We start from the raw sequence: 57,671 nt of genomic DNA, 5'->3' as shown, positions 1-57,671 counted from the left end.
AGAGATTGCTAAAATTTCGAATAGTGCCAAAATTGTGCCAAATAAAAAGGGAATCAAACTATGTGTTTGATTCCCTTTAAGATATTTGGCGGAAGCGGTGAGATTCGAACTCACGGAGGACTCACACCCTCGTCGGTTTTCAAGACCGGTGCATTAAACCGCTCTGCCACGCTTCCATGTGCGTAAGAATACAAAGCTTGCCCTCTTTATTCAAGAGAAATTTAACTGCAATGTATTCAAATGCATAATGTTTCATCAATTATTAGAGTTTAGCGGCCAATTCAGCCCCTTCGCGGATTGCACGCTTGGCATCCAGCTCACCTGCTAACTTTGCACCACCAATCACATGATATTTTGCCAATGTGGTTTCATTCTCACGCGGTACTAAATCTTTTACTGATTCCTGACCTGCACACACCACAATGGTATCCACACGCAATAACTGGTCATGGCCATTATGCTCAACCCATAAGCCTTCGTCAGTTACAGCCTTATATTGCACACCGCGCAGCATACGCACAGCATGCTTTTTCAATTGTGCACGATGCACCCAGCCTGAGGTTTTACCCAAACCAATACCCAACGGCGTTGTTTTACGTTGCAATAAATAAATCTGACGTACAGGCATTTCAACTTCTGGACGTTGTACACCGCCTTCAGAAATATAATTAGGGTTTGGATCAACGCCCCATTCGCGTTGCCATTCTGCCAATGGTTGTGGCTGTGGTTGATGGGGTGGTTTTAGTAAAAACTCTGACACATCAAAACCAATACCACCTGCACCAATCACAGCAACCTTATGTCCAACCTTAGCGCCTTTTAGTACTTCTGCATAAGACAAGACTTGTGGTGCATCACTACCCTGAATTTTTAAGGCGCGTGGTACTACGCCTGTTGCAATCACCACTTCATCAAAGCCTTCACGTTCCAACTGTTCACGATTGACCTTAGTATTTAAGCGAACATCCACACCTGTCTGTTTGAGTTGAACTTTAAAATAACGAATGGTTTCATGAAATTCTTCTTTTCCAGGAACAACTTTCGCTAGATTAAACTGACCGCCCACATCATTATTGGCTTCAAACAAGGTTACGGCATGACCACGACTTGCCGCCACTGTTGCAGCCGACATGCCTGCAACACCACCACCCACAACCGCAACACGTTTTGGTTTCTTGGTTTTGATATAAACCAGTTCTGTTTCAAAACATGCCTGTGGGTTAACCAAGCAGGTAACACGCTCGTTTTTAAAAGCATGATCCAAACACGCCTGATTACAAGCGATACAGGTATTAATTTCATCCACACGGTTGGTTGCAGTTTTATTGACCCAGTATGGATCAGCGAGGAATGGTCGTGCCATTTGCACCATATCCGCCTGTCCTGAAGCAACAATCTCTTCAGCAACATCTGGCATATTGATACGGTTTGACGCAATCACTGGTACTGAAACATGCTGTTTAACTTCGGCGGTATAATCCACAAATGCAGCACGAGGTACAGAAGTCACAATCGTTGGGATACGTGCTTCATGCCAGCCAATCCCTGTATTTAATAAAGTCACGCCTGCTTTTTCAAGTGCCTTTGCTACTACGATCACTTCCTGCATTGTATTTCCGTCATGCACGAGATCCAGCATGGATAAACGGAAGCAGATAATGAACTTCTCACCCACTTTGGCACGAATCGCCTTGACGATGTCCACGGGAAAACGCATACGGTTTTCAATATCACCACCCCAACGGTCTGTGCGCTTATTGACATGGTTGCTCAGAAACTGATTGATCAAATAACCCTCAGAGCCCATGATTTCCACGCCATCATAGCCTGCCTTTTTTGCCAGGCTTGCACAACGGGCATAATCTTCTATGGTGGCCAAAATCTGGCTATCCGACATTTGACGTGGTTTAAAAGGATTAATTGGTGCCTGAATTGGCGAAGAAGAAACCGAAAATGGATGATAACCATAACGACCTGAATGCAGGATTTGCATCAGGATTTTTGCTCCATGCTTATGCACAGCATGTGTGACCAGACGGTGATGAGGAATATCTGCCAGAGTATTCATGGTACCGCCCGCAGGTAATAACCAGCCTTGACGGTTGGGTGAAATCCCACCCGTGATGATTAAGCCAACTCCACCTTTGGCACGTTCACCAAAATAAGCAGCAAGTTTAGGATAATTAAAAAAACGATCCTCCAAGCCTGAATGCATCGACCCCATGACCACACGGTTTTTAATGGTCGTAAATCCGAGATGTAATGGCTTTAAAATATTTGCATAGCTAGTCATGATATTCCTTCTATATTTTTGGCTTTGCAACTTGTTGCATAATACTCTAACTGAATTTTTATGCGTGTTTATGACTTTTTTTTGAGAAAGTGCTGACACTAAAGTCAAAACACTTGTAACAATCATGTTTTCAATCTTAAAAACTAAAAAACTGAACCCATTAGAGCATAAATTTTCTGGATAGTTTTTCTTTGAAGAAAACAAGCTTAATGAAAAGTGTTACAATGCTTCCGATTTTTGATTCTCCAAGACTACCTGTTCGGGGTCTTTACTCATAAAAGTTAGGACAAGCAATGACTGATAATGCAACTATCTTGCAGCACGTACCTGTAGGCAAAAAAGTTGGGATTGCCTTTTCTGGTGGTCTCGATACTTCAGCAGCTTTATTGTGGATGAAGCAGAAAGGTGCACAACCTTATGCCTATACAGCGAATCTGGGTCAACCTGATGAGGATGACTATGATGCAATTCCAAAGAAAGCTGAACAATACGGCGCAGTCAAAGCTCGATTAATCGATTGTCGTTTACAACTTGCCCTTGAAGGTATTGCTGCAATTCAGTGTGGCGCTTTCCACATTAGCACTGGTGGCGTTCCTTATTTCAACACCACACCACTAGGCCGTGCAGTAACAGGTACAATGCTTGTAACAGCGATGAAAGAAGATGACGTCAACATTTGGGGCGACGGTTCAACTTATAAAGGCAACGATATTGAACGTTTCTACCGTTACGGTTTATTGACCAATCCTGCGCTTAAAATCTATAAACCTTGGTTAGACCAAACCTTTATTGATGAGTTAGGCGGCCGTGCCGAAATGTCGCAGTTCCTGATCGACAATGGTTTTGACTACAAAATGTCAAAGGAAAAAGCCTACTCGACTGACTCAAATATGTTGGGCGCAACGCATGAGGCTAAAGATCTGGAATACCTCAATGCAGGTATTAAAATCGTTGAGCCAATCATGGGCGTTGCATTCTGGAAAGAAGATGTAAAAATTGATGCTGAAGAAGTATCAATCACTTTCGAAGAAGGCTTCCCTGTTGCATTAAATGGTCAACGTATCGAAGATCCAGTGGAATTCATTCTAGAAGCAAACCGTATCGGCGGTCGTCATGGTTTGGGTATGTCTGACCAAATCGAAAACCGTATCATCGAAGCCAAATCTCGTGGTATCTATGAAGCACCAGGTATGGCTTTATTACATATCGCTTATGAGCGTTTAGTAACTGGTATTCATAACGAAGATACCATTGAGCAATACCGTATTAACGGTTTACGTTTAGGTCGCCTACTTTACCAAGGTCGTTGGTTCGATTCTCAGGCGCTTATGCTGCGTGAAACAGCACAACGCTGGGTTGCTAAAGCGATTACAGGTACGGTGACTTTAGAATTACGTCGTGGTAATGACTACACCATCATGAACACTGAATCTCCTAACCTCACCTATGAAGCTGAGCGTTTGACCATGGAGAAAGGTGATTCGATGTTTACCCCAATGGATCGTATCGGTCAGTTAACCATGCGTAACCTCGACATTACTGATACCCGTGCAAAACTCGGTATCTATACTGAAACAGGTTTACTTGCTGTTGGCCAAGGTTCTGCAATTCCACAGCTAGAAAATAAATCAAAATAAAAGATGGGTAAATTAATTTGCCCACTTAAAAAGGCTGAATATTTGATTCAGCCTTTTTTATTATTTGAAATAAAAAGTTAAATACTCAATCATTTCATTTATAGAACAATATGTCGCAATTAAAGACTATTTATCTTCATTATGAATCAATAATATAATCATTAAGCAAAACATAATAATTGGGAGATGAAAGATGAATGCTTATCTACATCGTAGTGAAAATCGTGGTCATGTCAAAGCAGGTTGGTTAGACACCTACCATAGCTTTTCATTTGGTAGCTGGTACAACCCGAAATATATGGGTGTCAGTGCCCTTCGCGTGATCAATGATGATACAGTTGCTGCACATAATGGTTTCGGTACTCATCCCCATGACAACATGGAAATCCTAACCTGCGTACTTGATGGCACCATTTACCATAAAGACAGTATGGGCAATGAAGGTCAGATCAATGCGGGTGAATGGCAACTGATGAGTGCTGGAACTGGGGTCACCCACAGTGAAATGAACAAGCATGATAAAGCGGTGCATCTATTACAGATTTGGATTCAACCGAATGTGCAAGATGCCGAACCAACCTATCAGCAAATTCAGCTGAATCCAAAAGACCATCCAAACCAATGGCACTTGATTGCTGGTGATACATCTGCGCCAATGTCGATTCGTCAAAATGCGGAAGTGAAAACTGCTGTCATTGAGAAAGATCAACATTTAGAAATTACAGTACGAAAAAAAGTGAACTACGTGCATGTGATTTCAGGTGAAGTGATGATCGCCGATCATTTGGTTAAAGCAGGTGATGCTTTAGTATTCGATGAAACAGCAACCATTACTGCATTGCAAGACAGCCAAATGATTTGGTTTGATCTACCTTAATTAAACTCAGTTTATCTTGTACCCCTTGCCCCTCATGGGGTACAAGCTTTTTCTAGTCATTATTGCTGCTACTATCACAACTACTTGAGTCTGAGCTCGAATCATCATTTGAGCTACATTCATCAGAACGTCTGAAATCATTATTTTGAGAAGAATCACATGAGGAGGTTGTTGATGAATATGGCTGGCTATAATCAAAATTATCTTGTGTAGGATCAGTTTTCTTGAAAAAAAAGAACAATAAAATCAAACCAATAACAATCACTATAATCATAAATATCAGCATCACAATTCCCTATCCTAATCCTTATGACAAACTATAGCGTAAATCATCTTTAAAAATAATGGGCATTAAAAAAGCCCGATTAACGGGCTTTTCTACAACCTTGAACATTTTTAAAAACAATCCAAACCGTTTCGTTCGTTGTTAGCTGTGTATTCAGGTCATCATATCTTTGTTCATTTAGGCAAGATTTCTCTTAAATCCCAAATAGTATATGACTTCCTTATTGATTAAATTAGCACCAATATCAGGCTGAGTCAAGATTCTAATATCTGATAAAAATTACTCAAGCATAATGAGTATAAAAAACTCATTCTAAATTGCAATTCAACCCAGTTACCGAGTTATTCTTCTAAGCAAATATTTGTGGTATTAATAAAAAAGCCCTAAATTTTATAAACTTAGGGCTTTTTCTATTCAAATCTTGGTAGGTATATCCAGACTCGAACTGGAGACCTCTACGATGTCAACGTAATATTTTCATATTAAAATCAACAACTAAAGAATAATTGGTGCTAAATTGGTGCCAATTTTTTATGTAACAATATATTATCATTAATACTTATCGATAATAAAACCAATAAAAACTTTCCTTTATCTTTTAATTGTTATCGGCTTTGTTGCACAAACCTATCTGTAAAGGGTTTTTCAGCGATATAATTTTCAAATGAAGAAGCCTACACACAAAATCTACCGCACAACCAATTGGCCCGCATATAACCGAGCACTTATGAGTCGCGGAAATATTGCCATTTGGTTTGATCCTGCTACGCAATGGTATGCGCCATCAAAAGGCAAACAAGGGCGAAATCAAACCTACTCCGACGCAGCCATCCAATGCTGCTTAATGATTAAATCCTTATTCCGTCTGTCTTTACGTATGGTCACTGGCTTTGTGCAAAGTCTGATTAAACTTTGCGGATTAAATTGGATAGCTCCAGATTACACCACGCTTTGTAGAAGACAAAAGCATATTAATATTGCAATCAATTACCAAAAAAGTAGCGATGGGCTGCATCTACTCATAGACTCTACAGGCATGAAGTTTCTAGGTGAGGGCGAATGGAAACGCAAGAAATATGGACCTGAATATCGTCGCCAATGGCGTAAACTTCATATTGGCATAGATGCTAAAACTCTACAAATACGCGCTATTCAGCTTACAACCAATAATGTCAGTGATTCACAGGTGCTTGGTGATTTACTTAATCAGATTCCACAAGATGAGCAGATTGACTCTGTTTATACCGATGGAGCTTATGACACCAAGCAATGCCGTGAGGTCATTGCAGATCGGCAAGCGCATGCGGTGTTTCCACCTAGAAAAAATGCGAAACCTTGGAAAGATACAAAGAGCAGCTCGCTAGATCGAAATGAATTACTTCGAACAGTTAATCTTGGAAGCAGTGCTTCTCAGGCAGGACACTATGGAAAAAATCAGGCTATCATCGGTGAAGTTTGGTTGAAACTAAGATGCACTGCATTAAATTATTAGGAGATAAACTCAGAGCAAGGCGTTTTGATAGCCAAGTCAATGAGATTCATGCACGTGTAGCAGTCCTCAACAGATTTACGGAATTAGGTCGACCACTTACCCAAATTACGCCTTAAATTTAGCTCAATTAGGGGCGCTTTGCATTTCAAATCTTTGTGCAACAAAGCTGTTTGAATAAAAACTTATCTATGTACCTTCAATTTTAAGCATGGTTTGATCCTATCTTTTCAAATAAATGGCCATGCAATACTCAGTAAAAATAATAGCCCTAATATGGCGCAACTCATTTGCCAAAAACGTAAAGGATCTCGTTCAATGATTGCTGGTGGTTTAGAGTTTAATAATTCTTTGGAAGGATGCATTAGATTATGAATGAGTTCAGACAATGCCTCAAAACGATGTATCGGTTCAATACTCAGCGCTTGGCCTAAAATTTTATCTAACCATATAGGTAAATCTGGCCGATATTTCCTGATGGAATGATATTGAACTTTTTTCATCTGCTTTAAACTGTTACAGCGAGCTAAATCTGTCCCATAAGGTAATTGTTTGGTGAATAAATAATAGGCCATTACCGCCAAAGAAAATTGGTCTGAATGTACAGATGGCGAATGATCAATAAAATACTCCGGTGCCATAAATGCCAAGGTTCCGAGTGCTCGATTCGCATTTTTAGGATTAATTTCGACCAGGCCTCTTACTGCCGTTGAACCATAATCAATCAGTTTAATTTTCATGGCATTTTCTGCATTTATAACCATGATGTTTTTTGGTCGTATATCCTGATGTAGCATTTCCAGCCGGTGCATTGCATTTAAAGCCAAGGCTGTTTGTTGCAAAATTGGTAAAATCTCATCCAGATTTAAAGGCTTTTCTTGGCGATGCAGCCATTGAGCCAAGGTTTCACCCTGTAAATATTCATAACATTGGAATAAATATTTTTTCTCAGTGTTATGTGGATAACACTGCATCAGGTTGTCATGTTTCAGACGTTTCGATACCCAATCTTCGAGTTGAAACTGCTCTACGGCATTTTTATCTTGCTGTAAATCTACCCCCAAAGTTTTTATAACCAAGGGCTGCTGCTGAGTATCGTGTGCCAAATACAGGCAACTGCGATGATTTTGGTGCAAAATTTTATCAATCACATAGCCTTCAAACACTTCACCTTTACTAAGCTGTTGTGGAAATACATAATCCTGCTGAATATGAAACTGATTCATTTCAGGCAGCTGTTCTACATGGATCACCTGGAGACTTAAGTTATCATCACTGCCCTGTTCTAAAGCTTTTTCAACGAATGCTTTGGCAAGTTGATTTAAATCTGCATCTATTAAAGTTAAATCTAATAATTGTTGATCTGTGACAAATTCATAGACCCCATCGGTCATTAGTAAAAAAATATCTTTTTCTTTGAGTTCAATATTTCGATAATCAATTTCAATACGATAATCCGCACCTAAGGCTCGACTAAGATAATGCTCTTTGGAAGACAACCAGACACGATGATCATGGGTTAGTAATTCAATTTCATGATCGCGAATGCGGTAAATACGACTATCACCAACATGAAAAACATGGGCTTGTTGCTGTTTTAAAATCAGTGCAGATAAGGTACAGACATACCCTCGGTCTTTATCAAAACGTCCTTGACTTTGTTGAGTCTGTGCATAAAGCCATGAATTGGTCGCGCGGATCACTCGTTCTGCTGAAGTCTGTGTACTCCAGGCATCTGAAGTAGAATAATAGTCAGATAAAAAACTACCAACGGCTGTTTCTGCTGCAAGATGACTGACATTACTGCTACCGATTCCATCCGCTATAACACATGCAATACCTTTCTGTTTCAGCACATGTCCTTCGGGCAGATATACTCCATGGAAATCCTGGTTCTGTTGTTTAACTCCGGCAGTAGAATATTGCCCAATATTGACTTTTAATGTTTTTTTCATGCTGAAAGCTCAAAAAGGGATCTATATGATCCCTTTATAAAATGATGAATGTTAAAATTCTTTTTTAACACCAGTACGGACATGGGTGGTATAAAGTGCCAGACCTGTTAATGCCAAACCGCCCACCAGATTACCTAAAGCAACCGGCAGTTCATTCCATAGGAAGTAGTCAGCAATCGAGAAGTCACCGCCCATCATCATGGCAAATGGGAACAGGAACATGTTCACGACAGAGTGCTCAAAGCCCATGGCAAAGAACAGCATAATTGGCATCCACATGGCAATAAATTTGCCACTCACCGTAGTAGACATCATCGCGCCAATGACACCTAATGACACCATCCAGTTACACAGCATGCCACGGATAAAAATAGTCATCCAGCCGGCGAATCCGTATTCGGCATAACCTAATGTCCGCTCCTCGCCAATATGCGCAATTTTTACGCCGACAGGGTTTGGATCCGCTGCAAAACCCATGGTATAAACCGCTGCCATGAGCACCGCAACGACTAAACAGCCTGTAAAGTTCCCTACAAACACCAAGCCCCAGTTTTTTAGAATACGTCCCCATGTCACCCCTGGGCGTTTATCTAGCCATGCCAGCGGCGTAAGTACAAACACCCCAGTTAATAGGTCATAGCCCAATAAATACAACATACAAAAACCAACTGGAAACAGGAGCGCACCAATCAATGGTGATCCTGTTTGCACGGCTATGGTAATGGCAAATACCGCTGCCAAGGCCAGAATGGCCCCTGCCATAAAGGCACGAATCAATACATCACGGGTTGCCATATGCAATTTGGATTCACCCGCATCTACTACTTTTTTTGCAAACTCCGCAGGAGCAAGATATGCCATGTTGTCGTCCTCTTTTTCAATATACGGACCTGTTTTTCGAAAAAAAGACGCCTAAGATCATTGAAGACCTTAGGCGCCGTTGCCTTGAATATTAGAACAGGTAATGGTGAATGGCGTCGTTGCCATGTATATCGAAATATAAGCAAAAGCTATGCCACAAATAATTAACAATCACTTAAATATTCATTTTCTATTTAGCATGAACTCTAGAATGCTGTTGGCATGATATCTGCATTATGCGTTCTACATACATTCATTTGAGAATAATTTGGAGAGGATTATGATTACCCATCGTCAACAAGTAACTGACATGATCATTTCAGCGAAAGTTTTAAAGTCAATTAAGTGGTCAGATGTTGCCAAAGAGATTGGTCTTTCTAAAGAATGGGTAACCGCTGCATGTTTAGGTCAGATGGCGTTTAATAAAGAGCAAGCAGAAAAGATTGGTCAGATTTTTGGCTTAAGTGATGAAGCCGTTGCATGGCTACAGATCGTGCCATATAAAGGTTCCCTGCCAACTAGCGTGCCGACAGATCCGCTGATTTATCGCTGGTATGAGGTTGTCAGCGTCTATGGCATGACTATTAAAGAACTGATCCATGAAGAATTTGGTGATGGAATTATGAGCGCAATCGACTTCAGCATGGATATTCAGCGTGAGGAAAACCCGAACGGTGACCGGGTAAATGTCGTATTGTCTGGCAAGTTTTTACCTTATAAAACCTATTAATTAATCGTTTGATAAAGCCATCATATTGATGGCTTTTCATTTCTTCGTAAGGAGATCTTTTATATCACCGTCTTTATCCTTATTTAATTTTGACTATACACAGCTTCTGGGTATAAGAGGAACCGACATCAATATAGTGACAGTTATCAATCTGGGTATGTTTTTTCACAATGGTATGCCCTAAATAGGTTTTGAACTGAACCGTACCGGGTTTGTCGGAGACTTTTTTATTTAAGTTAGGCCACCTGACCTAACGGGTTAATCTTATCATAGTACATTGCTTCAAACTCAAAAGGCGATACATAACCCAGTGCACTGTGTACACGCTTTTTATTGAACCAATCTACCCAGTTTAGTGTCGCAAGTTGTACATCTGCTAAACCTTGCCAATCTGCTTTTAAATATTCAATCACCTCTGTTTTGTATAAGCCATTCACCGTTTCAGCCAAAGCATTATCGTATGAATCACCAGTCGTACCGACTGATGCTCGTAAATTTGCAGCTTCTAAACGATTGGTATAGCGAATAGAAAGATATTGAACACCTCTATCGGAATGATGAATCACATTCTTTGGCATGCCTCGGTCGTGCAATGCTTGCTCTAATGCATCGAGCACCATATCTGTATTCATCCGTGTAGATACTTTCCATCCAACAATTGCTCGTGAGAACACATCAATAACAAATGCGGTATATACCCAGCCTGAATGAGTTTGAATATACGTAAAGTCACTCACCTGAGAAGCACTGCTTCGCAAGGGTCAGGATGATCAGCATTAAAATTACGTTTCACTAAATCATCTGCTCGTTTTTGGTCATCTCGGCTACGGGTGGTTTGTTTGTTCTTACCTCGCCAAACACCTTGTATACCTAGCTTTTTCATTAATCGAGCAACAGTACAGCGTGCAATAATATAGCCTTCACGTTTCAGTTTTTGCCAGACTTTACGTACACCATACCGACCTGAACTTTCCTTCCAAATTCGTTTAATCTCCTCAGCATGATGCAAGTCATGTAAATCTCGCTTTGCTCGATGTTCTGGATTTTCGCAGAGATCTAGAGTCCGGTAATAGGTTGAGGGTGCGATCGGTAAAATTCTACAAATCGCCTCGACTCCGTACAGCTCTTTATTATTATGGATAAAATCCACCATTATTTGTGTGGGCGGTCGAGCTCCGCCTGGGCGAAAAAAGCGGCTGCTTTACGTAGAATCTCATTGGCACGCTTTAATTCTTTAATTTCACGTTCCATTTGCTTCATTTTTTCTTGATCAGATATCTGTTGTACTTTAATAGGATTTTGCTGATCTAAATGCTTTTGATGCCAGGCACGAAGTGTTTCAGGAGTACAACCGATCTTAGGCGCAATTGCTGTGATTGCAGCCCAAGTAGAAGGATAATCTTTTTCAGATTCAATCAATAATTGAACCGCTCTTTCTCTGATTTCAGGGGTATATTTTAATTTTGTCATCGGGATAGTCTCTCAGAATATTGACTCTCCGACAAACCCGGTACGGTTCAAAAATAGCAGGCCCTAGGGCCTGCTATTTTTAATATCGAGACAAAATTAAAAAACTAATTCAATACCTGCACCATATAGCCATCCCTTTTCAGAATCTGTTGCTTCTTGAAAAGGAGTTGATTTTTGTCCTTTCTCATATTGATAAGCTATATCAACAAATGGTCTGATACGTTTGCTAATCTCATAACGAGTTTTAATACCTGTCTTCAATTCTGACAATCCCGTCCTTGATGCAAAGTCGGAATTATCATTAAAGACAACATCTGCTTCAATATATGGCTGAGTAATCAACTTTTGAGTGAGTAATAAATCACGGTCGAAATCAAAACTAGCTCCCCAGAAGTTGTCTTTTCCACCATAAAGGTAAGCTTTGGTCTCAAAGAAATAAGGAGCAAGACCTAATATACCAACGACACCATCGACTCGATCGCTGTTCTTGTTATTTTTATCCTCGCTGTATCTTAGACCAGCTTGTACATCCCAAAATGGTGCTACATTACGGCTATAAAGTGCAGACACATCATAATTGGGATCATTACTCTCTGCTTTATTCAGATTGGCTTCAACAAATACTCGATTCTCATCTGTTCCAATCAATGTTTCGAAACTAGAACCTAAACTACCCTTACCATCGTTATCAATTACCCACTCATTGGAAAATTTAGTTGTTTGGTAAATCTGTCCACCATGCTCGTTCAGATGTTTATCATGATTTTGGCTAAGAGCTAATTTGCCTTTTGAAGTACTTTGAGCAGCATTACGTTCAACATAGCCTAATCCTCCAGCTTCTTTTAAAAGCACATTCATACTTGACGTACTCTTATTTAGATTTTCAGTCGAATTATCATTAGCAAATGCCATACCTGCTAAACCAATTAAAGCAACTGATAAAAGTGTTTTTGAAAAAAGTTTTTTAGTGGTTTGCATGTTGATTCACTCCCTTATCATTTGCATGGGGTTGGGCAACGATACTTTTTGAATCAACATCATTGCTATCTACATTTGCCACAATGAGTTTGTTCATCATTCCAGCTGCCATGTGATATAACAAATGGCAGTGGATAGCCCATTCACCTAATTCATCAGCAGTAAGTAAAGTTGTAACTGTTTTCCCTGGTGGCACAATGATCGTGTGTTTATTTGGCATATTACTTGGATCTTGACCATTTTCAAGCTGCATAAACATACCGTGCAAGTGCATTGGGTGAGCCATCATACTGTCATTCACAAATTTCAAGCGTATACGTTCCCCATATTTCACTTTGAATGGTTCTGTTTCATTAAACTTCTTACCATTAATTGTCCAAATGTAGCGCTCCATATTCCCACCAAGACGGATTTCCATTTCACGTTCAGGGGCACGAGTATCTGGTTGAGGGTTTAAAGATTGTAAATCACTATACTGGAGTGCTTTTTGACCAACGGGTGTTGAAGCATTTGCCCATCCAAATACGGTATTATCATTCTTGTCTGAAGCCGACTTAACAGTAGCGCTATTCATCGGCATATCATGATTCATACCTTTCATAGAAGACATATCGTGATTCATGCCTTTCATAGAAGACATATCGTGATTCATGCCTTTCATAGAAGACATATCATGATTCATATCTTTCATTGAAGACATATCATGATCCATACCTTTCATAGAAGACATATCGTGATTCATGCCTTTCATAGAAGACATATCATGATCCATACCTTTCATAGAAGACATATCATGATTCATACCTTGCATTGAAGACATGTCATGATCCATCCCCATATCTTCCATAGTCAATAAAGAGCGAGGACGAGGTTTAGGCATCTCAATTTGTTTTACAGGTAAGGTATTTTCATCATGTAAGGTTCCAACCGAAAAACCAGTACGATCAATAGATTCAGCTTCAATTTGGTAATGTGCTTGTTTTGGTTCCACAATGACATCATAAGTTTCAGCAGTACCAATACGGAACTCATCTACAGGAACGGGCTTTACAGGTTGACCATCAGCACTGACTACAGTCATTTTTAGGTTTGGAATGCGTACATCAAAGAATGACATAGCGGAAGCATTAATAAAACGAAGGCGAACTTTTTCACCAGCTTTGAAGTTACCCGTCCAATTTTGCTGAGGTGTCTTGCCATTCATTAAAAATGTATAACCAGTCACATCGGACATATCTGTTTTCAGCATTCGCATCTGATTCCACATAGAACGGTCTTGCCAAGTCGCTTTTAGCCCATCACGTTTAACTTGTTTTAATACATCGAATACTGTTTCGCGGCGGTTCTGATAGTAGTCTGCTTCTTTTTTAAGATTTTTCATAATTTGATCACTTGTCGAATTATGAAAATCAGAAAGCAAAACAACGTAATCTTTATCGGTTTTTTCAGCAGCTGTTAGTGGAGTTTTATCTTTAGGATAAATAACAAAAGCACCATATAAACCGTCTTGTTCTTGTCCTTTACTATGTGAATGATACCAATAAGTACCATTTTGGCGGACTTTAAACTTATATTCATAAGTTTTATTAGGGGCAATGCCATTAAATTTGTTAAATCCAGGTACACCATCCATAATTCCAGGTAATAATAAGCCATGCCAATGGATTGAAGAGTCCTGATTTTTTAACTTATTGTGAACACGGATAACGGCCTCATCACCTTCTTCAAATTCAAGAAGTGGTGCAACGAATTTACCATTTACAGTAATTCTCTCAACTGGTTTTCCTGTGATATTTACAGTTTGTTCAGCGATTGTTAAATCATATTCTTTAACTGCCGCCATTACCCAAGTTGATGAAAATAAACCAACTCCTATTAAAAGGACATGACTTAATTTTTTAGACATTTATTTCACCTATCTAATATAAAGATGGGGAGCTCAAGCAAACCAATTATTCGCTTTAATCTCCCCAATCTTTCATTTATCGTATTTGTTATTTATTTGATGTATTTGACATGTTCATCTTTGAGTGGTCCATGTTCATCATATTTGAATGATCCATATTACCCATTTTAGACTGATCCATATTCATCATCTTAGAGTGATCCATCTGAGACATATCAGCCATATTGCCATGCTCATGCTGACTATGATCCTGTTGGGTTTTCTCATCATTCTTCATATTACAAGGTTTTTGGCATTTCTCTGACATTTTTGAGTCCGCTTTAGTTTCAGTGACTACAGTGGTTCCCTGTTTAGCATCGGCTGCCCAAGACTGAGTTCCTGCAATTAAAGTTCCAATACACATAAGTGTAGTTAAGCTACGACGGAATAGAGTTTTCATGTTTTGCTCCAAAAATTAACTTTATACAAATACCTTAAAGGCTACCACCAAACATCTATATGACATGAAAATGACATTTTTGTAATCTACAAAGAATCACGTATTTATAACGTTATTATATTCTTAATGAGTGATATTGGATTTTTATCAATGAGAATCTTACTAGTTGAAGATGAACAAAAAACTGGTGACTACCTTAAACAAGGTCTATCTGAAGCTGGGTATATTACGGATTGGGTCACAGATGGATTATCAGGTAAACATCAAGCACTTTCCGAAGAATATGACCTCATCATTTTGGACGTTATGTTACCAAAATTAGATGGCTGGAATATCATTTATGATATTCGCAAAAGCGGAAAGACAATGCCTATTCTATTTCTTTCAGCGCGTGATCAAATTGAAGATCGAGTTAAGGGATTAGATTTGGGAGCTGATGACTACCTCGTAAAACCTTTTGCTTTTGCTGAGTTATTAGCACGCATTAAAAGCTTACTCCGACGGGGACAACAAAAAGAAGATAGTAACCTTATTACAATTGCTGATCTTGAACTTGATCTTCGTAAACGCCGCGTCACTCGCGCTGGGCAACGTATTGACTTAACAGCTAAAGAATTCGCGCTGATGGAATTATTTATGCGTAGACGTGGTGAAATTTTACCTCGCGCACTCATAGCTTCTCAAATTTGGGATATGAATTTTGATAGTGATACCAACGTCGTAGAAGTCGCTATTAAACGTTTGAGAAGTAAAATTGACAGTAACTTTAGCCCTAAGCTAATCCAGAACATACGGGGAATGGGTTATGTTCTAGAGGTTGAAGATGACTCGTAAATTGTTTAATGCAATCAGCTTTCGTATAGCTATTATTTTTTCTCTATCTACCGTAATCATTCTAATGATTATGGGACTAGTTATTCATCAACTCGTAATGCATCATTTCGAAGCTCAAGACCGAACTCAATTAGAAGGTAAAATTCAACTTATAGAGAATCTATTAGAACAGAATCCTTCTAATTCTCAAGAATTGAATTTATATTTAAAAGATGCCTTAGTTGGTCATCATGATCTAATTGTTCAAATTGAACGACCAACGGGTCAAATTATTTTTAGTTCAGCACCATCCACCATTCATACCAAAACACTCAATAAATCAAAACGAAAGCCTTGGGTTGAATGGAGCATTCAAAATAAAACCTACCGTGGTTTAATTTATACAAAGTCTTTTAATCATCAAGACTCAATTATGTCAGCTCAAATTGTCGTTGGCATCGATACTTCTGAGCATCTACATTTCTTAAATGACTTTAGACGTCAACTTCTATACATTGGATTTGTGGGTACAATTTGTTTAATGTTCTTAGGGTGGTTCGCAGCATGGCGAGGGTTACGCCCAGTTCAAAAAATGGCAAAAGTGGCAGAAGGTATATCTGCTCAACATCTTTCTGAACGCTTAGAAGTCGAAAACACGCCAACAGAGCTTAGATCCTTAGCCATAGCTTTTAACGATATGTTAGATAGACTGGAATCTGCTGTAGAGAAATTATCAGACTTCTCATCTGATCTTGCTCATGAAATTCGCACACCTATTAATAATTTGATGACTCAAACCCAAGTATGTTTATCCCGTAGTAGAGATATCAATACTTATCAGGAAGTTCTCTTTTCTAACTTAGAAGAGTTTGAACGTTTAGCTCGGATGGTTTCAGATATGTTATTCCTTGCCAAAGCCGAACACGGTTTGCATTTACCAAACTTACAAAGAATTGATTTGGTCAAAGAAATTTCAGCTTTATTTGACTTTTATGATGCTATTGCTTCTGAAAAGAAAATGACTTTAGAACAAACTGGTCTAGGTTATGTAAATGGCGATCCTTCAATGTTACGTCGAGCACTCAGTAATCTATTATCAAATGCGATCAAATATGGAAAAACAGATTCAGTGATCAAAATCAATTGCCAACAAAGCTTTGATAAAACTGTTTTTACAATTGAGAATGAAAGCTCACCTTTATCATCAGACCAGCTAAATCGATTATTTGACCGTTTTTATAGAACAGATGCTTCCAGACAGCGAGTTGAGGAAGGTACTGGCTTAGGGCTAGCAATTACCAAATCCATTCTTGATGTACATGGCGCAACAATTAGAGCAGACTATCATAATGGCCGCATAACTTTTAAAATTATTTTTAAAAATTAATCACTTATATAAAAATAAACAACTACTGACTACTCATCTTTAATAGTTAAAAATAATGAGTAGTCAGAAAAACTTAGTTTTGGCTACGTAGTCGTAAAGCATTACCAATTACCGATGCTGAGCTTAGGCTCATTGCTAATGCTGCGATCATAGGCGAGAGTAACCAGCCAGTAAATGGATACAGTACACCAGCAGCCAAAGGGATACCTAATCCATTATAGAGGAAAGCAAACATCAAGTTTTGTTTCATATTTTTAACAGTTGCCTCTGATAAAGAACGAGCAATTTCAATACCACGTAAGTCACCTTTTACCAAAGTAACTTGGGCACTATTCATTGCTACATCTGTTCCTGTACCCATTGCAATTCCGATATCAGCCTGAGCTAAAGCTGGGGCATCATTGATCCCATCACCAGCCATCGCAACCACTCTTCCTTCTTTTTGCAATTTCTTAACCAATTCTAATTTATCTGCGGGTTTAACCTCACCATAAACCTCATCAATACCTAATCTAGCGCCAACAGACTTAGCTGTTGTTAATCCATCACCAGTAGCCATTACGATTCTTAGACCGGAATCTTTTAATGAAAGAACAGCCTCAGGTGTACTTGCTTTGATTGGATCTGAAACAGCTATTAACCCTATCAGTTTTCCATCCACAGCTAAATGCATGACACTTGCACCTTCGGCTCTTAACTTTTCAGCTTCGGGAACAAATGCTTTAACTGATATTCCCAGCTGTTCCATTAATGCTGTATTACCAAGAGATAATTGTTGTCCATTTAACTCTCCTTTAACACCAATCCCAGAGCCAGATTCAAAAGATGTTGGTCTAGACAGTACAAGATCTCTTTCACGGGCAGCACGTACGATTGCATCAGCTAAAGGGTGTTCACTCCCCTGATCCAGACTAGCTGCTAACCGAAGTACCTCATTTTCTTCATAGCCCGAAAGAGCGATAACCTTATCGAATGAGGGTTGGCCTTCAGTTAAAGTACCTGTCTTATCAATAATTAAAGTATCAATCTTACGTAAATTTTCTATTGCAGCTGCATCACGAAAAAGTACACCATTCGATGCACCACGACCTGTTGCCACCATAATTGACATAGGTGTCGCTAAGCCTAAAGCACATGGGCAAGCAATAATTAACACTGCGACAGCATTAATTAACCCGTAAACCCAACTAGGCTCTGGGCCAAATACCCCCCAACCAAAAAATGTAAGCACAGAAATAGCAATAACTACCATAACAAACCAACCTGCAACATGATCTGCCATTCTTTGCATCGGCGCTTTAGAACGTTGAGCTTGCGATACCATTTGTACGATCTGAGACAGTACCGTTGAAGATCCAACCTTTTCTGAACGCATTACTAATGAACCATTCATATTTATTGTTGCACCTATTACTTGATCGCCTTCACGTTTTGTAACGGGAACAGGTTCTCCTGTTAACATTGATTCATCAATAGAACTTGACCCTTCAGTAACAACTCCATCAACAGGGACCTTTTCACCTGGTCGTACTCGGAGCAAATCTCCAACATGTACATGGGAAAGAGGAATATCTTCTTCTTTACCATCGTCATTTATTTTTCTTGCAGTCTTAGGTGCTAGCCCAAGTAAAGATTTAATTGCTGCCGAGGTCTGTGATCGAGCTTTCAACTCAAGAACTTGGCCTAATAAGGTCAGCGAAATAATGGCTGCTGTGGCCTCAAAATACACAGCAACACGCCCCATAGATACAAATGAGTCTGGAAATACTTGAGGTACTATTGTTCCAACAAGGCTGTATATAAAAGCAGCTCCTGTACCAATTCCAATCAAGGTCCACATATTTGGACTCCGATTAAGGATTGACTGCCAACATCTCACAAAAAATGGCATTCCTGCCCACAAAACAATTGGTAAAGTCAGTACCAGTTCAATCCAGCTTTGCACCTGCATTTCGAACCAGTTCAATTGATGACCAAACATTGCTAAGAAAACTACAATAATGGTTAGCGGTAAGGTCCACCAAAATCTATGCTTAAAATTCTTGAGTTCTGGGTTTTTATCAGCGTCATCTAAGTCAGGAAGTAAAGGCTCTAACGACATACCACAGATCGGACAATTTCCCGCATGGTTCTGTCTAATTTCAGGATGCATTGGACAAGTGTATATCGTGAAGGTATTAACATGAGCAGGCTGATTAACTTCATTTGAATCCTCACCATCCCTCTTTTGTGGTTCTTTTAACGTAACTACATTCTCAACTTTAGTAATATAAAAATGAGGATCACTTTTAAACTTTATGTGGCATTTCTCACTACAAAAGTAAAAAGTTCTATTTTTAACTTCTTCATAAAACTTGGATGCTTCTGTAACTGTCATACCACAGACAGGGTCAGTAAGTCTGTTATTGAGTACTTTGTTTTCATGATGATGGTCCATAAAAGCCTCCTTCATATTTAATTTTTTAAATTAATAATTTCATTAAGATGGAAATAGACTCCCTCTTATTAGTTTGTTTAGTGATCATTGTTTTCTTTAAAGCCAGTGTACCACTTGTGGTTTTTTAATTTTTAAAATGACAAAAATGTAATTTTGAAGTCATCGGGATGTTTCTCTCATCCTTTAATAATAAGCATGAGAAAGGTGATGACCAAGCAACCAATTGATGCATTTCATTCGGTCATTACTGAGCCCAAGATTAGTTTAAAGAGGATGAAGAAATGAAAATTTTCAAAAATAAAATGTCAGCTCTACGTAACACTCTCGTAGGTGCAACACTGATTGTTACTGCTTCAAGTGCATTTGCACACGTGAAACTTGAAAGTGCAATTCCTGCGATCAACGCTTCTGTAGCAAGTCAACCAAAAAACATAACACTCAATTTTGGTGAAGAAGTCATGCTAATGAACGTTAAGTTACTTGATGCCCAACGTAAGGATATCCCTTTGAACTACCAAATAACTCATGATATGAAAAAATCATTTGACGTAGCGGTTCCAAAACTAAAAAAAGGAAAATATACGGTGGTTTGGACCACAATGGGTACCGATGGCCATAACATGAATGGTGAATATAATTTCACTATTAAATCGGTAAAATAACAATAAATGCAAATAGCCAACATGCAAGCAGCTTGCTTACACGTTGGCTATAACTGTGGGAGAAAAATATGATTCCTGAATCTTGGATATATGCATCATGGCTTGTTAAAGTCATTTTATATTTAGGTATTGCATTTGTTGTTGGTGGTACTTTCTCCTACTTCTTACTTGGACGTTATGTAGAAATAAAGGAAACTATTCTGAAATACATAACTCTTGGCACAGCATTAGGACTAATTTCCAGTATTCTAGGATTCTTCCTTCTCATCGGAAGTTTTGCCAATACTGGACTATCTGGTATGTGGGATACTAACTATATAAATCTAGTAATTAACACTCCAATTGGCCATACCCATATCATACGATCAGTGGGTTTTCTGCTTTTATTTTTATTTATGCTCGTGAAATTAAGCAGAAGAACTAATCAGTTTTCTAAAGTTGAAGGGTTAATCTTTACCATCTTACTCTTACCTATTGTTTTTAGTTTTTCCCAATTAGGTCATGTCACGAATTTACCCTTATTCGCTCAAGCTTTATTATCAATACATGTACTTGTAATATCCTTATGGATGGGATCACTTTATCCTTTATGGAAAACAAGCAAAAAAATTAATGGCTTACCACTCAAAGAACGTATGCATCTATTTGGGCAAATAGCGACCTTTATTGTAGGAATACTCATCGCTTGTGGTCTTAGCATTACTTTATTACTTTTTAAAGATTTTAATACTCTAATCAATACACCTTATGGGCATGGATTTATTATTAAAATTGTATTTGTCCTAAGTATTTTATTGTTAGCCGCTTTTAACAAATGGTATTTCACACCTCGCTTACAAGACCCGAAATTTGCGAAACAATTGGGCTATGCCATTTTATTTGAAATGTCGTTAGGTCTATTAATTCTTTTAGCCACTGGTTATATCACCACCGTAGTCGGTATTGAGTAAAAAAAGGATCATGCTATGACTTCAAGGATGAAGTACAATTTATTATTTCCCATTTTTTAAAAACGTACTACCGTCCTCCAAATAAATAATTCTTAAATAATGTTTTTTCATTCAATAAGTGGTTCTAATTTTGGAATAAAAATATGTGGTAAGAATACTGTTGGAGGCTAAGAAGCCCCCAACAGTATTTAATTCAAAGCATGCACTGACAGCTGTAATGAACCGTACCGGGTTTGTCGGAGAGTCAATATTCTGAGAGACTATCCCGATGACAAAATTAAAATATACCCCTGAAATCAGAGAAAGAGCGGTTCAATTATTGATTGAATCTGAAAAAGATTATCCATCGAATTGGGCTGCGATCACCGCTATTGCTCCCAAGATAGGTTGTACTCCTGAAACACTACGTGTTTGGTATCAAAAATATTTAGATAAACTAAATCCAGTTAAAGTACAGCAGCTTTCAGACCAAGAACGTATCAAACAACTCGAACGCGAAAATAAAGAACTGCAACGCGCCAATGAGATTCTACGTAAAGCAGCCGCTTTTTTCGCCCAGGCGGAGCTCGACCGCCCACACAAATAATGGTGGATTTTATCCATAATAATAAAGAGCTGTACGGAGTCGAGGCGATTTGTAGAATTTTACCGATCGCACCCTCAACCTATTACCGGACTCTAGATCTCTGCGAAAATCCAGAACATCGAGCAAAGCGAGATTTACATGACTTGCATCATGCTGAGGAGATTAAACGAATTTGGAAGGAAAGTTCAGGTCGGTATGGTGTACGTAAAGTCTGGCAAAAACTGAAACGTGAAGGCTATATTATTGCACGCTGTACTGTTGCTCGATTAATGAAAAAGCTAGGTATACAAGGTGTTTGGCGAGGTAAGAACAAACAAACCACCCGTAGCCGAGATGACCAAAAACGAGCAGATGATTTAGTGAAACGTAATTTTACTGCTGATCATCCTGACCAACTGTGGGTCAGTGACTTTACGTATATTCAAACTCATTCAGGCTGGGTCTATACCGCCTTTATTATTGATGTGTTCTCACGAGCAATTGTTGGCTGGAAAGTATCTACACGAATGAATACAGATATGGTGCTCGATGCATTAGAGCAAGCATTGCATGATCGAGGCATGCCAAAGAATGTGATTCATCATTCCGACAGAGGTGTGCAATATCTTTCCATTCGTTATACCCATCGTTTAGAAGCAGCAAATTTACGAGCATCAGTCGGTACGACTGGTGATTCATACGATAATGCTTTGGCTGAAACGGTGAATGGCTTATACAAAACAGAGGTGATTGAATATCTAAAAGCAGATTGGCAAGGTTTAGCAGATGTACAACTTGCGACACTAAACTGGGTAGATTGGTTCAATAAAGAGCGTGTACATAGTGCACTGGGTTATGTATCGCCTTTTGAGTTTGAAGCAATGTACTATGATAAGATTAACCCGTTAGGTCAGGTGGCCTAACTTAAATAAAAAAGTCTCCGACAAACCCGGTACGGTTCAGTAACCCTTTCTGCATATCCTGTACAAATCCATCACCCTGATTGAATTTAGGCTTTGCCTTTAAAGCTTTTCAATTGTTGTCCGCTATAGTGACTAAATTGAATCTTTAATCCATCCTCAATCTTTTGTTTGGTGGTGTTGATGTCATCAGCACGATAGATTGCGGTTTTTGCCCCTGCAACACTGACGTGTACTAAGGTTTCAATCTTTTTGATGGGATTGCTTTTGTTGTTGGGTAAATAAACTTATGTTTCAGGACAATCTTCACAGAAATTTTCATCATCAGGCTCATTGATGACGCTGCTCTTTTGTTTGCGGTACTGCTGTTGAAATTGTTGCTGTAATGAGGTGATTCCAGATGGCCATTTCATTTCGGTGCCCATCAAGGCTAAGCGGTTACTCAAGGATTGTTCTTTCTTGGTCCAATCCAGACAAGTTAAGCCCTGCTCTAAGGTGAATGACTTAGATGTAAACACGGGTTGAGCCGTCACAGTCTGCATGATCAACAAGGTCATGCTGCTGATCAGTAGAGGTTTAAATCGAAATTTCATTTTAATGATCCTCGCATCTCCTACGGGCTTTGGCTACCCGCAAGAAGTGCTCGTGTAAAATACTTATTTATTTTTAATCTTTTAACATCAGTTATTGATAATGATCCGCTGATAGTAGCTGACGGATTTCACTGGCCATTTGTGGACTACGCCATGGAAATAGGACTTTTAGACTGTAATTCGGTTTGAATGGATCTCGTGTACCGATATTGACTTGAAACTCTCGTTTCATCGGTGTGCGATGAACCTGTTGATTGACATGCGTTCCCATCATTGGATTGCTGATCACAGTGGTCGTGGTTCTAAAGTTATCTTCAACTAAGTTGTAGTGTCCAACGGAGGTGATGTAATCAAAGGGATATTTCACGAGGCGTTGATCAGGCTGATCAAACAGGATAATGGTTTTATCTTGGCTGTTAATCCAGACACCACGGTTTTGGTAGTTAAAGCTTTCTCCTTGACGCTTCAGTTGTTCAGTCATCCCGTCAAAGTAGGTATTTCCATATTCATAAAGGTAGTAAAGGATCACAAACCAGAACAGGTCAAAGCCAAAGAAGATGTAACCGAAAGCACCAAAGGAAAATATTTTGGCAACGATAAGAAAGATCACGATGGGTAAGACCACACATTTTATAAAGAGCTTAGATTTTTGTGGACGGTGTTCAATGGGTATGATTTTGGGTTTGCTTAATTCAGTCATGGTTATTTCCCACATGTTCAATGCAATGCACAATCACCAGCAGATATAAAAAGGTTTATTTTTTATAGGCGTGACTTAGCCATCCACCGTTGGATTGTTCTTGTAAAAATGTTGTTTGAATACAGACGAAAATAATAAATTAGCCGTATCGCCCTCGTTGCAAAGCACAACAAGGTTGAACATGGGGTGAGGCACAAATTAAAAAAGATAGGTACAGCATAAGAAGCTCCTTGAATCTTAAGAAGTTCTGCCATATCACTGCTAAATAATGGTGGCAGAACAAAAGAGGGTTAGCAGACTGGGATCCAAGGAACCAGCACACCCGAAGGTGTCCCCCTTCTGTCCTACCATAAAGATAAAAGGGGCACGAGGGGATAAACACTAAAAGACAAGTCCTTTAATGCTCTTGTGTTGGACGGTCTGTCAAAACCGACTGGCAATGTAGGCCAGCGAGCCCATATTAATTTTATCCAGCGCTTTAGTCAATTTTACAAAGCGCTAAAATCTAGACAATTAGATTCGCCTCATATAATCGCATTAAGTCTTTGATTTTTCCCATAAGGTCAAATTCGTCCGATCGATCGGCTCATTTTGCTTTGATGGATGAGGTTAAAATGGACTGTTGTTCTCTATTAAAATAAAACAATAAAATAAAGAATTAAATCAGGCGCAGCTCAGCTGTTAAATTTGAAGCATTGAGATGAATGAATGCCTAATGAGCTGTTAATGAGAAGAATGAAATTTACAAATGCTGATTTAAAGAGAGCAAACTGAAGTTCCCTCTTCTTCAGTAATATCCTATTAAATGCGATAGAATAAATAATCAGCAAAGCTCAGCGGGTCGATTGAATGAACTCAGCAAGTACAACAATGGTTTTAGCAGAAGCCGTCTTGAAAACCGCGAATTTACTTGGTCTTAGCCAAACCCAACTCGCTGCTGTGATGGGTCTCGATCTCGCGTCGATGAACCAAATCGAATTCTCAGCTGTATTAGAACCCACATCTGCACATAGTGAAGCTGGATTATTGCTAATACGACTTTATCAAAGCTTATCGGCACTCACGGGCGGTGATTCTGAATGGATTGATTATTTTATGAATGCATTCAATACCGCAACCGATGGTGTCCCGATTCAGCAAATTCAAACTAGAAAAGGCTTAGAGAAAGTCTTAATGGTTGTTGAAGCCCTGAACAATCGATAATTTATTCATTTCATTCTTTTAGAGAATCACCTTAGATTTGATGATTTCTTATTTTTTACAGAATCATTGAGAGCTAAAAATTAAATATTAGTCTATACAGCCGTCCGCAAGCACTGTTCAAAACAATATTCCCAGCCGTCAGAAATTAAAAATATCTCCAGCAGAATCAATGAATTAATTAATGTTAAGATATGTAAAAAGATCCAATGCCCGCGTTGACAGCTTAAGCGATACCCAGTTAATCTAGAATCACACAGCAAAATCTGTGTACGGGCGTGAAAACCTGATACAATCTAGGTGCAAATTAATGTCGCACTCGCGGCTATTTTTTTGCCTACTGTTTAGCAGTCGTTATGGCAGCTTGCAGGGCAACCGTAAGGTTGGCTGATCCTAGATTCAGTATTGTCACCCCTGTTTAGCTGCCACCATCATTGTGACAAGTGATGGCGGTAGGTGTTAAAAACTTATCTAGGACAACTGCTATGAACGCAATTCTTCATGGTGCAAACACTTGCACACCTAAAAAACAAGCCTCGCAACTGATTGTTGAACTTGGCAAATCAATTTCAAATCCTCAGCGTCAAACACTCGCCAATCTTTATATTGCTGTTGACACTGCAAACTCCTTACTCAATGAGCTTGAGCAAGCGCATCAAATTATTCGTCAATGCATGCATGAAATGAATGATGAGCAAATTCTTGAAGTCGCAAAGCTTAATCAAAATAATAATTTATCGTCGCTCTGGGCATTCCGAACGCACCAACGTCACAAGATGATTGAACGTGCACAACGTGTGCTACGTGGGGCGAATCATGTCCAAAACCAATAAGAATAATAACCTCCTGATTTCTGGAGACTATCCTCTGATTGCTTCGCCAACGCTTGCAAAAGCGTTTGGCGTGGCTGCCGCCAATTTTTTACAGAAGCTGCATTACTTTTTAGAAAATAACGAAGGAAAAACCTTTAATGGAAAAAAATATTGGTTCCATAGTTATGAACAGTGGCAAACCACGCTCGGTGTGTATAGCATCTCAACGATTAAAAGAATTGTGGCCAAATTAAAACAGGCTGGAATTTTAGTGATTGAAAAATTGGCACAGAATAAATGGCTACAAACCAATTTCTATACGATTAACTATAAGAAACTCAAACAAATCATCAAAGTCGACAGTCAACAAGATCATCAGGCTAAAGTGAAATCATCCATTTCTGCTCCAGTCGCTGCACCCAGCTTGCAGAAGCCAGCACCAGCACATACTGTTCAACCGAGTGCACTAATCAATTCAATTCAACAGGCATTTCAAAATATCAAGGTTAGATCAAATACATTTGAACCAACATTAAAAGTGGCAAAGGAATCCCGTATACGCCCTGACTTTGTCACGCGTGAATCTTATTCAATAGTTGGATTAAGCCAACCACTCCACCCTGCGGCATCCAAGGAAATATTAAAAAATATGGATATGGACTACCGCTGCTTTTATCAAGCACTAAGGCAACAACGAGTAGATATTGATTATGACGATCAGCGTATTCAACAACTCTTAACGTATCAGAAGCGAATTCTTCAACATATTGTATATATCAAACAAAATTTTGTAGGACATGAGCGTTATCAATGGCATACGCTGGAACAATTACAGATGGAAAACTATTTTAAGAAATAGGTCAAATTGCGCTAATACCAATTCAGTTGATCCGTCCATAGAAAGTATATAGACAGATCAACTGATTTAATTAAAGACTAAAGAAGGAATAATACATTCCATTGAGCTTGCTTGTGAGCAGTCATCATCTTTGGTTTATTAATGAGGATATATTAGGGTCTGTTGAGAATTACCGAGAGTTAATTAAACTCGCGCACAATTGAATCATGGCTTCAAAACTCGTATCTGTTTTACAACTACGCATCGCTATACGTTTAAATTCTTTTAACTTACAGAAATAGTTTTCAATGAGATGACGCCATTTATACATAATCGTATCAAATGCTCTCATTACTTTTCGATTAGATTTAGGTGGGATCACCACTTTCACTTTACGTTCATTGAGTTCTTGGATGAGCCAATCTGCATCAAATGCTTTATCCGCTAGTAATGCTTGAAAATCAACATCTTCGATTAAAGGTTTGGTTTCTACTAAATCGTGATATTGACCAGGCATTAATCGAAACTTAATGAGGTTGCCTAGACTATCCACTAAGGCAAGAATTTTACAGGTCATTCCACCTCGAGATTTACCTATAGACTGTTTGAAAGTCCCCCTTTTGCACCTTGGCCATGTCGATGAACTTTAACAATCGTTCCATCAATCATGGCGTATTCCAAATCAACATCTTCATTTACAGATGCAAAAATAGCTTCAAATACACCAGCTTTCACCCAATCACGGTATCTTTTAAAGACGGTATTCCATTTACCAAAATGAGCAGGTAGATCACGCCATGGACTGCCTGTACGGGCAATCCATAGAACTGCTTCTAAAAATAATCGATTATCTTTTCCACTACGACCTCGATCGGTCACTTTACCTAGGCAAAAAGGTTCCATTTTTGCCCATTGGGCATCAGTAAGTATGTATCTATCCATAGTACTATTATAAATTAATCAGTTGCCTTTGTTAATTCTCAACAAGCCCTAGAAGTCAAAATCAAATTTTTTAGATTGATCAAGTTGTGGCCTATTCTGATTTTCCTGTTCACGTTTTTTCGCCAGCGCTAGCTCATACTCATTTTTATAAAGTTCATATAGGTTATTTTTACGAATTTCCCGAATGTTCTTTCTATATTCTGCTACCTTGTCTTGATCTTCAGGATCAGTGCTATAGAGTAATGACCTTGGAATTTGTGGGACTGTTTTTAAATTGGTTCCATTTTTTTTATTATAATCTTCATTAGATAAGCACGATACTGCACTGCTCACTTCGATTTCCACATCATGAATTTCTATAATTTTTGTGGGTGCATATTTTTCTAAAAATTCATTTATTATTTTTTCAGTTTGTGTTCGGTAGTGAAATAATATATTACGACCAAATCCAAGCACATCCGCAGTAATTTTTAACGCACCCCCTTTTTCAGGATTTTTTTGACGATATTGCTTAAAGAACTGCTGTGGGGAACGTTGAATATTATCCAACATACTTTTTTCTGAAAATAATAAATGTAAATGTGGCTGTTCTGACTGTCCATCGAGCGCAGCCACATGATTATGAATTGCGATTGTTGATGGCATTTTATGTTGACCACAAAATTCATACATTAATCTTTCAGACAACTCTATACGGCGATTTTTATCCAGCTCTTTGGGTAAAGCGACTGTAATATGGCATGATGTTCTCCCTCCTTTTCTTTCATATTGATCTGCTGCATACCAAAACTTTTCAGGATTATTTTCAGTCCAAATAGGCATATTATAAGACGCACAATATTCAAGCTCTTCAATGTCACTTTTATGCTTTGAAAAATATAAAGTACGCGTAATATAGTGATATGCACTTTTTGAGAGTCGATACTTTGAATCACCATCACTCAATTTTATTTGACTATCACCTTTAACGTTATGACTTAAATGAAAATAATACATTTTTACTTCCGATATTAATTTAACTGGAATATCGGATCCTACAAAATTTTAAAAATTCATGATTCGTTTCGTGAAGAAAAATGAAAAAAAATATTTTTCAATTAAAACGCATGAGCAATACCACTCCAATAATTTCAATTTACATAATAAAAACAATAACTTAGTTGTGTGTTTTATTTGTATGTAGAAACAGTAAATCTAAAACATGAGTAACGCATAAATTATATAATAATCAATTATTTAAAACTAAAAGTGCTGCGCAGCACGAGGAGAAGTGTCTTTTAAAGAGAGCGAAGCGAAATTTAAAAGACACGGAAACGAGATATAAAAAATCTTTTTTGCATTCGCAATATAAAAAATCTTTTTTGCATTCGCAAAAAAGATTTTTTATCTGTCCCACCATTAACAGCCAAAAAACTAACAGAAGAGTAGTTTTTTTTGAAAAACTCAACATATGACGATTTTTTTTAAGACTCTGTGATATACCAACATTTTCTTAAATACAGATGGTTTAAAAAATGGTTAGAGCTAGATTAACAGTAGATGAAATTATTTTAAGTGTTGAAAAGCACTTAAAACAGATAGCAAGACGCACTCATTCAGATAAGTTAATACTACAATTGATTCGATCAAAAACTGCAAATCAATTTACAGAAGAAGACATTAAAAATTTGAGGAATAAATATCATAAAGTTTTAGAATTAAACAGATTAGCAGAGTTAATGGACTCTATCTGCACAATCGCAAAGAGTGATCGCTCTGATATTGAAAAGGACATTGTTGATTTTAGTGGATATGAAGACCCTTTCTCTCAGACTGATGAAAGATTAAAAATAGCCTTAAGGATGCTAAAAAACTACAATCGAAGAGTTCCTGATTTAATAAAACAAAAAGCACATGATGAAATCAAAAATTCATTTCATAGTTCTTATAGACAAGTAAAACAAAAGATAAAAGATCGAAAGAAAGAGAATCATGAGAAATTTTTTTTAGGAAGTGTGCTTATATCATTTTTTAAATCACAAAATATTGAAATGAATTATCTTGAGAATACACTTAAAATGATCGAGTTTTATCAAACTAAAGATTATTTTAGAAAAGAATTGTTTTCAAAGTCCGAAATTGAACAATTTAAATTTTCAGAGCAAGGTAGAAACTTTAACGACAAGAAAAATTCTATTTTATCCGACCCCAAGAATCCTTTTTATAACAAATCCATAGATTAAAAGAAAAAGTAGTATACGTTAGCTCATTTAAAATAAATGAGCTAAGTAGCTAACGTTGTTATCATCTATAACTAACAAAAGATTATTTACTGATATAATAAAAAAATAAGTATTTTTTTTGATTTTTTAAACATATCTCATCTTTTTTTTAATTAATTTGTTAAATTATATTTTATAAGTAATTGTATTGCTGACCCTCTGCAATTATTTTTAAATCTATTTTTTTAATTGGAAATAATATGGGAATTATAAACAAATATGTCATGGTGATTGAATCTGATGAACCTCCACAAGTTTTCCTAAATGATACTATTCCAAAAGTCGGGAAAGTCATTGAACTTAAAACAGAGCAACTACCCAACCGTGTAGATGCAGCGTGGTTACAAGAAAGATTTAGTATCTCGCGCAAAGCACTTATTGAAAAATTGAGAATTTTTAACAGAGGTACTGATACTAAACATCTTTACGATCCGAAAGAAGTCATACCAATTTTAGAGAATTTTAATGTCACCAGTAGACGTGGCGCACATCGAAAGAAATAAGGGAGCAATTGCTCCCTATTTTATTTAAGATGCGTTCATCATTTTAGCAATGTCTGAAGCGGTCGGATTATAATATGTATTAATCAGAGTTTTAATATCCCTATGTCCTGTAACTTTAGCCAAGATTTCCACAGGTAATTTGCGTTTATTCACAAATCGAGTAATAGCTTCATGCCGTGTATCATGAAAATGAACTACATTATGCAATTCTGTTTTCCCAATTGCTCTTTGCCAAATTAATCTAAATGAATTTGAATTATGTGGAATTAATTTTACTCTATCCATGTAAGGGATAAGGTTTAGAAGATCACGGGCTTCTTTAGATAAGGGAACATCACGAGCATCACCATTTTTTGTGATTGGCAAATGTATGTAGTCAGGATAGATATTGTTACACGTAATCCCTAGAATCTCCCCTTTTCTCATAGCAGTTTCAATCGCAAAAAGAAAAGTCCATGCAACATACTGTCTTGGTGTTTGTGGCCTTGTTCCAATTTTATAATTAAGCGCCTTAAGTATGATTTCAATTTCACTATGACTTATTAGTCGATTACGGGCGGGAGGCTTAGTTGGCTTAGTGACCTGTGCGAATGGATTGTCTTCAATCAAGAAAAGTTCATTTTTGGCGTAATTAAAAACTGATGTGTATAAACACATTTGTCGATGTACTGTCCCAGGTGCGACTTTCTCTAAACGTTTATCTCGCCATTTTTTTACGTCAATAGGTTTAATTTCATAAATTGACTTTTCAGCAAGTTCACCAAAATAATTTTTAAATGTTTCTCTTTTTATTTGTTGCTTTATAAAGGATTTACCTCTTTTCTTATATCCAACTTCATCATAATATTTCTGACAAAGGACAAAGAATGAAAAATATGGTTTTTGCATCTGAGTTTTTTTAGGATCATACTCAGCTTTCATTTCAAGTAAACGAATAGCAGCCCATTGTTCACACTCTCGTGCAGAATCACGTGTGACACTGTCTCTAAGATTTTTATAGCGTACTTGAATACGCCAAGCATTGCCGCGCTTCACTGGTTTTTGCATAAATCCACCTTGGTGTCGTAGCAGCACCAAACACAAAACCCAAGTGTAAACTTGGGGGCGTTTTGGTGCTAAAACGGAAATAATAAGGTGTTTTTGACGCAGATTTTGACGATTTTAAACCATCAAGCTGACCAATTTAGCATTAAAAACTCTTAAATTACCTTAATTTTAGCGACTTAACTACTTGATAATTAAGTATAAAATTTTGGTAGGTATAAGCAGACTCGAACTGCTGACCTCTACGATGTCAACGTAGCGCTCTAACCAACTGAGCTATACACCTAGAATGAGAGCATAATATTCATTTTTAATCAGCTTCACAAGTTTTTTTGAGATTGTTTAATTGCGATCGCACAGACTTTAAGCAGTTTCTTAAATTCTTGAATATTTTGCTGAGTATTCTGTTCTAAAAACACAATTTTTTGATATAACACAACTACTTGATGAAATGATTTTTGATCACTATCTACACTTGATAAACGCTGCATCCAAACTTGAAATGTTTCCTCTGATCTTTTATGCAAATGTTTAGGCAATTGCTTTTGGAATGATAATACTGCTCTTTCATAATTCTCTTTTTGACTTAGATTCCTCCACCAATAGACACCAATGTAAATAAACAAAATCGCGGCAATAGCAATAATTAATAAAAATGCATAACTATAGCTCGAATTAAAGCCTAGCTTAGATAACCAATTTTTTTGTTTATCCGCATCATAGCCTACAACTTTAGCTTGCCATTGATAGCTTAAATAATCGCTCCAAATACGTATATTTGTTAAAAATTTAAATTGCTGTAGTTGCCATGAATGACTTCCCCCATTCCCCCAGATGTTTTGATATTGACTTAAATAATCTTGCATTCCTGAATCTATACGTTGTGGTGCAATGATTGCTGTAGGGTCAATTCTTTGCCATTCACCATCTAGATACACTTCACTCCAAGCATGTGCATCAAGTTGGCGTACTTCCCAACTTTCTCTATCTAATGCAAACTGCCCACCCTGATAACCTGTGACAACTCTTGCAGGAATTCCAACATAACGCATTAACATCACAAAACTAGAGGCATAATGCTCACAAAAACCTTTTCGACTATAAAATAAAAATTGATCTATACGATCACTGCCAAGTGTACCTGGTGCCAAGGTATAAACGAAGTTATGGTCTCCATACCAATTCAGCACCTTTTTAATATATTTCTCAGGCTGTTTCTGACTTTGTTCAAACAGTTGATGGGCTAATTGCTGTGCTTTTTGATCACGATCATGATCAAATCGAGTATTAAATTCAATTTGACGTGATGATAACAAAGTAGAAGATGTTGATGTACGCCCCAACCAAAACATTTGGATAGGTTGATTACGTTTAATAAGTTTAGACGGGCTTATACTATCATCTTGATACAGATGTAAATAACGTTCTTGTGGAATGGAATATTCCAACCCCATGATCCAATTTGCCTGTTCATCAGCAGCTAAGTATTGATAGGCAACTCCTTGAGAATTTGAAGTTACGCTTTTAATCTGTTGATTATAAAAACTACTGGTCCATGTTGTACCATCATACTCATCCAAAACCAAAGCACGCCAGTAAAGCTCCTGTCTATCTGGTAGTTGTCTCATATCTGCAACAACACGAAAAGCCAAAGCCGATGATTGTGATAGTTGTGCAATGTCTCCTGGAGACATACGATCACTAATCCCAGTAGTGGCTTGATTCTTTTGAATAGGAATTGCCCAAAGAGGTGGCAACCGAGGAAAGAAAATAAATAATATAATAAAGAACGGTGTCGCAATCCCGACAAACTTTAGAATTTGTTTAACATCATTTTTTAACTGATTGGATAATAATTGATGCTGGTTAAATAGACCAGTTTGAATCCGATACAACCCCATCAAACATATCACAAATGCTGAAAAAACAAGGACAGCCATCCAGAATGCCTGACTATGTAACAATAAACTGGCACTGACGAATAAGGCAAAGTTAAATACAATCAATAAATCACGAGTATTCTTGGCTTCCAAACTTTTCGCAAATAAACACGTACTTAAAAATGTGACTCCAGCTTCTACTCCCAGTAAAGTTTGATAATTTAAATAAATAAGACCCAAAGATAATAAAGAGAAAAAAACTAAAAATAAGCGTGGAAATGGTGAAATTTTTTGTTTGCAATATCGCCATACCAATATAAGCCAAATAACGCCCCACAACCCACTCAATGTCACAGGAATAAAAGCCACTTGCCCAATTAATACAAATGCCAATACAGCTAAAATGCAAAAATAGATTTGTTTGGTCATAATCTTAGGCCTGTGCAAGTAGAAGTTTTGCTTGAAGAAGCTGCATCTGCCCCTGACCACTTTCTAATCTTGCATGTGGCAGTATCAATGCATAATCATGACCAAGTTGTTCACATTTCTCAATTAATCCCATCATAAAGCTTAATTTTTCCTCATGACTTTGTGCAGGGATTTTTTGATAATCAATTTCTAAATGTTGATGATTTGTTTGAGCCTCAAACATTTTGATAAAAAAGCCCTGTCCTCGAGCAACTTGCTTCCATGCCACATTTTGATAAGAATCGCCTTGTTGAAAGGCCCTAAGCTCCTTAAATTCATCTAAACTATCGTTCGCATTGGTTGGTTGATTTTTATGTTCTTTTTGCCAATCATGCGCTTTAGGTGCAATCCACACTTTTTGTTTTGGATATAAATAAGTCCACGCTCGCACCAAACCTAAAGGATAGGTCGAATAAATTTTCATCGCACCAAATTCAAATAAACCACGCTGCTTCGGAAAAAAAGCCAGTTCGAAGGTCTGTTGTTGCTGATCTAAATAAATTAATTGTTCTTGTTGCAGCCATTGAATACGTAAATATCGGGTCATTACCGATGGCTGATTAAAGCGAAGTTTTAAAATGAAAGGCTGATCGACTTGCCCAACTTCAGCTGCAATCAGATCAATTTGTAAAACATGCAATTGCTTGAATGTGAGATAAAAATTAATCCATAAAATTGCACTGATTAGAAAACAAAAACCTAAAATCAAATTATTTGCATAGTTAATCCCTGCAATAAAGGTAATTAGAATCAGAATGAGATATAGAAAACCCTGCTTATAAATAAAAACCAAAACATCTTTCTGTAACAGGGTTTTAGTCCCATTAACCTGAAAGCGTTTCGCAATCCACTGCTGAATCCTTTGCATAAGCCAATCTCAACTATAAGACATCAACCGATTGCAAAATTTGTTTTACCTCTATTTCGCCTAAACTTAAACGATGAGCAACCACGGCAACAAAAATGGTTTGCACATCATCAGTAGTCACAAAACTGCGACCTTCAACCAGTGCATAAGCTTGTGCAGCAGCTTTTAATGCCAATACTCCACGTGTTGATAAGCCATGCCGTTGTTTACGTGTTTCAGCAGCCAAATCTAAAATATAATTGAGTACAGCATCACTTAGAAAAACCTGTTTTGCTAATTCACGTAATTCCAAAATATCAACGTGCGTAAATACCGCTTCTAATTGATGAATTAAAACCTGACGTGAGCTTTGTTGTAACAGTAGTTTTTCAGCTTGACGAGACGGATAACCGAGCGATAAACGCATCAAGAAACGGTCAAGTTGTGACTCAGGCAAAGCATAAGTTCCACTTTGAAATAACGGATTCTGCGTTGCCAGCACCCAAAATGGTTGCGGTAAGTCATAATGTGTTCCATCAACAGTGACCGCACCTTCTTCCATAGCTTCAAGTAATGCGCTCTGTGTTTTTGGACTACAACGATTAATCTCATCTGCCAATAAAATCTGAGTAAAAATTGGACCTTTCTTGAACTCAAATAAATGTTCTTTTTGATTAAAAATATTGATCCCAATGACATCACTCGCCAACATGTCATTGGTAAATTGAATCCGCTGAAAATGCAGCCCTGCTAGACGAGCTAAGGCACTAGCTAGAGTCGTTTTACCCAATCCTGGTAAATCTTCAAACAATACATGGCCACCTGCCAATAAACAGGTCAGCGCTAATTTAGTTTGTTGTGGTTTATCTAAAATAAGTTGATTCACTTCAACCAAAAAACGTTCTATTTTCTGAGTAAAATTTTTAATATTTTGCTCTACTTCTTGATTTTTTTGTTGTTTTTCTTGAATAGAAGCTTTTTCCATGCCCCACATAACGTAATCCTCAAACTAAAACAGTGCATGATTCAACATACACTGTTTTAGTTTTTTTTCAAAGAAATCAAATGACTTCTAGCAAGGACATTTTTTCAAATTCCCACCTGATGATGGATAACGCGCATCGATACAATGACGATAAAAAGTCTTAGCATCCATTGGCGTTAAATCTGGATGATGCGCTTGCATGTGCTTTACGTAATTTTCATAATCAGGCACACCCACCATCAAACGAAAACTTTTTTGCAAGTTTTGCCATAAAGTTGCAATACGAGACCAGTTTTTGGGCGAAAAGATCAGGTGTTTTTGCGACATGATCGTGAACTTAATGATCTTCACAATCACAGCACTTCCTTGCCTAGCAATTTTAAAATCCATCACGACTCTCCCTTCACTGTTTCTGCTGTCATTGCAGTTTCAGTAAATACGGCAGGTGCTTCATTTACTGTTGGGACAGGGCTTTGTAAAGCACGACGAATAATTCCGATTGATGCAATAATCATAACAATTGCAACAATCATAAAGAATCCACAAAGTACTGCATTAATCTGATTCGACAACACAATCGTCTGCATCTCAGCAACTGACTTCGCAGGTGCAAGTACATCACCACGTGCAATTGCATCAGAGAAACGATTCGCTTGAGCAAGGAAGCCAATCTTCGGATTTTCGTGGAAAATCTTTTGCCAACCCGCCGTCATAGAAGTAATAAATAGGAAAATCGTTGGAACAATCGTTACCCAAACATACTTCTCTTTCTTCATCTTGAATAAAATAACTGTACCCAAGATCAATGCCATTGAAGCGAGAATTTGATTTCCAATTCCAAATAATGGCCATAAAGAATTAATGCCACCAAGAGGGTCCACTACGCCTTGATAAACGAAGAAGCCCCAACCTGCAACTGCCACAGACGTCCCAACCAAATTTCCAAAGAATGAACCTGATTGTTTTACTGCAGGCACAACAATCCCAACGGTATCCTGTACCATGAAGCGACAAGCACGTGTTCCCGCATCCACTGCAGTTAAAATAAATAATGCTTCAAATAAAATGGCAAAGTGATACCAAAATGCCATCATTGCACGACTATTGAAAATTTCCGAAATGATATGAGCCATACCAATCGCAAAAGTCGGCGCTCCACCAGTACGAGAAAGGATTGAACTTTCACCAACCTCCTGAGCAAGCACAGTCAGCATCTCAGGTGTAACGATAAAACCTAGATTACGCACCGCTTCCGCAGCAGTATCTACCGTTGTACCCAGAACTGCCGCTGGTGCATTAATCGCAAAATAAATCCCTGGATCAAGTACGGTTGCGCAGATCATTGCCATGATACCGACAAATGATTCCATCAACATGCCGCCATAACCGATCATACGAATATTGACTTCGTTATCGACCAATTTTGGAGTTGTTCCTGAAGAAACTAGCGCATGGAAACCTGAAATCGCACCACAGGCAATGGTAATAAATAGAAAAGGAAATAAACTGCCTGCAAATACAGGACCTGTACCATCAACAAAATGAGTCACCGCAGGCATTTTGAGTTCAGGCATTGCAAAGATAATTCCAATCGCCAGACCTGCAATTACACCAATTTTAAGGAAGGTTGATAAATAGTCACGAGGCGCTAACAATAACCACACAGGCAATACTGACGCAATAAAGCCATAAATGATGAGTGCCCAAGTTAGTTGAGTTCCAGTTAAGGTGAACAATTGCCCCCAGTAAGGGTCTTTTGCTACATCACCACCAAAGACAATCGCCGCCATCATTAGCACAAAGCCAATGATCGAAACCTCAGCAATTTTCCCTGGGCGTAGATAACGCATGTATATGCCCATGAATAATGCAATTGGGATGGTTGCTGCGATACTGAACACCCCCCACGGACTATGCGCCAAAGCTTTTACGACAACCAATGCAAGTACCGCAAGAATAATAATCATGACACCGAGCGTACCCAACATCACAATAACACCTGCGAAAGTACCTAACTCCTGTTTTGCCATTTCACCCAAAGACCGACCATCACGCCGAGTTGAGATAAATAGCACAAGAAAATCTTGTACCGCGCCTGCAATCACCACACCGACCAAAAGCCAAATGGTTCCTGGTAAGTAACCCATTTGCGCTGCAAGAATTGGCCCAACCAAAGGCCCTGCACCTGCGATAGCAGCGAAATGATGTCCAAATAAAACGTATTTATTGGTGGGCACATAATCCAGACCATCATTCAAACGATGTGCTGGTGTTAAGCGTTTAGAATTTAATTCAAAGACTTTTGTTGCAATAAATAAACTGTAGAACCGATATGCAATGCTATAAACACAAACCGCGGCAAGAACGAGCCAAACTGCATTGACATGCTCTCCACGACTTACCGCCAAAATTCCAAATGAAATTGCACCAATGATGGCAACTAAACTCCACAGAATTTTTGAGGATAGCGTCGACTTTGCTTGTACTGTCTCCATTCAGAACCTCTCAAATACATAAGCTGTAGTTTTGGATTTCCCTTCCTATGTTTTCTTTAGAAGAAATATCTTTGTAAGTCTATCTGTTATTAAAAATGATTTATCTAATACTTTGGCATAAAAAAAGGGATGATTGTTTAATCATCCCTTCGATAATCGTATAGCTTACGTAGCATTGCTACTCATTTACGATTATGCGCGCTCTAGGTAATCACCTGTACGCGTATCAACACGAACACTTTCTTCTTGCTGAACGAATAATGGAACACGTACTACTGCACCTGTTTCAAGTTTCGCTGGCTTACCGCCACCGCCAGAAGTATCACCACGTACACCTGGATCAGTTTCAACGATTTTCAACACCACAAAGTTTGGTGGATTAACGTTTAAAGGTACACCGTTGAACAACATGATCGTACATTTTTCATTAGAATCATCTTTTAACCATTTCGCAGCATCGCCCATTGCAGTTTTGTCAGCAGCGATTTGCTCGAAAGATACAGGATCCATGAAATTCCACATTTCACCATCGTTATAAAGATAATCCATTTCAACTTCAACAATATCAGCCGCTTCTAAAGAGTCACCTGATTTAAAAGTTTTTTCTAATACTTTACCTGAGCGAAGGTTACGTAATTTCACACGGTTAAATGCTTGACCTTTACCTGGTTTTACATATTCATTTTCCATGATTGAACATGGGTTGCCATCAAGCATAACCTTAAGGCCTGCTTTAAAATCATTTGTAGAATAATAGGCCATGAAAGGCTCACTCCAAACTTAAAACTCAAATCTATTAGTGCTAGACTACGCGCACAGCTTAGGCTATCACTATTTTAACGTATGGCATGATAAACTATTTACATCAAGAGAAAAACTGGCAATCACAACTCAGTGATCTAATTACTGATCCTTTGGAGTTGTTAAATCTGCTTGAATTATCGACCAAGCAATTATTATCAGGGGCAATACTTGCCTCTGAACAGTTTAAATTACGCGTTCCACGTGCATTCGTCGGAAAAATGCGTATTGGGGATCCATTTGATCCTTTGCTATTACAGGTTTTACCACACCATCTTGAACTTGAAGAACATCCTGAATTTGTTACTGACCCATTAGGTGAGGAAGCAGCCAATCAAATGGCTGGTGTCTTACACAAATACCAGTCTCGCTTTTTACTGACCTTAACAGGTGCATGCGCAATTCACTGCCGTTATTGTTTCCGCCGCCATTTTCCATATCAAGAAAATTTACCTAAAAATGATGATTGGCTAAATATAAAACAATATATTGAAGACAACCCTGCCATCAATGAAATCATTCTCAGTGGGGGCGATCCTTTAACTTTATCTAATCGAAAAATAGCACTTTGGATAGAGCGATTAGAATCTTTACCTCAACTCAAAATATTGAGAATCCATTCACGAGTTCCAGTTGTTATTCCCAATCGTATCGATGAAGAGCTTATTTCTATTTTAAAAAACAGTAGGCTACGCATTGTAGTAGTGATACACTCAAATCATGCTTCAGAACTTGATGATTTCACGTGTTCAAAGTTATTACAGTTATCATTACATCATATTACTGTGTTAAATCAGGCAGTTTTACTTAAAGGTGTGAATGACTCTGCAACATCTTTAACTCATCTAAGTTATCGACTATTTGAAGCGAGGGTTATGCCCTATTACTTACATGTATTGGATAAAGTAAAAGGTGCTCAACATTTTGACTTAAGATCTTCAGAGATAGATCATATATACAGTGATGTATTAGCGAGTTTACCTGGATATTTAGTTCCAAAACTCGTCAGGGAAATTGCGGGCGAAAAAAATAAAACACCGCTTTTTGGGGTTCAAACGTTCTGAGATTGATTACAATGATGAATAATGCATTTTCGGATATTTTTCAAATTCCCACTGTTTTAAGACGGGATAAACTCAGTTTTTGTGATGCAAACGCAAAAAGTTTAACAGAATGGATTTCAACCCTCTCAATTATGCAGTTGGGTGATACTTCAAAAGCATTGTTTGCAGCCTTATTAGAGCTTTGTGAATTAGATTGTTCAGAAACATTACGCTTTGATCTCATTCAGACCTTACATCCAACGATTGAAAATATTTTAGGTAGCCTAGAGAAAAACTTTTTTAATCAGGGTGTAATCAGTTCAGATCGTAATGAGCACATTATTGAACTGGCAATGCTGTTACGCTGCTATTTTGCGGCTATTTATATCAATATTGTTCGCCGCAGTAGCGAACAATTGGAAAATCGAAAATTTTCTATTTTTGCACTAAACCAAAAGAAAAATTTACATACTGCTAGAACACTTGCAACTTTCCAAGCATTGCAACAACTTACGCAGCTTCTTTATCAACAACACATGTTATATAGTGAACCTGTTGCAGGACAGTGGCTCATTGCACATCAATTATACGATGCAGCAGTGACACATAAGTATCATCATGTGACTATTGAACAGGCGCAAACTAAGCCAAATAGCCTGAATAATATTGCTCAGGCCTATGCTCAATTAATTTTGATGGATATTTTTAATACCAATCAAATTCGTCAAACAGAAATTCAAGCCCTGTTTCAATGCAGTTTTGACTGGGCCAAAATGCTACAGCTCTTATCTAAAGAGACTGATTTAACTAAATACGTTGTTGATACAACTAAAGATCATCCGCCAATATACAACAAAAAACAAAGTTCAGGATTTAATCCTAATATCTTTATTAGTACAAATGGTTTACTTGATCATGTGACAGCAACATTACATAAAAATGCTGAATACATTTCTAAGAATGAAAAGATTTATCTCACACCCGCTCTAAAATTCCACGTTCAGACCATTTTAGGATCTACGGCAGAACGTCGCCATGAACGCTATGAATATTCAGCTCAACTACATATTTGTTTTGGACTCTTAACAGCCCACTTCTATTTATCCAAAGCAAAAAACTTCGGTGAAACATTACTCTTAGAACACGGGTATGGACTACAAAGCGAATCAAAATTTTTATCAACTTGGGATAAAAAAGATTCTTCTGGCAATCAAGAATCCTCAATCCAGCGTTTAAGCCGAGAAAACAAAGCCATTTATCAAGCGGATATTTTAGATATTAGTGTTAATGGTTATCGAATTAAATGGTCAGCCGAAGTACCAAAAAATCTAAGAACTGGCGAATATATTCTTGTAAAAGAAACCTCTCATGGACATTGGCGCGGCGGTGTGATTCGTTGGTTAAAGCAATCAAGTGAAAAAAGTTTAGAATTAGGCTTAGAGGTTTTAGCACAAGAAATTTTCCCTTGTGCAGTTCGCGTACAAGCAGATCGTCATATTAGCAATTATTACCCTGCGCTTATTTTAAAAAATCAAAATTTAGATGAAACTAAAACAACAATAATTTTGCCAGGCTCGCAAATTTTTCGCGAACAGCAAGCTGTTCATTTGAGATTAGGGAAAGAGGAAGTAAAAGTGTATCTGTTGACTGCACAACTAATTACCCAAAGTTTTGTTCAATTCGACTTTGAACTACTTAATGAAGAAGAACAACCCGTTCTTAATAAATTTATTGCGCAAAAAAATATGGATACAAATGACCAAGATTTATGGGAAGCATTGAAGTGAGAAATTCTTTACTCTCTAAAAAGTTGAAACGAACTGAAACGCGCTTACTCATTATTGATGATAACCAATTAAGGTATAATCAAGTTTTAGAGCTTTTTGCGCAGCAAGAACATCAAGTACAGGCTATTTTACTTGATGATTTAAAAACTTTTGAAAAACAATTGAATTTGCCTTGGGATATTGTAATTTTTGGACGTGCTTACGATCTAAAAATCGAACAAACGCTTTCTCTTATTCATGCATCCGCACAACCAAGTTTACCCATTCTACTGCTTGAGCCAGATGACTATAATTCAGCGCTATATCAAAAGTACATTCATAAAGGTATTTATGATGTTGTGAACTTAAAGGCGCCAGAAGAATTTTATATCAGTATTATTAGATCACTTTCATTCAGTCGTTTAGTACAAGCAGAGCACCGTTTACTTACCGAATTAGAGGCAGCCCAAACACAAGCCCAATCACTTGTTGCTGAAACACATAAAGCAGTTGCAATTCTACAAGAAGGTATTCATATCAAAGCGAATGCTGAATATGCTCACCTATTTGGTTTCGACAGCGAAGATGACGTCATTGGCTTACCAATACTTGATATTTTACAACCTGAAGATTTAGGCCAGTTTAAATTACGCTTTAAAAGAATTTCCCAAGGCTTATTCGAACAAGCACGCTTTGAAATTCGCACCCAAAATCCAATGGTTAAGAATAATCTTTTACATGTTGAGTTCTTACCCTCTGGTAATGATGATGAAATACAACTGAATATTGAATGTGAATCATCATCAACTGTTGTTTCAGCAGCAACTGCCACGACTACTTCAGTACAAAGTGAAAAAGCCTCTGGTATCATCTTAGCACTGCAACAAATTAATCGAAATTTAGCAAATCACCCAGCCAATGCAAATGCTCTAATCTTATTTAGCCTGAATAATTGTCCAAACGAAGTTTTTCAAACTGACTGGCGTGGAACTAAAGCTTATTTTTCAAATATTGCAAATTTCATTAAAGAACAAGTTAATGTTCCAATTTATCAAATAGAAACGGCTTTGTATGTTGGGCTTATTCAAGCTGAATCAAAAACAGTTTTAAACTCTTTGCTTATAGGCTTGAATGGTTTACAAAAACCTCAGTTATTGGTCACTGAAAACCACACTTTCCCATTACATTTAAAACTGGGCTATCAAGAACTAGACCAACAAATATTAGATGATGCTCATTTTGAGAAAATCATTTCTCAAGCATTTACGCATGCACTACCAGTCTTGAAAAATGCATCGATTGACAGTGATATTAGCCTGACAACTGATAAAATTTCAATGTCGATGGAAGTCAATCTTTTAGAAGAGCTCAGAAGCAAATTAGATAAAGGTGATATACATCTAAAATATCAGCAGCTTTATGATAAACAAGATCAATTCACTCATACCTATGAAGTATTTGGCGGTATTATTCATAATAATCAATGGTTAGACTTGATGGATCTTAGTGATCTAAAAGATGATCATGAATTATCGGCTCAGTTAGACCGTTGGGTATTAGTAGAAGCTTGTAAACAATTACACAACTTCATTACCCAATATCCAAAAGCTAAATTAATTATTAATCTGAATCATCATATTTTATTGAATGACAGAAAATTATCCGAATTGGTCGCTAAATTATTGACAATTATTGGAAGCAAACAAGCTCATCCTTTAATTCTGCAGTTTTCAGAACAAGCTCTTCAGCAAAATTTATCACAGGCTCAATCTCTGATTGCATCACTTCGTCAACACGGCGCTGAGATCTCTATTCGTAACTTTGGTGATTCTCTTTATAGTGACTCAATTCTTCAACAGATCGATACGCAGTATTTAAGCTTCCATCGAAAATTAGTGAAGATGCTAGGATCTGAAAAAGAAATGGCAATTCTACAAGAGAAAATTCTTCATTTTATTGCTGAAAAGCAAGTTGAGATTTTACTCACCGAACTCAATGACATGAGTTTGTTTGCGAATGCATGGAATGTCGAAGCCCGCTTCTTGCAAGGTAACTACTTCCAAAAGAAACTTGATCGTTTAACTGACGTACAAGACCAATAGAAAATCCCCCCTAACCCTCCTTTGATAAAGGAGGGAATATCAAAAGGCATAAAAAAACGGGCATATCGCCCGTTTTTTTGTTTTCTTGATATTAACGTTTGATAGAACGTGACATACCAGAGAAACGTTGTTTGAATTTGTCGATACGACCACCAGTATCTACATTCTTTTGTTTACCAGTATAGAATGGGTGGCAAGCTGAACATACGTCAAGATAAAGAGTTTCTTTACCAAGTGCAGAACGAGTTTCGATTACGTTACCGCATGAGCAAGTAGCAACTAATTTTTCGTATTTAGGGTGAATATCGGCGCGCATGGTCGATGCTCCTATTTAGTAAGAAAGGCTTAAGCTGTTATCGCAATTGATCACTCTCAAGATGAGGAAAGCAGAGTGTTAACACTCGCAGATCAATACCACAACAGACCATTTCTTTTGACTCACCGAGACCCTTAGATCAGGGCAAAGCCAACAAGTGGCAAAGATTATACGCCAATAAATCAAAATTTGCGAACTATTCTTGTTTTGATTTTGACCAACGATTCGCAATTACACCACAGACCATTAATTGGATTTGATGAAAAATCATAATCGGCAATACAATCATACCTAAAGGCTGACCAATAAACAGAATTTGCGCCATTGGCACGCCACTCGCTAGCGTTTTTTTAGAGCTACAAAAGAAAATAGTAACTTGATCTGCATGATTAAACCCTAACCATTTTGGTAAATACGAAGCAAGCAACATTACAATAGTAAGCAAAACTGAGCATGCAAGTACTAAATACAGCAAAGCTAATCCACTGATTTGATGCCATAAGCCTGCAACTACAGCACTACTAAAGGCACCGTAAACTACCATTAAGATTGATCCTTGATCGAAAGCTTTCACTAAGCTTGGTAATTTGATCATATAAGGAAAAACATAAGGGCGAAGTAACTGACCTAAAACAAAGGGAACCAATAGTAACAAGGTAATTTGAACAATCGATTGCGTAGGATCAAAGCCATGTTGGCTTTGGCCTAAGATAAAATAACTCACTAAGATTGGCGTAATAAACATCCCAATGATATTGGAGAAAGATGCACTACAAACCGCTCCTGCAACATTCCCTTTTGCAATCGACGTAAATGCAATTGAAGATTGTACTGTTGAGGGTAAGAAGCACATAAATAAGAAGCCCCAGTACAACTGTTGCCCAAGAAGCGGCTCCAAAACAGGTTTAGCTAAAAGCCCAATTACAGGAAAAATCGCAAAAGTAAAAGCAAAAACCAATGCATGCATTTTCCAATGCAGCATTCCATGTACAACGGCTTCACGTGACAACTTGGCGCCATGTAAAAAAAATAATATAGCAATCGCAACTGTCGTTAGGATATTAAAGTAATGCGCAACCTGTCCCGAAACTGGGAAAAAAGTCGCTAGTACTACCATTGCTATCAATAATATTGTGAAACGATCTAGCGCCAAGAGCTTTAACATAACTTTTCCCAATCTGTTCGCTAATAACGATACAGCCCAATATGAGATTATTGACCATTCGATCAAAACATCATACTGGGCTGTATAAATAAAGCTATGGCTTTAAATTAGAAATTGTGGATCAAGATACGAAATTAATTATTACGTGCATTTTGATCCTGTTGAATCAATTCAACCTTATAGCCATCTGGATCTTCAACAAAAGCGATCACTGTAACTCCACCTTTCATTGGGCCAGCCTCACGTACTACTTTTCCACCAGCTGCTTTGATTTCTTCACATGCTTTATAAGCATCATCTACGCCAATGGCGATATGACCATAGGCATTGCCTAAATCATAGCTAGCTGTATCCCAGTTATGAGTCAGCTCAAGCACAGTATTATTTTCTTCATCACCATAGCCCACAAAAGCCAAGGTAAAACGCCCCTCTTCATAATCACGTTGGCGTAGTAATTTCATACCAAGTACCTCAGTGTAGAACTTTAAAGATTGCTCTAAATTACCTACTCGTAACATCGTATGTAACATGCGCATAGTTATTCACCTGTCTGTTGAGTTGTTTGGTTTTCATGGTCACGCAATAGTTTAGCAACCCAAACCACAAGAATCAAAATTGGAATTCCAATTAAAGTCGTCATTAAAAAGAAATTTGGGTAGCCAATATTACTCACAATCGTTCCTGAATAACCACCCAATAATTTGGGTGTTAAAGTCATTAATGAACTGAAAATTGCATATTGAACTGCGGTAAATGATACGCTGGTTAAGCTAGATAAAAAGGCAATAAATGCAGCACCTGCCAAACCTGAAGCTAAATTATCTACAATAATGGCAAAATAGAGCCACAATGAGCTATAGCCTTTTATCACTTTGCCAGAAAGTTCTATTGTGCCTGACTGACTTGGATCGACCACAGCAATTGGCTGAATATCGACATCGAGTGTGGTTTCAACATGTGATGCAGTATTGATACGGTATGATCTTTTTGCAAATAACTGGCTTGCACTATTATTTTTTAAATGAACAAAAGCTTTAATCGTTTTAGTGGGAGATGCTTGTAATAGCTTTCCATCTACAGCACCAGTAAATATTCCTTTATCATCCACTTTCGCAGCAAATTCTTGATTATCTAATTTAAGGATAACAGGCTTATCTTCATTTAAATCTTCACTTTTAAGCCCTGCTAATTGTCCTTTAACGACCAGACTTTGCTTCAATTCTTTTTCCGTTAATTGATCATCACCACTAATAGGTAATAATTGAATCTGAGCATGCTGGGCATTTACTAAATATGGTATGGCAAGAGTTACATTTGTATCGCTCTGATTTTGGTACTGAGTACTTACCTGTACCGAATTTGCTTTTGCTAAGACGTCATTCGGCACTTGTAATTTCCAATATCCAACATCATCGGTTTGCACTTGATAATGTTTATTTCCGACCTGAACCTCAACTGGAGCAAGTGGTTTACCTGATTTGACCAACCCGATAAAAATTAAATTGGTTGAACTTGCCAACACTGCGCCCACAAACATGAGTTTCATAATGTTCATGCGTTGCGCCAACAAACCACCGAGAAAACCACCAACTAAACTAAAGATCACACCATAGATTTTCACAGCCTCAGCAATTTGTTCTTTAGTGAAATTTAGATCTTGATAGAACACATTGGAAATCACTCCTGCAATAATGTCTGAGATGCGGAAAAAACCAATCAGCAGCAAAAGAACTAAGGCAAGTTTAATACCATAGCGTTTAAAGAAATCTAAAACTGGGGCAACCCAAGTTTCTTTAGCCATTTGTTGATTCACGACGCCAGTTTTAACTAAACAAAAACCAACGAATAAAGCTGTGGCTGTAGCAGTTAAAAAGCGCAGGGCTTCTAAACCAAATAAAGCGGCGGTGTCTTTAATATTTGCGGCTTTAGCGGTAGCATCTGTTACATTCCCAGAGTAAATATAACTGACAACAAAAGTTGCAACAGCAATAAAAAATACAAAGACTAAGCGATAGTAATCTGTAGTTTTATAGTGTTTATAAACACGATTTACTTGAGGTTCACGAATGCACAAAGTTGTAATAATACCAACCACCATGACCGCTGCCATGGTGAGATAAGTATATTTCCATGCTTCATAGATATAATTGCCTTTAGCTGTACCTAAATAAGCAGCAAGAAATAAAGCCCCTGCACCCGCAACGATCATCCCGATACGGTAACCTGCGTTGTAAGTTGAAGCTAAAACCGTTTGCATCTCACTTTCAGCAAGTTCAATACGATAAGCATCGATGACAATATCTTGAGTCGCTGCCGAGAATCCTAATAAAACAGCACCAACTGCCATTTGAATTAAATAGCTTTGTCCAAGTGCTGGGTCGGAAAATGCCATAATACAAATTGCACATATAATCAAAGACTGTGCAATCAACAACCAAGCACGGCGGCGACCTAAACTTTTCGTTAACAATGGAACAGGCAATTCATCAATCAACGGTGCCCAAACGAATTTAAAAGAGTAACCTAATGCCGCCCAACTAAAAAATGTCACAGCACTTTTATCAATTCCTGCTTCACCTAACCATAAAGACAAGCTAGAAAAAATCAATAAAATGGGTATCCCTGCCGAGAAACCAAGAAATAGCATAATCAGTGCACGGCGATCTAAAAAAGCTTTAAATGCGGATGCCCACCCAGGTGCTTGAGTTGTCATTGGTTATTATTTTCCATGAACATGCGTGAATGTGCCTATTCAATCGTTTCTTGCTCTTGCTTGCAAGTTGCTTTATGCAACGATTGTTTTGTTTTGTCGATAAAAAACACAAGTTCGCTTGATCTTTAGACCTAAAACTGTATACCTTTAATTACTTAACTTTCGTTTCTTTGTTGGATAGCAATAGTGACCCAAAAACTTGATCAAATGACTGCAACAACTTTATCTTCAACACCAACAAACACGACTACAGCGAAAATCAATTCTTTACCAAGCGCCTTTGAGCAGACGGATATTCAAACGACACTTAAGAAAACAGCACTTAGCCCTGAACAACTCACGCATATTCTAAATCTAGCTGAGATTCCGAGTTCAACTAAACGTATCAAGCCCCTCAATAACTTTCTTGGGCAGGATCGTGCACGTGCCTCAGTAGAAGCTGGTATTTCCTTACCATACTCTGGCTATAACATTTTTGCAGTTGGCACAGCGGGTCTTGGCAAACGCACCATGATTAAACGGTTGCTTCAGCAACACGCTAAAACCATGCCTACGCCAAACGATTGGGTTTATGTCAATAACTTCAAAAATCCAAGACAACCCATTGCACTACGCTTTCCTGCAGGACAAGGTACAAAATTTCAAAATGCTTTACAGCAAACATGGCAAATCATTCTAAAACAATTGGAACGTCGTTTTAGTGCTGAAAGCTATCACAATCGTATTGAACGCATTCGTCAAGATACAGGTGATGTCCAGCAACAAGCTTTAATAGAACTCACTAAAGAAGGACAAGAACTCGATTTAAAGTTAATTTCTCGTGATGACAAACACGTGTTTATTCCAATGCAGCTCATAGAGAATGAATATCAAGAATTAACAAAAAATGATCTTGATGTGCTAAGCAGCAAAGAACGTGCTGAAATCACATCCAACATGCGTTATATGGAGAAAAAACTAGAGCGTTTAGGGTTACATCTTGGTGATTTAGAAGACGATGCTCGTGATCAAGTATCAATTTTAAACCGTGAAATTGCCACTCAAGTGGTTACACCACGTATGGAGTCAATTTTAAATAAAAACAAAGAAGTCAAAGGTCTCGACTTATATCTAAAACATTATGCTGAAGATATTATTGATAATGTTGAGCTGATTTTAGAACAAGAAGAAGATGATTTTACGCCTGCTTTATTTAATCGTGTTCCATCACGTTATCAAGCTAATGTAATTATTGCCAATAAGCCAAATAGTGGTGCTCCAGTTATTTTCGAAGATTTTCCAACGCACTATAATTTATTGGGTCATGTTGAGCAACTTACACATAATGGTACGATTACCACCGACTTTACCTTAATTCGCCCGGGGTCTTTGCATCAAGCCAACGGTGGCTTTTTAATGCTTGAAGCAGAGCAATTGCTTGAACAGCCTTATGCATGGCAAGGTTTAAAACGTGCATTGAAATCAGGCCAACTCAAACTTTCTTCGTTAGAACATATGCTAACATTAACGGGCAGCATTTCGATTGAACCCGCTTCTGTTCCTTTAGATATCAAAGTTGTTTTACTGGCAGAACCTGAAATTTACTATGAAATTTTAGAAGTTGAACCAGAATTAGGCAGTGTCTTTAAAATTCGCGCAGATTTTACGGATACCTTGCAACGTAATAACAGCAATGAACAAGCCTATATGCAATTGATTGCAGACTATGTTCAAGCCGATAAATTACTTCCATTTGATCGTTCAGCGCTCGCCGCTTTACTCACCGACTCTAGTCGTCAAGCAGAAGATCAAAGCTCTCTCTCACTACATGCCTCTACACTCGGTGATTTAATTCGTGAAGCACATCATCATGCCTTTAAAGCTGATGACAAAATCGTCACAGATCAGCATGTCAACCAAGCATTACATCATCGTCAATATCGCTTAGGCTATTTAAGAGAGTTATATTGGCAAGATCTTTCGCGTGGGACACAATTGATTGAAACTTCAGGGCATCGTCTCGGTCAGATCAATGCCTTGTCTGTAATTCACTATGCAGATGTTGAATTCGGTTTACCCTCTCGTCTCACCGCATCCGTTTATCAAGGCGGCGGTGATATTTTAGATATTGAACGCAGTGTCGAGTTAGGCGGCTCGCTTCATGCCAAAGGCGTGTTGCTCATGTCAAGCTTCTTAAAAGCACACTTTGGTCGTGAACAAATCTTACATTTCTCCGCAGCATTGGCGTTTGAGCAAAGCTATGGACAAGTGGATGGCGATAGTGCCACTGTTGCAGAACTTTCAGCTTTAATTTCTGCCATTTCTCAAATTCCAATTGACCAATCATGGGCGATTACGGGTTCTATGAACCAACTTGGCCAAGTACAACCAATTGGTGGAGTGAATGCAAAAATCGAAGGTTTCTATGATGCATGTAAACTTCAAGGCTTAACAGGCAAACAAGGCGTCATTATTCCCCGTCAAAACATGCAACACCTGATGCTACGTCAAGATGTAATTGAAGCGGTTCAAGCAGGTCAGTTCCATGTCCATGCGATTGAAACAATTGATCAAGCCTTAGAAATTCTAATGGCTCGCCCAGTAGGTACATTAGATAAGAAAGGTCGATATAGTAAAAATTCAATCTATGCAGCCGTTATGGAACAACTTGAGTATTGGCAAGCAATTGAGGACGGCGAAGCTGTTGAAGATGATGAACCTAAAAAAAAGAAAAAGCGAAAAAAGACCAAAAAAGATGAAACTGAGACAAAATCTTCAGAAGAATCTACTGTTGAAGCTAAAAGCTTAAAATCACTTCGTAAGAAGAATAGATAAAATGAAAAGGCCATGTTTTTAAACAAACATGGCCTTTTTCTTAGGCTACACCCAGTAGAGATCGTCCACCAGGTAATTGAGCGAAATATTGTTTTAATGCATCAATACAACGATGCACTTTCATTGGGTATTGTTCACGCTTGGAAGTTAAAGCATGAAGCGTATAAGCAGGAAGTTGCCAATCAGGTAGAACTTCAACCAAAGAACCATTAATCAGTTCTTTTTGAATGTCCATATAGAGAATACGTGCAATACCATGCCCCTGCTGGCACAAGGATTTAGCAACAAAAACATTGTTTGTGCCTAAGCGTGTTTTCATATCAACATTGACAATTTCACCACTCAAACCATGACGGAAGGCAAAATGTTGATAATTGTGCATCAAAGTAACAGGTAATAATTCGTGATTTCGTAAATCTTCTGGGCGAGTAATAGTTGATGCTTGATTGAGATAACTTGGCGATGCAACAAGAACCTGATCAACTCTCGCTAAAGGTACTGCGGTGAGCTGATGATCATCAACACGCAGGCTCATCCGTATTGCGATATCAATCCGCTCTTCAATCAAATCAATATAACGGTGGTCTGCTTCAAAATGAATCGCTAGACCTTTATGTGCTGACATCCAATGAGATAGTGCTGGAATGACATGCAAGGCACCTAATTCAGGTGTCGTCGCAATACGTAAATCTCCAACAAGATCGTCGCGCAGTTCATTGATACGAATTTTGCCACGTTCAGCGGCAGCCAACATTTCTTGGCAACTGAGAAAAAATGCTTGTCCTGCTTCTGTAAGACTGAGTTTTCGAGTAGAACGATGAAGTAAAGTGACATCCATTTCATGTTCTAAAGAACGAATTTGTTGACTGACTGCACTTGTTGTAATTCCTAATTCTCGTGCTGCACCACTAAAAGAACTTTTTTCAACAACGCAAGCAAAGACCCCCATTGCACGCAATTGATCTAGCATAGACTTCTCTCTTAATTTATTAAAATATGCTTATTGTTCTAATTAAAGCAATCTCAATAAGTATACAAGGAAGTCTACCCTTAAACTAGCGATTATTAATAATTTATTGAAAGATTATTAATTCGGCTATTTTAGTTTGGTAAAACTATTATTGGATTCACAGGCTTGCCATCTAAACGAACTTGGAACTCAAGCATGATACGTGAAGCACCTGAAGAACCCATTTCTGCAATTTTTTGACCAGCAGTCACATTATCCCCACTCTTGACTAACATCTTACTGTTATGCGCGTAGGCCGTAATATAACCATCAATATGCTTAATCAAGACTAGATTGCCATATTCTTTTAAACCATCAGCAGCATAGACCACTTGCCCATTTGCAGCAGCAAAAATTGGATCGCCTTCATTACCACCGTAACGTGTTCCTTTGACGTTATTTGCCAAATTGAAACTTTGAATGATCGCTCCATTTGATGGTTTTACCCAACGTAAACTCGAAGCAAGCGTCGTTGAAGATGGTGTAACAGGATTTGCTGGAACAGCAGCTTTGGGTATAACAGGCTGTGTCTTAGGAACAACAGGTTGTTGTGTTGGCAAGTTAATCGTTTGACGTTGAATCGGCGCGGTTTGTACCACTGCTTGTGTAGATGTAGTTCGTTCTGAAACAGAACCTTTTAAACGTAATGATTGATTGACATAAATACGATAAGGCGGCGCAATATCATTCAGCGCAGCAACATCTAAATAATTCAATCCATAACGATTTGCAATTGCACTCAGCGTATCGCCTGAACGTACTGTGTAATAATTGGGTGCTTGCTGTACATAACGATTACCACCTTTTACTTGTGGTTTTGATGCACAACCTGTAACGACGACAATGCTTGTTACTGCCATAGACAACACGATTGTTTTAATCATTTTTCGTGATAGAAAAATCGAGACATGGTTTAAATGCATCTTCGCCCTCATCGAAAAAACCTTAATTTATTTGCGCCTAAGAGTACCAAAAAAGTGAGAAAAAACGAGTTCTCACTTCCTATATTCACAAAGTTATAACATAGCCACTGCTAACCATTTACATGAAGATGTAAATTATCGAGTACAGCATAATTAGTTGCATCCATTTGAATCGGCGTGATACTGACATAACCTTTCGCGACAGCAAAGAAATCAGACTGAATATGACTTGAAGCGGATTGAGGTTCTGTAACCGCCTCACCGGCTAAACCAATCCAATAGACTTGGCGACCACGTGGATCGACATGGCTACTAATTGGTTTGGATTGTGCTCTACGACCTTGATAGGTGATTTGTGTCCCTTTAATTTGCTCAACATCTGGGATATTAATATTAAAAATATGACGGGGCGGCAAAATTGGTAGTCCATTCGCAATAAAATCATGAACCCATTGTGCAGCTTTCGCATAATGCTTAGGATGTTCATAGGAACGTACATTTGAACCTGCTAATGAAACTGCGATTGCAGGATGTTTCATTAGGCGACCTTCAAATGCAGCACCAACCGTACCTGAATATAGAACATCATCGCCGAGGTTTGCGCCACTATTAATACCACTGACAACAAGATCAAATTCAAAATCGAATAGACCATTCATTGATAAATAAACACAATCTGCGGGCGTTCCATTCACAGCCCAAACATCCTCTGCAATTGGGATCGGTCGTAAAGGACGATCTAAAGTTAAAGCACTTGAGTAACCGCTACGCTCACTTTCAGGTGCAACCACGACGACGCGTCCTAAAGGCTTTAACGCTTGTGCTAGAGCCTGTAAGCCTGGTGCAAAAACACCATCATCATTTGCTATTAAAATATTCACTTTGATCTTGTCTCTTCAAATGTTACTACGTAGTTTTTTCAATTGAATTATTCAATGAATTATATATATTTGTAACTTCATAGTATTAGAAATTTATGCCGCCATGAGACATTTATCTACTTTTATCCGTGTTTTAGGGGTAAGTTTTTCACTTCTAACAGCACCCGTAATTTTTGCAAACACAACGGTTTCAGCTAAAGAAGCAGACGCACTCATCAAAGATGATATTGCCAATGCGCAAGTCCTCATTGAAATGTGCCCAAGCATAATTGGAAAAAATGCTAAATTTGACGAAAACATCAAAAAGATGGTGGGTTCTTATTTAAGCACCTATTCGGATAAGTCAGCTTCCCTTGAGAGTCTACAAAAGGATGGAGAATTCCAATCTTTATTGAAAGATGCTCGTGAAGCAGCGAAAGAAGTTGAAAAAGCTGAACAAAAGTCAGTATGTGAAGATGTATTAAATTTTGAAGGCTAATATGCCATTAAAATTTGGAAGCGTTTTCAAATTTAAGATTTGAAAACGCTTCCGTTTAATTTCCTACAGCAAACATACAATCTACTGATATTTTTATGCTATAAGCTATTCAAATTCTTTAAGTCTTGTTTCTGAGTTTGAGTTCTTATGAAGAAAAATGTTTTCAAAACACTAGGTTTATCATTTCTCATTACCTCTAGTCTTTTCACAACAACTGTATTTGCCGCAGAAAAAAAATCTGAACCTGAAAAAATTGAAGTTACACCAACGTCTGAAGGCGTGACTCCTCAAGAACTTGCTGCCATTTATGTATTGTCAGAAATCTGCCCAGATTTAATTGGCAAAGATCTAAAATTTAATAAAGCATATGACAACCTCGTAAAATCATACTTATCAAATGAACCAAATGCTGTAGACATCCTCAATAAACGTGCTAAAACCAAAGAGTTCCAAGCTCCTCTTGCTGAAGCGCGTAAAGATGCGAAGGCTGCATCTGAAGATGATAATCGTCAAATTTGCGATGATGTTCGGAATTATTATTCTAAGTAACTGATTAGTTACAATACTGCATGAAAAAGCCGACTTCTACCGTAGAAGTCGGCTTTGCTTTGTCCTAAAATGCTAGGCTCATCTGCTTCACACAAGATATTGGAACACCTAGAATGACTCAAAAAAGCGCTCTTGCTGCATTATTACTTTTGCCAAGCCTTTCATATGCAGCGACTGTCCTACCGTCTCCACCAGAATTAAATAATAAATCCTATGTATTAATGGATTACGAGACAGGACAAATCCTTGCTGCAAAAAATGAAAATGAAAAACTCGCACCCGCTTCTATGACCAAAATGATGACAAGCTACATCATAGAACAAAAACTTTTAAAGGGTGAATTAACAGACAACGAACAAGTCCGTATGAATGAATCAGCATGGTGTCGTGGTACCAGTGCTGAATCATGTATGTATGTACCATTAAATGGTACAGCAACTGTCCTAGAAATGTTACGTGGCATTATTATTCAATCAGGCAATGATGCATCTAAAGCAATGGCCGAACACATTGCGGGCAACGAAGGTACATTTGCCCATATGATGAACCAAGAAGCCAAACGTATCGGTATGATCAATACTCATTTCATCAATGCGACAGGTATGCCTGCTGAAGGTCATTACTCAACTGCTAAAGATATGGCTGTACTGGCACAACATATTATTAAAGATAGCTCTAAATACTACCCGATCTATTCGGAAAAAGAATTTACCTTTAATGGCATTAAGCAAGGCAACCGTAATGCATTGCTTTATACAGACCCAAGTGTTGATGGTTTAAAAACGGGTCACACTGATGAAGCGGGTTATTGCCTAACCACTTCAAGTAAACGTGGACCAATGCGTTTGATCTCAGTCATCTTTGGTACGCCAAGCATGAATGAACGTGCTAGTCAAACTCGTACATTGTTAGCGTGGGGCTTTGCGAACTTTGAAACAGCAAATGTACAGCCTGCTAACCAAGTGCTTGCTAAAGCAAAAGTATGGTTTGGTAAAGAAGATAATGTTCAAATTGGTCTTGCTGAAAACTTCAACGTAACCATGCCTAAAGGTCAAGCGGACAAAATCAAAACTCAACTTGTAGTTCAACCTAAATTGAATGCGCCTTTAGCCAAAGGTCAAGTTGTGGGTAAATTAGTTGCAAGCCTTGATGGTAAAGTGATTGCAGAGAAACCACTTGTTGCATTAAAACCTGTTGAAGAAGCAAGCTTCTTTGCTCGTCTAATTGACCATATCAAGATGTTCTTTAGTAACTTATTCTAATTTTAGAATTGCTGATATTAAGCATTCATGCTCTTGGGCATGAATGCTTTTTTATTTTATAATTCATCTATATTTTATATTGATCATACTCATGGCTAAGAATATTCGTCCCTATCTCGATCAAAAACCTGATGTTGATTCAAGCTGTTATGTGGATGACATGTCTGTCATCATCGGTGATGTCAAATTAGCAGAGAATGTTTCCGTTTGGCCCTTTGCCGTAATCCGTGGTGATGTCAATTCAATTCAGATTGGCAAAAATAGTAATGTGCAAGACCACTGTATGTTACACGTCAGCCATAAAAACCAAGCTAAACCAAATGGTTCACCTTTAGTCATTGGTGAAGATGTGACGGTTGGACATCATGTGACTTTGCATGGTTGTACCATAGGCAATCGTGTCTTGATCGGAATTAATACCGTTGTTTTAGATGACGTGATTATTGAAGATGATGTGATGATTGGTGCTGGTAGCCTTGTTCCGCCACGTAAAGTTTTAAAAAGCGGTTATCTCTATGTCGGTAGTCCAGTACAACAAGTTCGTGCACTGACTGAAAAAGAAATGGAATTCCTTCCTTATTCAGCACGCCATTATGTGAAAGTGAAGGATAATTATAAGAATAATTAAATTTATATCCATTTAATCAATTTACACTAACGAACTCAAAGAACAATGAAACAACTAAATGAACTAATAGATACTAAGGAATCAGGTTGGATTCTCATTAAAAGCTGGTTGGAAACGGCTAAGAATCAATTTGAAATGCTACCTAATAATATAAACAGAGCAGAAAGTGAATTACTTTCAATCCAAGTGACGACTCGCTCCTCAATGGGAGCTATGATTTATGAAACTGGTGGTTTACTCATTGATCATGGATGGTTGAGAGTTTTAGGTTCTGGCAGCAAAAGGTTAGATCGTGGAATTCATGAATGGAATATTGGAAAAACAATCACCCAACAACATAAGCAACCTGATTATTTACTTATAGCCGACGATATTCTGGGTGGTTATTTTTCGATAAATTGTGGTGGTTTGGGAGAAAGCTTAGGTGATATTTATTATCTTGCTCCCGACTGTTTAAGATGGGAGAATTTAGAGATTGGTTATTCAGATTTCTTAAATTGGTGTTTAAATGGCGATCTCGATCAATTTTATGGCTCTTTAAGGTGGAATAATTGGAAAACTGATATTCAAGAACTTACTGGGAATCAGGTCTTTTCATTTTATCCTTTTCTATGGACACTAGAAGGAAAGAATATAGATGAATTAAGCAAAAAGGCTATTTCAATTGAAGAAAATTTCTGGTTGCTGGATACAATTATTAATGAAATGAAAAATTTAGATTAATTCAATAATTCCCCATCAGCACTACCATAGCCAAAAACTCTCAAATTTTGTAGAATACGTTTTTTAAAATCATGGTGCTTTCTATGACCGCTTGGACACCCCATGTCACAGTCGCTACTGTAGTCGAAAAAGACGGACGTTTTCTGTTTGTTGAAGAACACAGCGAAGGCTTTGTACATACCGTGTTTAATCAACCTGCGGGACATGTAGAATGTGGTGAAACCATTATTCAAGCAGCGATTCGTGAGACCTTAGAAGAAACAGGTCATCATGTT

General features: G+C 37.9%; 49 protein-coding genes, 2 tRNA genes, 4 pseudogenes and 2 other annotated features (2 of these 57 only partly in view). Of the genes and pseudogenes, 25 read left to right on the top strand and 30 right to left on the bottom strand.

All coding sequences use genetic code 11. From position 1 onward, the window contains the following. Positions 1–70, top strand: the 3' end of a protein-coding gene (locus tag ABLB98_RS05535; protein ID WP_087548380.1) for a site-specific integrase. 1,139 nt of this gene lie to the left of the window's left edge; only the last 70 of its 1,209 coding nucleotides appear in the window; the start codon falls outside the window, past its left edge; the stop codon is at positions 68–70. A 16-nt stretch (positions 71–86) separates the two neighbouring features. Here ABLB98_RS05535 and ABLB98_RS05530 read toward each other — a convergent pair. Beyond that, positions 87–176: transfer RNA gene (locus ABLB98_RS05530), tRNA-Ser, on the bottom strand. Positions 177–262: 86 nt separating this feature from the next. Then, positions 263–2,293 carry an FAD-dependent oxidoreductase gene (locus ABLB98_RS05525; protein ID WP_348883410.1) on the bottom strand — a complete coding sequence of 677 codons (2,031 nt, stop codon included), beginning with the start codon at positions 2,291–2,293 and terminating at the stop codon, positions 263–265. 293 nt (positions 2,294–2,586) lie between these two features. On the opposite strand from ABLB98_RS05525, the gene argG reads away from it, so the two are divergent. Together argG and ABLB98_RS05515 are read left to right on the top strand one after the other, a co-directional pair. Continuing rightward, entirely contained in the window at positions 2,587–3,930 is a 1,344-nt protein-coding gene (gene argG, locus ABLB98_RS05520) for an argininosuccinate synthase (protein WP_004798967.1), read from the top strand. 193 nt (positions 3,931–4,123) lie between these two features. After that, positions 4,124–4,807 (top strand): pirin family protein, encoded by a 684-nt coding sequence (locus ABLB98_RS05515; RefSeq protein ID WP_208727827.1) that lies wholly within the window; start codon positions 4,124–4,126, stop codon positions 4,805–4,807. 52 nt (positions 4,808–4,859) lie between these two features. On the opposite strand, the gene ABLB98_RS05510 is transcribed toward ABLB98_RS05515, so the two are convergent. Beyond that, positions 4,860–5,093, bottom strand: coding sequence for a hypothetical protein (locus ABLB98_RS05510; RefSeq protein ID WP_228199651.1), 234 nt, complete (start codon positions 5,091–5,093; stop codon positions 4,860–4,862). 664 nt (positions 5,094–5,757) lie between these two features. Here ABLB98_RS05510 and ABLB98_RS05505 point away from each other — a divergent pair. Further along, positions 5,758–6,701 (top strand): annotated as a pseudogene (locus ABLB98_RS05505) (IS5 family transposase). Positions 6,702–6,812: 111 nt separating this feature from the next. Here the strand turns inward: ABLB98_RS05505 and ABLB98_RS05500 are convergent. Both ABLB98_RS05500 and ABLB98_RS05495 read right to left on the bottom strand, forming a co-directional pair. After that, the gene (locus tag ABLB98_RS05500) at positions 6,813–8,537 is read right to left on the bottom strand and encodes a bifunctional protein-serine/threonine kinase/phosphatase (protein ID WP_348883411.1); all 1,725 of its coding nucleotides are present in this window, start codon (positions 8,535–8,537) and stop codon (positions 6,813–6,815) included. Positions 8,538–8,588: 51 nt separating this feature from the next. Continuing rightward, positions 8,589–9,398, bottom strand: a complete 810-nt coding sequence (locus ABLB98_RS05495) for a formate/nitrite transporter family protein (RefSeq protein WP_008303564.1) — start codon at positions 9,396–9,398, stop codon at positions 8,589–8,591. A gap of 280 nt (positions 9,399–9,678) precedes the next feature. Between ABLB98_RS05495 and cynS the strand changes: the two genes are divergently transcribed. Then, positions 9,679–10,128, top strand: a complete 450-nt coding sequence (gene cynS / locus ABLB98_RS05490) for a cyanase (protein ID WP_017480642.1) — start codon at positions 9,679–9,681, stop codon at positions 10,126–10,128. A 79-nt stretch (positions 10,129–10,207) separates the two neighbouring features. Here the strand turns inward: cynS and ABLB98_RS05485 are convergent. From ABLB98_RS05485 to ABLB98_RS05465, 5 genes and pseudogenes are all read right to left on the bottom strand, one after another. Then, positions 10,208–10,315: pseudogene (locus ABLB98_RS05485) on the bottom strand (serine/threonine-protein phosphatase 2); the annotation flags it as partial. 49 nt (positions 10,316–10,364) lie between these two features. Beyond that, positions 10,365–11,598, bottom strand: a pseudogene (locus ABLB98_RS05480) (IS3 family transposase). Then, positions 11,207–11,323, bottom strand: a sequence feature (AL1L pseudoknot). Its footprint overlaps the pseudogene before it by 117 nt. 96 nt (positions 11,599–11,694) lie before the next feature. Then, entirely contained in the window at positions 11,695–12,576 is an 882-nt protein-coding gene (locus tag ABLB98_RS05475; RefSeq protein WP_002058497.1) for a copper resistance protein B, read from the bottom strand. Beyond that, the gene (locus ABLB98_RS05470; protein WP_136695374.1) at positions 12,563–14,482 is read right to left on the bottom strand and encodes a copper resistance system multicopper oxidase; all 1,920 of its coding nucleotides are present in this window, start codon (positions 14,480–14,482) and stop codon (positions 12,563–12,565) included. The genes ABLB98_RS05475 and ABLB98_RS05470 overlap by 14 nt, the downstream gene beginning before the upstream one ends. A gap of 88 nt (positions 14,483–14,570) precedes the next feature. Then, positions 14,571–14,921, bottom strand: a complete 351-nt coding sequence (locus tag ABLB98_RS05465; RefSeq protein WP_002058521.1) for a hypothetical protein — start codon at positions 14,919–14,921, stop codon at positions 14,571–14,573. Positions 14,922–15,071: 150 nt separating this feature from the next. Between ABLB98_RS05465 and ABLB98_RS05460 the strand changes: the two genes are divergently transcribed. Together ABLB98_RS05460 and ABLB98_RS05455 are read left to right on the top strand one after the other, a co-directional pair. Next, a complete protein-coding gene (locus ABLB98_RS05460; RefSeq protein WP_002058525.1) occupies positions 15,072–15,755 on the top strand; it encodes a heavy metal response regulator transcription factor in 684 nt (227 codons plus the stop codon). Further along, positions 15,745–17,121, top strand: coding sequence for a heavy metal sensor histidine kinase (locus tag ABLB98_RS05455; protein WP_042893650.1), 1,377 nt, complete (start codon positions 15,745–15,747; stop codon positions 17,119–17,121). The genes ABLB98_RS05460 and ABLB98_RS05455 overlap by 11 nt, the downstream gene beginning before the upstream one ends. Before the next feature lie 73 nt (positions 17,122–17,194). Here the strand turns inward: ABLB98_RS05455 and ABLB98_RS05450 are convergent, their stop codons facing one another. Beyond that, positions 17,195–19,558 carry a heavy metal translocating P-type ATPase gene (locus tag ABLB98_RS05450; RefSeq protein ID WP_017480637.1) on the bottom strand — a complete coding sequence of 788 codons (2,364 nt, stop codon included), beginning with the start codon at positions 19,556–19,558 and terminating at the stop codon, positions 17,195–17,197. 281 nt (positions 19,559–19,839) lie between these two features. On the opposite strand from ABLB98_RS05450, the gene ABLB98_RS05445 reads away from it, so the two are divergent. The 3 genes from ABLB98_RS05445 (at position 19,840) to ABLB98_RS05435 (ending at position 22,658) form a co-directional block, all read left to right on the top strand. Further along, on the top strand, positions 19,840–20,220 hold the full coding sequence (locus ABLB98_RS05445; protein ID WP_005198558.1) for a copper resistance protein CopC: 381 nt from the start codon (positions 19,840–19,842) through the stop codon (positions 20,218–20,220). A 68-nt stretch (positions 20,221–20,288) separates the two neighbouring features. Next, entirely contained in the window at positions 20,289–21,170 is an 882-nt protein-coding gene (locus ABLB98_RS05440) for a CopD family protein (protein WP_348883689.1), read from the top strand. Positions 21,171–21,438: 268 nt separating this feature from the next. Beyond that, positions 21,439–22,658 (top strand): IS3 family transposase gene (locus ABLB98_RS05435; protein WP_369028927.1). Its coding sequence is split into 2 segments (ribosomal slippage): positions 21,439–21,715 and positions 21,715–22,658, totalling 1,221 coding nucleotides; the frame shifts between segments, so codons are not numbered across the junction. Next, positions 21,714–21,830, top strand: a sequence feature (AL1L pseudoknot). It overlaps the preceding gene by 117 nt. A gap of 98 nt (positions 22,659–22,756) precedes the next feature. Here the strand turns inward: ABLB98_RS05435 and ABLB98_RS05430 are convergent. Both ABLB98_RS05430 and ABLB98_RS05425 read right to left on the bottom strand, forming a co-directional pair. Beyond that, positions 22,757–23,248 (bottom strand): annotated as a pseudogene (locus ABLB98_RS05430) (hypothetical protein); the annotation flags it as partial. 91 nt (positions 23,249–23,339) lie between these two features. Further along, a complete protein-coding gene (locus ABLB98_RS05425) occupies positions 23,340–23,948 on the bottom strand; it encodes a hypothetical protein (protein ID WP_017395552.1) in 609 nt (202 codons plus the stop codon). Positions 23,949–24,797: 849 nt separating this feature from the next. Between ABLB98_RS05425 and ABLB98_RS05420 the strand changes: the two genes are divergently transcribed. From ABLB98_RS05420 to ABLB98_RS05410, 3 genes are all read left to right on the top strand, one after another. Then, entirely contained in the window at positions 24,798–25,151 is a 354-nt protein-coding gene (locus tag ABLB98_RS05420; protein WP_348883723.1) for a DUF2384 domain-containing protein, read from the top strand. Positions 25,152–25,633: 482 nt separating this feature from the next. Beyond that, positions 25,634–25,981, top strand: a complete 348-nt coding sequence (locus tag ABLB98_RS05415; RefSeq protein WP_174761782.1) for a hypothetical protein — start codon at positions 25,634–25,636, stop codon at positions 25,979–25,981. Then, positions 25,965–26,819, top strand: a complete 855-nt coding sequence (locus ABLB98_RS05410) for a hypothetical protein (RefSeq protein WP_348883724.1) — start codon at positions 25,965–25,967, stop codon at positions 26,817–26,819. The genes ABLB98_RS05415 and ABLB98_RS05410 overlap by 17 nt, the downstream gene beginning before the upstream one ends. A gap of 169 nt (positions 26,820–26,988) precedes the next feature. Here the strand turns inward: ABLB98_RS05410 and ABLB98_RS05405 are convergent. After that, positions 26,989–27,740 (bottom strand): IS5 family transposase gene (locus ABLB98_RS05405; protein ID WP_099714932.1). Its coding sequence is split into 2 segments (ribosomal slippage): positions 26,989–27,404 and positions 27,404–27,740, totalling 753 coding nucleotides; the frame shifts between segments, so codons are not numbered across the junction. A 48-nt stretch (positions 27,741–27,788) separates the two neighbouring features. After that, complete coding sequence (locus tag ABLB98_RS05400; protein ID WP_348883433.1) at positions 27,789–28,736, bottom strand: MobA/MobL family protein; 948 nt, start codon at positions 28,734–28,736, stop codon at positions 27,789–27,791. A gap of 518 nt (positions 28,737–29,254) precedes the next feature. Here ABLB98_RS05400 and ABLB98_RS05395 point away from each other — a divergent pair. Both ABLB98_RS05395 and ABLB98_RS05390 read left to right on the top strand, forming a co-directional pair. Next, positions 29,255–29,962: a hypothetical protein gene (locus tag ABLB98_RS05395; RefSeq protein WP_348883432.1), complete on the top strand. Its 708-nt coding sequence runs from the start codon at positions 29,255–29,257 to the stop codon at positions 29,960–29,962. Between the two features lie 239 nt (positions 29,963–30,201). Beyond that, positions 30,202–30,504, top strand: coding sequence for a hypothetical protein (locus ABLB98_RS05390; RefSeq protein ID WP_008941996.1), 303 nt, complete (start codon positions 30,202–30,204; stop codon positions 30,502–30,504). Between the two features lie 24 nt (positions 30,505–30,528). Here ABLB98_RS05390 and ABLB98_RS05385 read toward each other — a convergent pair whose 3' ends face one another. From ABLB98_RS05385 to efp, 8 genes are all read right to left on the bottom strand, one after another. After that, positions 30,529–31,551, bottom strand: coding sequence for a site-specific integrase (locus tag ABLB98_RS05385; protein ID WP_017480626.1), 1,023 nt, complete (start codon positions 31,549–31,551; stop codon positions 30,529–30,531). A 206-nt stretch (positions 31,552–31,757) separates the two neighbouring features. Beyond that, positions 31,758–31,834, bottom strand: a tRNA-Val gene (locus ABLB98_RS05380). Positions 31,835–31,868: 34 nt separating this feature from the next. Continuing rightward, on the bottom strand, positions 31,869–33,857 hold the full coding sequence (locus ABLB98_RS05375; protein ID WP_348883431.1) for a DUF3488 and transglutaminase-like domain-containing protein: 1,989 nt from the start codon (positions 33,855–33,857) through the stop codon (positions 31,869–31,871). 4 nt (positions 33,858–33,861) lie between these two features. Continuing rightward, positions 33,862–34,764: a DUF58 domain-containing protein gene (locus ABLB98_RS05370; protein WP_178883061.1), complete on the bottom strand. Its 903-nt coding sequence runs from the start codon at positions 34,762–34,764 to the stop codon at positions 33,862–33,864. A 13-nt stretch (positions 34,765–34,777) separates the two neighbouring features. Next, the gene (locus ABLB98_RS05365) at positions 34,778–35,737 is read right to left on the bottom strand and encodes a MoxR family ATPase (protein WP_178883062.1); all 960 of its coding nucleotides are present in this window, start codon (positions 35,735–35,737) and stop codon (positions 34,778–34,780) included. A 78-nt stretch (positions 35,738–35,815) separates the two neighbouring features. Beyond that, positions 35,816–36,121: a YbdD/YjiX family protein gene (locus ABLB98_RS05360; RefSeq protein ID WP_171287512.1), complete on the bottom strand. Its 306-nt coding sequence runs from the start codon at positions 36,119–36,121 to the stop codon at positions 35,816–35,818. Continuing rightward, a complete protein-coding gene (locus ABLB98_RS05355; RefSeq protein WP_178883063.1) occupies positions 36,118–38,223 on the bottom strand; it encodes a carbon starvation CstA family protein in 2,106 nt (701 codons plus the stop codon). Before ABLB98_RS05355 ends, ABLB98_RS05360 begins: the two co-directional genes overlap by 4 nt. Positions 38,224–38,415: 192 nt before the next feature. Continuing rightward, the gene (gene efp / locus ABLB98_RS05350) at positions 38,416–38,985 is read right to left on the bottom strand and encodes an elongation factor P (RefSeq protein WP_004662912.1); all 570 of its coding nucleotides are present in this window, start codon (positions 38,983–38,985) and stop codon (positions 38,416–38,418) included. 86 nt (positions 38,986–39,071) lie between these two features. Here efp and epmB point away from each other — a divergent pair, with 86 nt between their 5' ends. Genes epmB through ABLB98_RS05335 form a run of 3 tightly spaced genes read left to right on the top strand, consistent with a single transcriptional unit; the run spans position 39,072 to position 43,935 of the window. Beyond that, positions 39,072–40,088 carry an EF-P beta-lysylation protein EpmB gene (gene epmB / locus ABLB98_RS05345; protein WP_249571118.1) on the top strand — a complete coding sequence of 339 codons (1,017 nt, stop codon included), beginning with the start codon at positions 39,072–39,074 and terminating at the stop codon, positions 40,086–40,088. A gap of 11 nt (positions 40,089–40,099) precedes the next feature. Continuing rightward, the gene (locus ABLB98_RS05340; RefSeq protein WP_348883428.1) at positions 40,100–41,854 is read left to right on the top strand and encodes a GTPase; all 1,755 of its coding nucleotides are present in this window, start codon (positions 40,100–40,102) and stop codon (positions 41,852–41,854) included. Continuing rightward, positions 41,836–43,935 (top strand): EAL domain-containing protein, encoded by a 2,100-nt coding sequence (locus ABLB98_RS05335; RefSeq protein ID WP_348883427.1) that lies wholly within the window; start codon positions 41,836–41,838, stop codon positions 43,933–43,935. The genes ABLB98_RS05340 and ABLB98_RS05335 overlap by 19 nt, the downstream gene beginning before the upstream one ends. A gap of 91 nt (positions 43,936–44,026) precedes the next feature. Here ABLB98_RS05335 and rpmE read toward each other — a convergent pair whose 3' ends face one another. The 4 genes from rpmE to ABLB98_RS05315 all read right to left on the bottom strand — a co-directional run bounded on the left by rpmE (position 44,027) and on the right by ABLB98_RS05315 (position 48,129). Continuing rightward, positions 44,027–44,251 (bottom strand): 50S ribosomal protein L31, encoded by a 225-nt coding sequence (rpmE, locus tag ABLB98_RS05330; protein ID WP_004662919.1) that lies wholly within the window; start codon positions 44,249–44,251, stop codon positions 44,027–44,029. A gap of 196 nt (positions 44,252–44,447) precedes the next feature. Beyond that, complete coding sequence (locus ABLB98_RS05325; protein ID WP_348883426.1) at positions 44,448–45,416, bottom strand: bile acid:sodium symporter family protein; 969 nt, start codon at positions 45,414–45,416, stop codon at positions 44,448–44,450. Positions 45,417–45,550: 134 nt separating this feature from the next. Next, entirely contained in the window at positions 45,551–45,952 is a 402-nt protein-coding gene (gene gloA, locus ABLB98_RS05320) for a lactoylglutathione lyase (RefSeq protein WP_005159336.1), read from the bottom strand. Between the two features lie 2 nt (positions 45,953–45,954). Beyond that, entirely contained in the window at positions 45,955–48,129 is a 2,175-nt protein-coding gene (locus ABLB98_RS05315) for an MFS transporter (RefSeq protein ID WP_348883424.1), read from the bottom strand. A gap of 186 nt (positions 48,130–48,315) precedes the next feature. Here ABLB98_RS05315 and ABLB98_RS05310 point away from each other — a divergent pair, with 186 nt between their 5' ends. Continuing rightward, entirely contained in the window at positions 48,316–50,943 is a 2,628-nt protein-coding gene (locus ABLB98_RS05310; protein ID WP_348883423.1) for an ATP-binding protein, read from the top strand. A gap of 40 nt (positions 50,944–50,983) precedes the next feature. Here the strand turns inward: ABLB98_RS05310 and ABLB98_RS05305 are convergent, their stop codons facing one another. The 3 genes from ABLB98_RS05305 to surE form a co-directional block, all read right to left on the bottom strand. Beyond that, complete coding sequence (locus ABLB98_RS05305; RefSeq protein ID WP_208727891.1) at positions 50,984–51,913, bottom strand: LysR family transcriptional regulator; 930 nt, start codon at positions 51,911–51,913, stop codon at positions 50,984–50,986. Between the two features lie 131 nt (positions 51,914–52,044). Continuing rightward, entirely contained in the window at positions 52,045–52,875 is an 831-nt protein-coding gene (locus ABLB98_RS05300) for a peptidoglycan DD-metalloendopeptidase family protein (protein WP_348883422.1), read from the bottom strand. Between the two features lie 110 nt (positions 52,876–52,985). Next, a complete protein-coding gene (gene surE / locus ABLB98_RS05295) occupies positions 52,986–53,756 on the bottom strand; it encodes a 5'/3'-nucleotidase SurE (protein WP_348883420.1) in 771 nt (256 codons plus the stop codon). Between the two features lie 103 nt (positions 53,757–53,859). Here surE and ABLB98_RS05290 point away from each other — a divergent pair, with 103 nt between their 5' ends. The 6 genes from ABLB98_RS05290 to ABLB98_RS05265 all read left to right on the top strand — a co-directional run. After that, complete coding sequence (locus ABLB98_RS05290) at positions 53,860–54,234, top strand: MCR_0457 family protein (RefSeq protein WP_087537402.1); 375 nt, start codon at positions 53,860–53,862, stop codon at positions 54,232–54,234. Positions 54,235–54,381: 147 nt separating this feature from the next. Next, a complete protein-coding gene (locus ABLB98_RS05285) occupies positions 54,382–54,783 on the top strand; it encodes an MCR_0457 family protein (RefSeq protein WP_005159320.1) in 402 nt (133 codons plus the stop codon). Between the two features lie 113 nt (positions 54,784–54,896). Further along, positions 54,897–56,045, top strand: a complete 1,149-nt coding sequence (gene dacC, locus ABLB98_RS05280; protein ID WP_087548200.1) for a D-alanyl-D-alanine carboxypeptidase PBP5/6 — start codon at positions 54,897–54,899, stop codon at positions 56,043–56,045. Between the two features lie 91 nt (positions 56,046–56,136). Beyond that, on the top strand, positions 56,137–56,673 hold the full coding sequence (locus ABLB98_RS05275) for a gamma carbonic anhydrase family protein (RefSeq protein ID WP_348883419.1): 537 nt from the start codon (positions 56,137–56,139) through the stop codon (positions 56,671–56,673). 45 nt (positions 56,674–56,718) lie between these two features. Further along, on the top strand, positions 56,719–57,396 hold the full coding sequence (locus ABLB98_RS05270; protein ID WP_348883418.1) for a DUF2625 domain-containing protein: 678 nt from the start codon (positions 56,719–56,721) through the stop codon (positions 57,394–57,396). Between the two features lie 83 nt (positions 57,397–57,479). Further along, positions 57,480–57,671: the 5' end (the start) of an NUDIX hydrolase gene (locus tag ABLB98_RS05265; protein WP_348883417.1), read on the top strand. It continues 297 nt past the right edge of the window; 192 of the gene's 489 nt are visible here — the first part of the coding sequence; the start codon lies at positions 57,480–57,482; its stop codon lies beyond the right edge, outside the window.

Origin of the sequence: Acinetobacter yuyunsongii (genome assembly GCF_041021915.1) — a bacterium.
GTDB lineage: Bacteria > Pseudomonadota > Gammaproteobacteria > Pseudomonadales > Moraxellaceae > Acinetobacter.
The sequence above is the reverse complement of the archived record's forward strand: the minus strand, read 5'-3'. Positions and strand labels throughout refer to the sequence as shown.

Excerpts from the sequence above, each read along its gene's own strand:
- ABLB98_RS05525 (WP_348883410.1), bottom strand. The coding sequence starts at position 2,293 with ATGACTAGCTATGCAAATATTTTAAAGCCATTACATCTCGGATTTACG.
- argG (WP_004798967.1), top strand. The coding sequence starts at position 2,587 with ATGACTGATAATGCAACTATCTTGCAGCACGTACCTGTAGGCAAAAAA.
- ABLB98_RS05515 (WP_208727827.1), top strand. The coding sequence starts at position 4,124 with ATGAATGCTTATCTACATCGTAGTGAAAATCGTGGTCATGTCAAAGCA.
- ABLB98_RS05510 (WP_228199651.1), bottom strand. The coding sequence starts at position 5,093 with ATGCTGATATTTATGATTATAGTGATTGTTATTGGTTTGATTTTATTG.
- ABLB98_RS05500 (WP_348883411.1), bottom strand. The coding sequence starts at position 8,537 with ATGAAAAAAACATTAAAAGTCAATATTGGGCAATATTCTACTGCCGGA.
- ABLB98_RS05495 (WP_008303564.1), bottom strand. The coding sequence starts at position 9,398 with ATGGCATATCTTGCTCCTGCGGAGTTTGCAAAAAAAGTAGTAGATGCG.
- cynS (WP_017480642.1), top strand. The coding sequence starts at position 9,679 with ATGATTACCCATCGTCAACAAGTAACTGACATGATCATTTCAGCGAAA.
- ABLB98_RS05475 (WP_002058497.1), bottom strand. The coding sequence starts at position 12,576 with ATGCAAACCACTAAAAAACTTTTTTCAAAAACACTTTTATCAGTTGCT.
- ABLB98_RS05470 (WP_136695374.1), bottom strand. The coding sequence starts at position 14,482 with ATGTCTAAAAAATTAAGTCATGTCCTTTTAATAGGAGTTGGTTTATTT.
- ABLB98_RS05465 (WP_002058521.1), bottom strand. The coding sequence starts at position 14,921 with ATGAAAACTCTATTCCGTCGTAGCTTAACTACACTTATGTGTATTGGA.
- ABLB98_RS05460 (WP_002058525.1), top strand. The coding sequence starts at position 15,072 with ATGAGAATCTTACTAGTTGAAGATGAACAAAAAACTGGTGACTACCTT.
- ABLB98_RS05455 (WP_042893650.1), top strand. The coding sequence starts at position 15,745 with ATGACTCGTAAATTGTTTAATGCAATCAGCTTTCGTATAGCTATTATT.
- ABLB98_RS05450 (WP_017480637.1), bottom strand. The coding sequence starts at position 19,558 with ATGGACCATCATCATGAAAACAAAGTACTCAATAACAGACTTACTGAC.
- ABLB98_RS05445 (WP_005198558.1), top strand. The coding sequence starts at position 19,840 with ATGAAAATTTTCAAAAATAAAATGTCAGCTCTACGTAACACTCTCGTA.
- ABLB98_RS05440 (WP_348883689.1), top strand. The coding sequence starts at position 20,289 with ATGATTCCTGAATCTTGGATATATGCATCATGGCTTGTTAAAGTCATT.
- ABLB98_RS05425 (WP_017395552.1), bottom strand. The coding sequence starts at position 23,948 with ATGACTGAATTAAGCAAACCCAAAATCATACCCATTGAACACCGTCCA.
- ABLB98_RS05420 (WP_348883723.1), top strand. The coding sequence starts at position 24,798 with ATGAACTCAGCAAGTACAACAATGGTTTTAGCAGAAGCCGTCTTGAAA.
- ABLB98_RS05415 (WP_174761782.1), top strand. The coding sequence starts at position 25,634 with ATGAACGCAATTCTTCATGGTGCAAACACTTGCACACCTAAAAAACAA.
- ABLB98_RS05410 (WP_348883724.1), top strand. The coding sequence starts at position 25,965 with ATGTCCAAAACCAATAAGAATAATAACCTCCTGATTTCTGGAGACTAT.
- ABLB98_RS05400 (WP_348883433.1), bottom strand. The coding sequence starts at position 28,736 with ATGTATTATTTTCATTTAAGTCATAACGTTAAAGGTGATAGTCAAATA.
- ABLB98_RS05395 (WP_348883432.1), top strand. The coding sequence starts at position 29,255 with ATGGTTAGAGCTAGATTAACAGTAGATGAAATTATTTTAAGTGTTGAA.
- ABLB98_RS05390 (WP_008941996.1), top strand. The coding sequence starts at position 30,202 with ATGGGAATTATAAACAAATATGTCATGGTGATTGAATCTGATGAACCT.
- ABLB98_RS05385 (WP_017480626.1), bottom strand. The coding sequence starts at position 31,551 with ATGCAAAAACCAGTGAAGCGCGGCAATGCTTGGCGTATTCAAGTACGC.
- ABLB98_RS05375 (WP_348883431.1), bottom strand. The coding sequence starts at position 33,857 with ATGACCAAACAAATCTATTTTTGCATTTTAGCTGTATTGGCATTTGTA.
- ABLB98_RS05370 (WP_178883061.1), bottom strand. The coding sequence starts at position 34,764 with ATGCAAAGGATTCAGCAGTGGATTGCGAAACGCTTTCAGGTTAATGGG.
- ABLB98_RS05365 (WP_178883062.1), bottom strand. The coding sequence starts at position 35,737 with ATGTGGGGCATGGAAAAAGCTTCTATTCAAGAAAAACAACAAAAAAAT.
- ABLB98_RS05355 (WP_178883063.1), bottom strand. The coding sequence starts at position 38,223 with ATGGAGACAGTACAAGCAAAGTCGACGCTATCCTCAAAAATTCTGTGG.
- efp (WP_004662912.1), bottom strand. The coding sequence starts at position 38,985 with ATGGCCTATTATTCTACAAATGATTTTAAAGCAGGCCTTAAGGTTATG.
- epmB (WP_249571118.1), top strand. The coding sequence starts at position 39,072 with ATGATAAACTATTTACATCAAGAGAAAAACTGGCAATCACAACTCAGT.
- ABLB98_RS05340 (WP_348883428.1), top strand. The coding sequence starts at position 40,100 with ATGATGAATAATGCATTTTCGGATATTTTTCAAATTCCCACTGTTTTA.
- ABLB98_RS05335 (WP_348883427.1), top strand. The coding sequence starts at position 41,836 with ATGGGAAGCATTGAAGTGAGAAATTCTTTACTCTCTAAAAAGTTGAAA.
- rpmE (WP_004662919.1), bottom strand. The coding sequence starts at position 44,251 with ATGCGCGCCGATATTCACCCTAAATACGAAAAATTAGTTGCTACTTGC.
- ABLB98_RS05325 (WP_348883426.1), bottom strand. The coding sequence starts at position 45,416 with ATGTTAAAGCTCTTGGCGCTAGATCGTTTCACAATATTATTGATAGCA.
- gloA (WP_005159336.1), bottom strand. The coding sequence starts at position 45,952 with ATGCGCATGTTACATACGATGTTACGAGTAGGTAATTTAGAGCAATCT.
- ABLB98_RS05315 (WP_348883424.1), bottom strand. The coding sequence starts at position 48,129 with ATGACAACTCAAGCACCTGGGTGGGCATCCGCATTTAAAGCTTTTTTA.
- ABLB98_RS05305 (WP_208727891.1), bottom strand. The coding sequence starts at position 51,913 with ATGCTAGATCAATTGCGTGCAATGGGGGTCTTTGCTTGCGTTGTTGAA.
- ABLB98_RS05300 (WP_348883422.1), bottom strand. The coding sequence starts at position 52,875 with ATGCATTTAAACCATGTCTCGATTTTTCTATCACGAAAAATGATTAAA.
- ABLB98_RS05290 (WP_087537402.1), top strand. The coding sequence starts at position 53,860 with ATGAGACATTTATCTACTTTTATCCGTGTTTTAGGGGTAAGTTTTTCA.
- ABLB98_RS05285 (WP_005159320.1), top strand. The coding sequence starts at position 54,382 with ATGAAGAAAAATGTTTTCAAAACACTAGGTTTATCATTTCTCATTACC.
- dacC (WP_087548200.1), top strand. The coding sequence starts at position 54,897 with ATGACTCAAAAAAGCGCTCTTGCTGCATTATTACTTTTGCCAAGCCTT.
- ABLB98_RS05275 (WP_348883419.1), top strand. The coding sequence starts at position 56,137 with ATGGCTAAGAATATTCGTCCCTATCTCGATCAAAAACCTGATGTTGAT.
- ABLB98_RS05270 (WP_348883418.1), top strand. The coding sequence starts at position 56,719 with ATGAAACAACTAAATGAACTAATAGATACTAAGGAATCAGGTTGGATT.